The organism is Pseudomonas helleri (genome assembly GCF_045830615.1).
GTDB lineage: Bacteria > Pseudomonadota > Gammaproteobacteria > Pseudomonadales > Pseudomonadaceae > Aquipseudomonas > Aquipseudomonas helleri.
Window position 1 is genome coordinate 167,909 of record NZ_CP174501.1, and the last position, 56,687, is coordinate 224,595.

Annotated in this window: 49 protein-coding genes (2 of these 49 running past the window's edge); 23 read left to right on the plus strand and 26 right to left on the minus strand. The window is 60.3% G+C overall.

The features are described from left to right. From ACJJU9_RS00810 to ACJJU9_RS00835, 6 genes are all read right to left on the minus strand, one after another. Window positions 1-1,059 carry the 5' portion of a methionine ABC transporter ATP-binding protein gene (locus tag ACJJU9_RS00810; RefSeq protein ID WP_153372532.1) on the minus strand. Its footprint begins 63 nt before the window's first position, so the window shows 1,059 of its 1,122 coding nt (coding positions 1-1,059); it begins with the start codon at window positions 1,057-1,059; the stop codon falls past the left edge of the window. Between the two features lie 2 nt (window positions 1,060-1,061). Next, a complete protein-coding gene (locus tag ACJJU9_RS00815) occupies window positions 1,062-1,853 on the minus strand; it encodes a MetQ/NlpA family ABC transporter substrate-binding protein (protein WP_048371082.1) in 792 nt (263 codons plus the stop codon). Between the two features lie 106 nt (window positions 1,854-1,959). Further along, the gene (locus ACJJU9_RS00820; RefSeq protein ID WP_407729852.1) at window positions 1,960-3,315 is read right to left on the minus strand and encodes an LLM class flavin-dependent oxidoreductase; all 1,356 of its coding nucleotides are present in this window, start codon (window positions 3,313-3,315) and stop codon (window positions 1,960-1,962) included. Next, window positions 3,315-4,511 carry an SfnB family sulfur acquisition oxidoreductase gene (locus tag ACJJU9_RS00825; protein ID WP_153332194.1) on the minus strand — a complete coding sequence of 399 codons (1,197 nt, stop codon included), beginning with the start codon at window positions 4,509-4,511 and terminating at the stop codon, window positions 3,315-3,317. The genes ACJJU9_RS00820 and ACJJU9_RS00825 overlap by 1 nt, the downstream gene beginning before the upstream one ends. Window positions 4,512-4,522: 11 nt before the next feature. Further along, on the minus strand, window positions 4,523-5,764 hold the full coding sequence (locus ACJJU9_RS00830; protein WP_407729853.1) for an SfnB family sulfur acquisition oxidoreductase: 1,242 nt from the start codon (window positions 5,762-5,764) through the stop codon (window positions 4,523-4,525). Window positions 5,765-5,971: 207 nt separating this feature from the next. Beyond that, entirely contained in the window at window positions 5,972-6,736 is a 765-nt protein-coding gene (locus ACJJU9_RS00835) for a hypothetical protein (RefSeq protein WP_407729854.1), read from the minus strand. Window positions 6,737-7,371: 635 nt separating this feature from the next. On the opposite strand from ACJJU9_RS00835, the gene ACJJU9_RS00840 reads away from it, so the two are divergent. Continuing rightward, window positions 7,372-8,304 (plus strand): SdiA-regulated domain-containing protein, encoded by a 933-nt coding sequence (locus tag ACJJU9_RS00840; RefSeq protein WP_048371073.1) that lies wholly within the window; start codon window positions 7,372-7,374, stop codon window positions 8,302-8,304. A 72-nt stretch (window positions 8,305-8,376) separates the two neighbouring features. Then, a complete protein-coding gene (locus ACJJU9_RS00845) occupies window positions 8,377-9,285 on the plus strand; it encodes an SdiA-regulated domain-containing protein (RefSeq protein WP_153372542.1) in 909 nt (302 codons plus the stop codon). An 88-nt stretch (window positions 9,286-9,373) separates the two neighbouring features. Here ACJJU9_RS00845 and rpiA read toward each other — a convergent pair whose 3' ends face one another. Further along, the gene (gene rpiA, locus ACJJU9_RS00850) at window positions 9,374-10,045 is read right to left on the minus strand and encodes a ribose-5-phosphate isomerase RpiA (protein WP_048371069.1); all 672 of its coding nucleotides are present in this window, start codon (window positions 10,043-10,045) and stop codon (window positions 9,374-9,376) included. A gap of 132 nt (window positions 10,046-10,177) precedes the next feature. On the opposite strand from rpiA, the gene ilvA reads away from it, so the two are divergent. Together ilvA and ACJJU9_RS00860 are read left to right on the plus strand one after the other, a co-directional pair. Then, complete coding sequence (ilvA, locus tag ACJJU9_RS00855; RefSeq protein WP_048371068.1) at window positions 10,178-11,692, plus strand: threonine ammonia-lyase, biosynthetic; 1,515 nt, start codon at window positions 10,178-10,180, stop codon at window positions 11,690-11,692. 40 nt (window positions 11,693-11,732) lie between these two features. After that, a complete protein-coding gene (locus ACJJU9_RS00860; RefSeq protein WP_048371066.1) occupies window positions 11,733-12,161 on the plus strand; it encodes a DUF2269 family protein in 429 nt (142 codons plus the stop codon). A gap of 81 nt (window positions 12,162-12,242) precedes the next feature. Here ACJJU9_RS00860 and ACJJU9_RS00865 read toward each other — a convergent pair whose 3' ends face one another. After that, window positions 12,243-12,899 carry an HAD family hydrolase gene (locus ACJJU9_RS00865; RefSeq protein WP_407729855.1) on the minus strand — a complete coding sequence of 219 codons (657 nt, stop codon included), beginning with the start codon at window positions 12,897-12,899 and terminating at the stop codon, window positions 12,243-12,245. Between the two features lie 143 nt (window positions 12,900-13,042). Here ACJJU9_RS00865 and ACJJU9_RS00870 point away from each other — a divergent pair, with 143 nt between their 5' ends. Both ACJJU9_RS00870 and ptsP read left to right on the plus strand, forming a co-directional pair. Then, window positions 13,043-13,522, plus strand: coding sequence for an RNA pyrophosphohydrolase (locus ACJJU9_RS00870; RefSeq protein WP_019828104.1), 480 nt, complete (start codon window positions 13,043-13,045; stop codon window positions 13,520-13,522). Between the two features lie 21 nt (window positions 13,523-13,543). Next, the gene (ptsP, locus tag ACJJU9_RS00875) at window positions 13,544-15,823 is read left to right on the plus strand and encodes a phosphoenolpyruvate--protein phosphotransferase (RefSeq protein WP_048390931.1); all 2,280 of its coding nucleotides are present in this window, start codon (window positions 13,544-13,546) and stop codon (window positions 15,821-15,823) included. A gap of 121 nt (window positions 15,824-15,944) precedes the next feature. Here ptsP and ACJJU9_RS00880 read toward each other — a convergent pair whose 3' ends face one another. Beyond that, window positions 15,945-16,694 carry an NRDE family protein gene (locus tag ACJJU9_RS00880; protein WP_407729856.1) on the minus strand — a complete coding sequence of 250 codons (750 nt, stop codon included), beginning with the start codon at window positions 16,692-16,694 and terminating at the stop codon, window positions 15,945-15,947. Window positions 16,695-16,814: 120 nt separating this feature from the next. Here ACJJU9_RS00880 and ACJJU9_RS00885 point away from each other — a divergent pair, with 120 nt between their 5' ends. From ACJJU9_RS00885 to ACJJU9_RS00895, 3 genes are read left to right on the plus strand one after another with little or no spacing between them, the layout of a single operon-like run. After that, a complete protein-coding gene (locus ACJJU9_RS00885) occupies window positions 16,815-17,597 on the plus strand; it encodes a sulfite exporter TauE/SafE family protein (RefSeq protein WP_314916244.1) in 783 nt (260 codons plus the stop codon). A 12-nt stretch (window positions 17,598-17,609) separates the two neighbouring features. Continuing rightward, on the plus strand, window positions 17,610-18,416 hold the full coding sequence (lgt, locus tag ACJJU9_RS00890) for a prolipoprotein diacylglyceryl transferase (RefSeq protein ID WP_048390936.1): 807 nt from the start codon (window positions 17,610-17,612) through the stop codon (window positions 18,414-18,416). A gap of 50 nt (window positions 18,417-18,466) precedes the next feature. Beyond that, window positions 18,467-19,438: a thymidylate synthase gene (locus ACJJU9_RS00895; RefSeq protein ID WP_407729857.1), complete on the plus strand. Its 972-nt coding sequence runs from the start codon at window positions 18,467-18,469 to the stop codon at window positions 19,436-19,438. Window positions 19,439-19,519: 81 nt separating this feature from the next. Here the strand turns inward: ACJJU9_RS00895 and cadR are convergent, their stop codons facing one another. Continuing rightward, window positions 19,520-19,969 (minus strand): Cd(II)/Pb(II)-responsive transcriptional regulator, encoded by a 450-nt coding sequence (gene cadR / locus ACJJU9_RS00900; RefSeq protein ID WP_048371049.1) that lies wholly within the window; start codon window positions 19,967-19,969, stop codon window positions 19,520-19,522. An 84-nt stretch (window positions 19,970-20,053) separates the two neighbouring features. Between cadR and ACJJU9_RS00905 the strand changes: the two genes are divergently transcribed. The 7 genes from ACJJU9_RS00905 (at window position 20,054) to ACJJU9_RS00935 (ending at window position 29,097) form a co-directional block, all read left to right on the plus strand. Further along, window positions 20,054-22,339, plus strand: a complete 2,286-nt coding sequence (locus ACJJU9_RS00905; RefSeq protein ID WP_407729858.1) for a heavy metal translocating P-type ATPase — start codon at window positions 20,054-20,056, stop codon at window positions 22,337-22,339. Between the two features lie 16 nt (window positions 22,340-22,355). Next, on the plus strand, window positions 22,356-23,219 hold the full coding sequence (locus tag ACJJU9_RS00910) for a LysR family transcriptional regulator (RefSeq protein ID WP_048371046.1): 864 nt from the start codon (window positions 22,356-22,358) through the stop codon (window positions 23,217-23,219). Window positions 23,220-23,414: 195 nt separating this feature from the next. After that, window positions 23,415-24,491 carry a putative 2-aminoethylphosphonate ABC transporter ATP-binding protein gene (locus ACJJU9_RS00915; protein ID WP_153335932.1) on the plus strand — a complete coding sequence of 359 codons (1,077 nt, stop codon included), beginning with the start codon at window positions 23,415-23,417 and terminating at the stop codon, window positions 24,489-24,491. Window position 24,492: 1 nt separating this feature from the next. Further along, window positions 24,493-26,217, plus strand: coding sequence for a putative 2-aminoethylphosphonate ABC transporter permease subunit (locus tag ACJJU9_RS00920; protein ID WP_407729859.1), 1,725 nt, complete (start codon window positions 24,493-24,495; stop codon window positions 26,215-26,217). A 25-nt stretch (window positions 26,218-26,242) separates the two neighbouring features. Continuing rightward, window positions 26,243-27,265 carry a putative 2-aminoethylphosphonate ABC transporter substrate-binding protein gene (locus ACJJU9_RS00925; protein ID WP_407729860.1) on the plus strand — a complete coding sequence of 341 codons (1,023 nt, stop codon included), beginning with the start codon at window positions 26,243-26,245 and terminating at the stop codon, window positions 27,263-27,265. A gap of 141 nt (window positions 27,266-27,406) precedes the next feature. After that, window positions 27,407-28,540, plus strand: a complete 1,134-nt coding sequence (locus tag ACJJU9_RS00930) for a TIGR03364 family FAD-dependent oxidoreductase (protein ID WP_407729861.1) — start codon at window positions 27,407-27,409, stop codon at window positions 28,538-28,540. Then, entirely contained in the window at window positions 28,540-29,097 is a 558-nt protein-coding gene (locus ACJJU9_RS00935) for a phosphonate degradation HD-domain oxygenase (RefSeq protein ID WP_407729862.1), read from the plus strand. Before ACJJU9_RS00930 ends, ACJJU9_RS00935 begins: the two co-directional genes overlap by 1 nt. Window positions 29,098-29,162: 65 nt before the next feature. Here the strand turns inward: ACJJU9_RS00935 and ACJJU9_RS00940 are convergent, their stop codons facing one another. Beyond that, window positions 29,163-30,527 carry a GTPase/DUF3482 domain-containing protein gene (locus ACJJU9_RS00940; protein ID WP_407729863.1) on the minus strand — a complete coding sequence of 455 codons (1,365 nt, stop codon included), beginning with the start codon at window positions 30,525-30,527 and terminating at the stop codon, window positions 29,163-29,165. Beyond that, complete coding sequence (locus ACJJU9_RS00945) at window positions 30,520-31,899, minus strand: DUF2868 domain-containing protein (RefSeq protein ID WP_407729864.1); 1,380 nt, start codon at window positions 31,897-31,899, stop codon at window positions 30,520-30,522. Before ACJJU9_RS00945 ends, ACJJU9_RS00940 begins: the two co-directional genes overlap by 8 nt. A 98-nt stretch (window positions 31,900-31,997) precedes the next feature. On the opposite strand from ACJJU9_RS00945, the gene ACJJU9_RS00950 reads away from it, so the two are divergent. Further along, window positions 31,998-32,510, plus strand: a complete 513-nt coding sequence (locus ACJJU9_RS00950) for a dihydrofolate reductase (protein WP_407729865.1) — start codon at window positions 31,998-32,000, stop codon at window positions 32,508-32,510. A 95-nt stretch (window positions 32,511-32,605) separates the two neighbouring features. On the opposite strand, the gene ACJJU9_RS00955 is transcribed toward ACJJU9_RS00950, so the two are convergent. Continuing rightward, window positions 32,606-33,997, minus strand: a complete 1,392-nt coding sequence (locus ACJJU9_RS00955) for an L-cystine transporter (RefSeq protein WP_048385139.1) — start codon at window positions 33,995-33,997, stop codon at window positions 32,606-32,608. Window positions 33,998-34,225: 228 nt separating this feature from the next. Between ACJJU9_RS00955 and ACJJU9_RS00960 the strand changes: the two genes are divergently transcribed. Next, window positions 34,226-35,281, plus strand: a complete 1,056-nt coding sequence (locus ACJJU9_RS00960; protein ID WP_048385137.1) for a phosphorylcholine phosphatase — start codon at window positions 34,226-34,228, stop codon at window positions 35,279-35,281. Window positions 35,282-35,417: 136 nt separating this feature from the next. Here the strand turns inward: ACJJU9_RS00960 and ilvD are convergent, their stop codons facing one another. Beyond that, window positions 35,418-37,265: a dihydroxy-acid dehydratase gene (ilvD, locus tag ACJJU9_RS00965; RefSeq protein WP_407729866.1), complete on the minus strand. Its 1,848-nt coding sequence runs from the start codon at window positions 37,263-37,265 to the stop codon at window positions 35,418-35,420. Window positions 37,266-37,492: 227 nt separating this feature from the next. Continuing rightward, the gene (locus ACJJU9_RS00970) at window positions 37,493-38,632 is read right to left on the minus strand and encodes an MFS transporter (protein WP_407731037.1); all 1,140 of its coding nucleotides are present in this window, start codon (window positions 38,630-38,632) and stop codon (window positions 37,493-37,495) included. Window positions 38,633-38,904: 272 nt separating this feature from the next. Between ACJJU9_RS00970 and ACJJU9_RS00975 the strand changes: the two genes are divergently transcribed. Continuing rightward, on the plus strand, window positions 38,905-40,590 hold the full coding sequence (locus ACJJU9_RS00975; protein WP_407729867.1) for a DUF4153 domain-containing protein: 1,686 nt from the start codon (window positions 38,905-38,907) through the stop codon (window positions 40,588-40,590). A gap of 101 nt (window positions 40,591-40,691) precedes the next feature. Here ACJJU9_RS00975 and ACJJU9_RS00980 read toward each other — a convergent pair whose 3' ends face one another. Beyond that, window positions 40,692-41,888 carry a class I SAM-dependent rRNA methyltransferase gene (locus ACJJU9_RS00980; RefSeq protein WP_048371023.1) on the minus strand — a complete coding sequence of 399 codons (1,197 nt, stop codon included), beginning with the start codon at window positions 41,886-41,888 and terminating at the stop codon, window positions 40,692-40,694. A 201-nt stretch (window positions 41,889-42,089) separates the two neighbouring features. Between ACJJU9_RS00980 and ACJJU9_RS00985 the strand changes: the two genes are divergently transcribed. Beyond that, window positions 42,090-42,902 (plus strand): HDOD domain-containing protein, encoded by an 813-nt coding sequence (locus ACJJU9_RS00985; protein WP_174479335.1) that lies wholly within the window; start codon window positions 42,090-42,092, stop codon window positions 42,900-42,902. Next, window positions 42,903-43,715 carry a bifunctional DNA-formamidopyrimidine glycosylase/DNA-(apurinic or apyrimidinic site) lyase gene (mutM, locus tag ACJJU9_RS00990; protein WP_048385129.1) on the plus strand — a complete coding sequence of 271 codons (813 nt, stop codon included), beginning with the start codon at window positions 42,903-42,905 and terminating at the stop codon, window positions 43,713-43,715. Between the two features lie 88 nt (window positions 43,716-43,803). On the opposite strand, the gene ACJJU9_RS00995 is transcribed toward mutM, so the two are convergent. The 5 genes from ACJJU9_RS00995 to ACJJU9_RS01015 form a co-directional block, all read right to left on the minus strand. Beyond that, window positions 43,804-44,055 (minus strand): YfhL family 4Fe-4S dicluster ferredoxin, encoded by a 252-nt coding sequence (locus tag ACJJU9_RS00995; RefSeq protein WP_003213796.1) that lies wholly within the window; start codon window positions 44,053-44,055, stop codon window positions 43,804-43,806. Window positions 44,056-44,154: 99 nt separating this feature from the next. Further along, window positions 44,155-44,637 carry a pantetheine-phosphate adenylyltransferase gene (gene coaD, locus ACJJU9_RS01000; protein ID WP_047278434.1) on the minus strand — a complete coding sequence of 161 codons (483 nt, stop codon included), beginning with the start codon at window positions 44,635-44,637 and terminating at the stop codon, window positions 44,155-44,157. A gap of 115 nt (window positions 44,638-44,752) precedes the next feature. Next, on the minus strand, window positions 44,753-46,348 hold the full coding sequence (locus ACJJU9_RS01005; protein ID WP_407729868.1) for a GMC family oxidoreductase N-terminal domain-containing protein: 1,596 nt from the start codon (window positions 46,346-46,348) through the stop codon (window positions 44,753-44,755). A 33-nt stretch (window positions 46,349-46,381) separates the two neighbouring features. Next, on the minus strand, window positions 46,382-46,927 hold the full coding sequence (locus tag ACJJU9_RS01010; RefSeq protein ID WP_331368915.1) for a twin-arginine translocation pathway signal protein: 546 nt from the start codon (window positions 46,925-46,927) through the stop codon (window positions 46,382-46,384). A 22-nt stretch (window positions 46,928-46,949) separates the two neighbouring features. Then, on the minus strand, window positions 46,950-48,380 hold the full coding sequence (locus tag ACJJU9_RS01015) for a coniferyl aldehyde dehydrogenase (RefSeq protein WP_407729869.1): 1,431 nt from the start codon (window positions 48,378-48,380) through the stop codon (window positions 46,950-46,952). 156 nt (window positions 48,381-48,536) lie between these two features. Here ACJJU9_RS01015 and ACJJU9_RS01020 point away from each other — a divergent pair, with 156 nt between their 5' ends. Together ACJJU9_RS01020 and ACJJU9_RS01025 are read left to right on the plus strand one after the other, a co-directional pair. Further along, window positions 48,537-49,205 (plus strand): TetR/AcrR family transcriptional regulator, encoded by a 669-nt coding sequence (locus ACJJU9_RS01020; protein WP_407729870.1) that lies wholly within the window; start codon window positions 48,537-48,539, stop codon window positions 49,203-49,205. A gap of 30 nt (window positions 49,206-49,235) precedes the next feature. Further along, window positions 49,236-50,090 (plus strand): sulfurtransferase, encoded by an 855-nt coding sequence (locus tag ACJJU9_RS01025; protein WP_407729871.1) that lies wholly within the window; start codon window positions 49,236-49,238, stop codon window positions 50,088-50,090. A 341-nt stretch (window positions 50,091-50,431) separates the two neighbouring features. Here ACJJU9_RS01025 and ACJJU9_RS01030 read toward each other — a convergent pair whose 3' ends face one another. From ACJJU9_RS01030 to ACJJU9_RS01050, 5 genes are all read right to left on the minus strand, one after another. Then, a complete protein-coding gene (locus ACJJU9_RS01030; RefSeq protein WP_407729872.1) occupies window positions 50,432-51,277 on the minus strand; it encodes an AraC family ligand binding domain-containing protein in 846 nt (281 codons plus the stop codon). Next, window positions 51,277-52,308, minus strand: coding sequence for a hydrolase (locus tag ACJJU9_RS01035; RefSeq protein WP_088500227.1), 1,032 nt, complete (start codon window positions 52,306-52,308; stop codon window positions 51,277-51,279). Before ACJJU9_RS01035 ends, ACJJU9_RS01030 begins: the two co-directional genes overlap by 1 nt. Before the next feature lie 8 nt (window positions 52,309-52,316). Beyond that, a complete protein-coding gene (locus ACJJU9_RS01040) occupies window positions 52,317-53,861 on the minus strand; it encodes a M16 family metallopeptidase (protein ID WP_407729873.1) in 1,545 nt (514 codons plus the stop codon). Next, entirely contained in the window at window positions 53,854-55,209 is a 1,356-nt protein-coding gene (locus tag ACJJU9_RS01045; protein WP_407729874.1) for a M16 family metallopeptidase, read from the minus strand. The genes ACJJU9_RS01040 and ACJJU9_RS01045 overlap by 8 nt, the downstream gene beginning before the upstream one ends. Before the next feature lie 82 nt (window positions 55,210-55,291). Then, window positions 55,292-56,687 carry the 3' portion of a M16 family metallopeptidase gene (locus ACJJU9_RS01050; protein ID WP_407729875.1) on the minus strand. Its footprint extends 38 nt past the window's final position, so the window shows 1,396 of its 1,434 coding nt (coding positions 39-1,434); its start codon lies beyond the right edge, outside the window; it ends in the stop codon at window positions 55,292-55,294.

Genomic DNA, 56,687 nt, shown 5'->3' on the forward strand with positions numbered 1-56,687 from the left:
TTCTGCCCCCAGTGAGGCGCTGGTCACGCTGAGCAGCAGTTGCCCCAAGGCATGCCCCTGGATCTGCTCGACGCCGCCATGGAGCAAACGCACCTGGCCGCCCAAGGCGTTGAACAACGCGCCCAGATCAGGCTCCTGGGCCTGACCGCCGGTGAAGCGCAGGCGTAGAATCACGCTCGATTGCGATGACTGTGGTGTTGCGCTGATACGGTGTTGCAGCGCCTCGGGCAGGTTGTCTTGCAGGGGGGCGAGCAAGGTTTTGCTGACCTCGTGTTGCGGGTCGCCAAACACTTGCCACACCGGGCCTTGCTCCACGACACGGCCTTGCTCCAGCACCACCACGCGGTGGCAAATGTCGCGGATCACCGCCATTTCGTGGGTGATGAGGATGATGGTCAGGCCCAGGCGCTGGTTGATCTCGCGCAGCAAGCCAAGGATCGACTGGGTGGTTTCCGGGTCGAGGGCCGAGGTAGCCTCGTCGCAGAGCAAAATCTGCGGGTCGTGGACCAGTGCGCGGGCAATGCCCACACGTTGCTTTTGCCCGCCGGAGAGTTGAGCCGGGTAGGCCGTGTGCTTGCCTTGCAGGCCCACCAGTTCCAGCAGCTCGCGGACTTTCTGTTCGCGTTGCGGCTTGGGCACACCCGCTACCTTGAGCGGCAGCTCGACGTTCTGCCACACGGTCTTGGCCGACATCAGATTGAAGTGCTGAAAGATCATGCCGATCTGGCGGCGCAACGCCACCAGCTTGTCTTCGTCAAACCCGCCGATGTCGATTTGATCAATCAACACCCGCCCGCTGCTGGGCTGTTCAAGGCGGTTGATGGTGCGAATCAACGACGATTTACCGGCGCCGCTGCGACCAATAATGCCGAAGATCTCACCGCGCTGAATCGCCAGATCAATGCCTTTGAGGGCGTCTACCGGGCCTTGGCGGCCGTCATAAGTTTTGCCCACGCCAATAAAGCGCACGTGGGCGTTGGTCAGCTCCGGGTGCAGTTCGGTGCGAACGGCATCGGGCTGCGGCTCGTCGAGCCGGGCGCGATCAAGGGCCAGGTTCATCGTCAGTTCTTCCAGCCAGGTTGGTACAGGGTGCCGTAGGTTTTATCCAGCGAGGCTTTGACCACCGGTGAGTGCTGGTAAATGTCGATGAACTTGGCCAGGCGCGGGTCGTCTTTGCTCTTGGGCTGGATGACGAACTGAATCACGTATTCCGGGTGGTCGATGCCGTCGAACAGGATTGCGGAGGTGGCATCGAAGGTTTTGGCCAGACGGATGTAAGCCGGGTAGCCCTGCACCAGGTCGGCATCGTCGTAGGCGCGCACCAGTTGCACGGCTTCGACTTGCAGGATTTTCAGTTTTTTCGGGTTGTCGGTGATGTCTTCTTCGGTGGCTTTGTAACCCACGCCAGGTTTGAGCGTGATCAGCCCGGCCTTGGCCAGCAATTGCAGGCCACGGCCACTGTTTATCGGGTCGTTGGCGATGGCCACGGTGGCGCCGGTGGGCAGTTCATCAAAGCTTTTGTACTTCTTCGAATACAGGCCCACGTTGTTGATCACGCCCGGTGCGTACGGCACCAGATCAAAGCCGCTGGCGGCCTTGGCGTTTTCCAGGAACGGGATGTGCTGGAAGTAGTTCACGTCAATGTCACCGCTGGCGAGGCTGACGTTGGGGGCGATCCAGTCGGTGAATTCCACCAGTTCAACTTTCAGGCCTTGTTTGTCCGCTTCCGCCACAGCGGCTTCCAGCGGAATGGCGAAGGCGGCGGTGGTGCCGACTTTGAGCGGTTTTTCGGCGGCGAAGGCAAGGCTGCTGAACAGGCCGAGCGCGAGAACCAGAGCGTGTTTTTTGTTCATGAAATTCATCCGGTCAAAAGGGCATCATTCGGTCTTGTAGGAGCGAGCTTGCCTCGCGATCTTTTGATCTTTAAAAGATCGCGAGGCAAGCTCGCTCCTACAGTTTTTAAGGTCTAAAAGAAGCGCCGGTATGCCGTTCAGGCAGGTGCGCGTCGCCTTCGACAAACAGTTTTTGCCGCAGGCTGCCGGTGTCATAGGCGGTTTTGTAAGAGCCCCGGCGTTGCAGCTCGGGGATCACCAAATCAATGAAGTCGGCGTAGCTTTCGGGCGTGACAATGCGGGTCAGGTTGAAGCCGTCCAGGCCGGTTTGCTCGATCCACGACTCCAGTTCATCGGCAACCTGTTTGGGGGAGCCGACCACGGTGATGTAGCGCCCGCCCAAGGCGTGTTGTTCGAGCAACTTGCGGCGCGTCCAGTCGTTGTTTTGCAGCACTTTGGTCGCGGACTGGATGGCGTTGCTTTTCACGTACTGGATCGGCTCGTCCAGCTCGTAATCGGCAAAGTCGATGCCGGTGGAGCTGGAGAAATGCGCGACCCCGGCTTCGGCGCTGGCGTAGGCCAGGTATTCCTCACGCTTGGCCAGCGCCAGGGCTTCGGTCGGCGCGACGATTACGTTCAGGCCCATAAACACTTTGATGTCATCCGGGTTGCGGCCCGATGCAGCCGCGCTGGCGCGCACCCGGTCAACCTGGAGTTTGGTCGCGGCCTTGGTCTGCCCGCTGATGAACACGCATTCGGCATGGCGCCCGGCAAAGGCCAGCCCGCGGTCCGAGCTGCCCGCTTGAAACAGCACGGGGGTGCGCTGTGGCGACGGTTCGCACAGGTGGTAGCCCTCGACCTGATAGAACTCGCCCGCGTGTTTGACCTTGTGCACTTTGTCGGGCCGGGCGTAGATACGCTGCGCCGGATCGTTGAGCACGGCGTCGTTTTCCCAGCTGCCTTCCCAGAGCTTGTAGAGCACCTCCAGGTATTCGTCGGCCTGGTCGTAACGGCGGTCGTGTTCCACTTGTTCGGTCAGGCCCATGGCCTTGGCGGCGCTGTCCAGGTAGCCAGTGACGATGTTCCAGCCCACGCGGCCACGGGTCAGGTGATCGAGGGTCGACATGCGCCGTGCGAACAGGTACGGCGGCTCGTAGGTCAGGTTGGCGGTCAAACCAAAACCGAGGTTTTTGGTGACGGCGGCCATGGCTGAAACCAACAGCAATGGGTCGTTGACCGGCAACTGGATGGATTCTTTAAGCGGAACATCAACCGACTGTTGATAAACGTCGTAAACGCCGACGATATCCGCGATAAACAGCCCGTCAAACAGCCCGCGTTCCAGCAGTTGCGCCAGCTCGGTCCAGTATTCCAGAGTGTTGTAGCGCGTTGAGGTGTCGCGCGGATGCGTCCACAACCCGTGGTTGATATGCCCGATGCAGTTCATGTTGAACGCATTGAGCAGGATTTTCTTTTTGCTCATCAGATGGTCCCCCGCAGCGGTGGGTTTTCACTGTTGAGGTAGTAGTTACCGACAGCGTGGTACTTCCAGCGCACCGGGTCGTGCAGGGTGTGCACGCGGGCGTTGCGCCAGTGGCGGTCAAGGCCGTATTCGGCCAGGGTGGCCTGGCTGCCGGCCAGTTCAAACAGGGTGCTGGCCGCACTCAGGGCCACTTCGGTGCTGATGGCGCGGGCTTCGGCCACGGCAATCGAGGCGGCTGCGACGGTGCTGGCGGTGGTGTTGGTCTGGGCGATGTCGAGGAACTCGCCGCTACGCTCCAGCAGGGCTTCAGCCGCATGCAGGCGCACGCTTAACTGGCCGAAGCTTTTAAGGGTGAGCGGGTCTTCACTGGCAATGTCGGTGGTGGCGTCGATCCAGGGCCGGGTTTTGTGCCGCACAAAGTTCAGCGCGTCTTCAAAGGCGGCGCGGGCGATGCCGGTGTCGATGGCCGCGTGCAGAATCTGCGCCAGCGGGCCGACCGGCGTCGGGCGTTCAAAGGCGCTTTGAAACGGGATCACGTCATCGCTGGCAACAAACACGTTGTCGAACACCACCGAGCCGCTGCCCGTGGTGCGCTGGCCGAAGCCGCTCCAGTCGTCGATCACGTTCAGGCCGTCGCTGTCGCTGCGCACAAACGCCAGGTGCTGCACGCCGTGGTCATCTACTACCGAGGTCGGAATACGCTGCGCATACAGCGCGCCGGTGGCGTAGAACTTGCGGCCATTGATGCGATAGCCGTGTTCGACCTTGGCCAAATGCGTGGTGCGATCGTGGGCGGTTTTGGTGCCCAGTTCGGCCAGGGCATTGCCAAAGCGCTGGCCGTTTAACACCTCGGTGTACAGCCGTTGTTTTTGCGCTTCGCTGCCGTTTACCCGGAGCACTTCGAGGGCATAGAAATGGTTCTGCGGGATTTGCCCCAGCGAGCTGTCGGCCGCCGAAATAAGGCTGACCACTTCGGCGAGGGTGACGTTGGATACGCCTGCGCCGCCATAGGCCTTGGGCACGGTGATGCCCCACAGACCGGTGTGGGAAAACAGTTCCAGCTCATCAAAAGGCAGGCGCCGTTCGCGATCTCGCACGGTGCTTTCGCGTTTGAAATGGGCGGCCAGCTCACGCGCTACGCTCAGGGCCTCGGCATCGCTCTGGATGACCGGGACCTGTTTGGATATCAGTGACATGGGTGTCTCCGTTAGATCCAGGAATGCCGTGCAGGCAAAGTGCCGTTGAGGCGATAGGCGCCGATGGCGTGGTATTTCCAGCGCACCGGGTCGTGCAGGGTGTGCACCCGTGCGTTGCGCCAATGGCGGTCCAGGTTGAACTCGGCAAGGGTGGCGCGGCTGCCCGCCAGTTCGAACAGCTTTTCACTGGCCAGTAACGACAGCTCAGTGCTCAGTGCCTTGGCTTCGGCCACGGCAATCGAGGCGCGGGCCGCAGCCGCTGCATCAATCGGTGCCGTGCTGACCTCGTCGAGCACCCGACCGGCTTTTCGCAACAGCGCTTCGGCGGCGTGTAACTCGATGTGCAATTTGCCGATGTCGGCGATCACGTAAGGGTCATCGCTGTTGCGCTCGACCTTGGCATCCACCCAGGGGCGCGACCGCTCGCGGACAAAGCTGATGGTGTCGGCAATGGCACCGCGCGCAATGCCCAGGTCAATGGCGGCCTGAATCAACTGCGAAATCGCGCCTTGAATATTCGGCACCTCCGCCAGGCGCCAGTTGTCGATCACCAGTTCTGCTTCAACGGCTACGTTGTTCAGCAGGACCGTGCCGCTGGCGGTGGTGCGCTGGCCGAAACCGGACCAGTCATCGACCACGCGCAAGCCGGGCGTGCCACGGCGGACAAAGGCCATGACCTGTTTGCCATCGTGGTTCAGTGCCTTGACGGCGATCCAGTGCGCAAACAGCGCGCCGGTGGAGTAGAACTTCTGGCCATTGATCACAAAATCATCGCCGTCGGCGGTGATCCGGGCTTTCAATTCGAGGGTGTTTTTGGTGCCGCGCTCAGGGCCCGCATTACCTATGCGCCAGCCTTGCAGCACGCTGGTGAACAACTGCTCTTTTTGCGAAGGGCTCGCGACGCTGGCAATCAGGTTGAGCAGCCCGACCTGATTCTGCGGGATCTGCCCCAGCGCCGGGTCGGCCGCCGAGATGATCGCGAAGACTTCAGCCAAGGTCACAAACGACACCTGCGCGCCGCCAAATTCGCGGGCTATCGAAATACCGCCCAAACCGCTGCGGGTGAAGGTTTCTATGAGTGACCACGGCAGCTTGCGTTGCTGATCGCGTTTTGCAGCGTGCTCACGCGCGGCGTCAGCCAGGGCGTGGGCGGCTTGAAGGGCTTCGTTGTCGGTGCGCAGGACGTGCGCTGCTAACAACAGGGGCGCGACATCCAGGTCGCTTTGCAGTTGTGCAGTTGCCAAGAGAGTCATTAGTTCCGCTCCTTGGCTGCACGCAATGCCCCGTAAAGGGTAATTGTGTTGCTGACCATACCTACCTCATCTTTGGAGCGCCGCTTGAGCGGCGCGATGTAAAGCAAGAGAGTCCGGTGGTCCGGTGCATATACCCTAATTGAGTATAAAAATTAAAAGAACTAACTTTTCGGAATATGGATAGATGATTCGTGCTGCCCGCCAGGGTCAGTCGCGCCAGTTGGGCCGTGTTTCGGCAGCCCGCAGGATTTCGCGGGGGGCAGAGTTGATGTAACGCTTGTTGGCGCCCACCTTCAGCGTGCGGGTCGGTGCCCAGCGTGAGTTGTTGCCCACGCGATCAATCACGCAGTAGGTGATTTCAAGTTTCGGGTCTTCACCGGCTTCCTGGATGATTTCAGGGGGCACGAATACGCTGACGGGCTTATTGATGTCGATGTGGCGCAACTTGGGCAGGTCGAGGCGCACGTCCCCCCAGAGCAAGGTGATTTCATCTTCGCAAGCCATGTTGCGATAAGGCTCGATGGTCAGCGGTACCCCGCGTTTCATCTGGCTGGGATTGACCCCGTAGCGTTGGATTTGCTCCGGGATCATCAAGGGCGCGAGGCCCTGGTTCTCTTCTCCGATGGCCACTCCGCCAGGGCAGTCAAGTTTGACCAGTACTTTAAGTTGCGCGGAAAGAGCAGGGCTGCTGCCAATGTGCATCACGCGATAATAAAGACGGGCGGTACCGTTTTGAATAAAACTTTCAGGCACTCGCAGTGATACCGGTTGCCCTATATCGGCCCGGTAAAGTTGCCGTGAAGATACATAACAGCCGTCCCAGAACAATTCAATCAAGTCACCTTCTTCCATATTTATATAGGGCGCGATGCTGACAAACAGTTGTTCGGCAGCACGGGCACAAATAGTCTGCTTGTTCGATTGTGCAAGTGTGGGGGCTGCCAACTTTTGGGCGTGTGAGGTAAATGGCATAAATGTAAACTCCTGTCTAACTTTTAGGCGGCACAGAGCACGGCAATTGAGTGAGTCCGGACGGTGGCGTCCAAGGGCGCGGGTGCTGTGTTACCGGAGTAATCGGTTTAACAATCCGTGTGCACCGTTATAGCGTGTTCAATAGTGAGGTTGGGTGCGGGTGAGTCTGGTTGTTTATTAGATAAGAGTCTTGCTGCAAGAGTGTCAAGGAGCGATCTTGCAATTATTAATCTCTGAGTCATATTCAGAAAGTTCCTACTGGCAAGACGTTTAATGTGACGTGAGCGGCGGCAGTCTAGGGGGTTTGTGAATAATTAGCAGGCGAGGGAATGTGTTAAATACGTGGGCACAAGTCGTACGTCATTTAAACCAAATGTGGATTTTTAAAAGGGGTTGGATGAATGCGCGCTTGTTACTTCAAATAATTAAAGACAACTCCTACGAATGTGCTGATGTATTCGGGCAGGTAAGTTCAAGGGCTGAGTTGAGGCAGCGCTCTATCGAAGGGGAACCGAGGGCGGTGCTTCTTAGCAATAATTTCACACACTCTCTGCATAATACCCGCGTGAGGGGCAATCGGTTTTGCCCGCTTTGTGTTATTTAGACGTAGCAAAATTTCCTGGAAGATCACGTTAATGGCCACAGACCCTCTGCAGACCTCGTCTGACCCGCGACCTTCGCGCTTTCGCTTGCGTTGGTATTCCTGGCTTTTTCTGCTGGCAGCGCTGTTCTATGGGATAGCGTCAATCCTGCATTGGGACGACCGGGGTGCATTGTGGGTGCTGGAGCAGTTTGAGAGCCAGAACGATCAAAATGAGAGTGTCTGGCTGCCAAACTACCGCGTGGTCATTGATGGCAAGCCGATGACAGGGCTGGAGAAGGACGAGGCCTCGGACCTGTCATATAACCCCAAGACCAACACGCTGTTTTCAGTCATGGGCAAAAACCCGTTTCTGGTTGAGCTCAGCCTTGAGGGCGATGTGCTGCGCAAAATCCCCCTGGAGGGCTGGAGCAACCCTGAAGGCTTGACCGTGATGGAGAACGGCCTGCTGGGTATCGTCGATGAGCGTGATCATTTATTGACCATCGTCAAAGTCGACGCCGATACCAAGACCCTGAACATCAAAGACTTCCCCAAGTACGACCTTGGCCCTTCCAAAGATCAGAACAAAGCCTTCGAGGCCATTGCCTGGGACCCGCGCCGTCAGCAACTGCTGCTGGGTGAAGAGCGCCCACCGGCGATGTATGTGTGGAAAAGCGACGGTAGCCAGACCCTCTTGGGCAACAAGCAGAAAGTGCCGAGCGATGAGCTCGACCTGCGCAACTTGTCGGGCCTGAGCATTGACCCGCGCACGGGCCACACGCTGGTGCTTTCGGCCGATTCGCACCTGCTGCTGGAGCTGGATGAACTGGGCGAACAGGTTAGCTTCATGACCCTGCTACGTGGCTTCAATGGCCTCAAGAGCACCATCCCTCGGGCCGAAGGCGTGGCGATTGATAACAACGGCACCTTGTACATGGTCAGCGAGCCCAATCTTTTCTACCGTTTCGAAAAGAAAGCCAAATAGCCATGACGGATTAAGCTTGAATTCATGCAGCCGTGATATTTCATCCGACTGATTTTTCAAGAGCTTGTCCTTATGTCGCGTGTCAGCCGTTCTACCCCGCTTTTTCTGGGCGTGTTGCTCGTGGCGCTGTTGGCCGCGGGCTTCGCGGCCCAGCATTACCGCTTGTTCGACCGAACCTGGTTCAACCTCAGTTTGCTGTGGCAGCCTGCCAACCCGAATGCCATCAACCTGGGCGATTACCGTGCGGTGCTGCAAGGCCGGGTGATTGAGGGGCTTGAAGACAATGTCTCGGCCCTGACCTACGACCCGGTGCGCAAAAGCCTGTTTACCGTGACCAATAAAAACCCGGAGCTGGTGGAGTTATCACTGGATGGGCGGATAGTGCGGCGGATAAAACTGACCGGGTTTGGTGATGCCGAGGCCATAGAGTTCATTGATGAGAACACCTACGTGATCACCGATGAATACACCCAGCGCCTGATCAAAGTAAAAATCGACGAGGCCACCCGCGAGCTCAATGCCGCAGATGCCGAGCAACTGACCTTGGGCATCAGCCCGTCGGGCAACAAAGGGTTCGAAGGGCTGGCGTACGATTCGGCAGGCAAGCGCCTGTTTGTGGCCAAAGAGCGCGACCCGATGCTGATTTACGAAGTGCGCGGCTTTCCCCATGACAACCCGCAACAACCCTATGCCACCCACGTGGTTACCAACCCGCGACGTGATGCGCGACTGTTTGTGCGTGATTTGTCGAGCTTGCAGTTTGATGAGCGCAGCGGTCATTTGCTGGCGCTGTCGGATGAGTCGAAGTTGCTGCTGGAACTGGACATCAGTGGCCGCCCGTTCAGCACGTTATCGCTGAAAAAGGGCCGCAATGGTCTGCAAGAGTCCGTGCCGCAAGCGGAAGGTGTCGCCATGGACGACGAAGGGACGTTGTATCTGGTGAGTGAGCCGAACCTGTTTTACGTGTTCAAAAAGCCCTGAATCAACACCGCGCAGGAGCGAGCTTGCCTCGCGATCTTTTGATGGTTTAAAAGATCGCGAGGCAAGCTCGCTCCTACACGGTTACGGGTTATTTGCTCAGGGTTTTGACGCCTTCAGGCGTCCCCAGCAGCAACAGGTCCGCCGGGCGCGCAGCGAACAAACCGTTGGTCACCACACCGACGATGGCGTTGATCTGAGTTTCCAGTTTCACCGGATCGACGATTTGCAGGTTGTGCACGTCAAGAATGATGTTGCCGTTGTCCGTCAGCACACCTTCGCGGTACACCGGGTCGCCGCCCAGTTTGACCAGTTCGCGGGCCACGTGGCTGCGGGCCATCGGGATCACTTCAACCGGCAGCGGGAATGCGCCCAGCACTGGCACCAGCTTGCTGGCGTCAGCGATGCAGATAAAGGTTTTGGCCACGGCCGCGACGATTTTTTCGCGGGTCAGGGCTGCGCCGCCGCCTTTGATCAGGTTGAGGTGTTCGTCGCTCTCATCGGCGCCGTCCACGTAGAACTCCAGATCGCTCACGGTGTTCAACTCGTACACAGGAATTCCGTGGCCCTTGAGGCGTGCGGCGGTGGCTTCGGAACTGGCCACGGCACCGTCGAAAGCGCCCTTGTGCAAGGCCAGTGCGTCAATGAAGCAGTTGGCCGTGGAGCCGGTGCCGACCCCAACGATGCTCTTGTCATCCAGTTTCGGGAGGATGAAGTCGACAGCCGCCTGGGCTACGGCTTGTTTGAGTTGATCCTGGGTCATGCGGGCTCCGGGGCGGGAAGGGTAAACAGAAGGGCGTGGAGTATAACTAAAACCTTTGGATTCGTATGGTCGCCCGTGTAAACGCTGGGGTAGACTCCTTGGTCCCTGCTAACCGCCCAGTGAAGCTTTCCGATGCTCGAACAGTACGTTAAGAAGATACTCACCTCGCGCGTTTATGACGTCGCGGTAGAAACCCCCTTGCAGCCTGCCAATCAGTTGTCTGCACGTCTGGGCAACCAGATTTTGCTCAAACGCGAAGATTTGCAGCCGGTGTTTTCGTTCAAGATTCGTGGCGCTTACAACAAGCTCACGCAATTGACCGACGCCGAGCGTGCCTGCGGCGTCGTCACCGCCTCGGCCGGCAACCATGCACAAGGCCTGGCGCTGGCCGCCAAGGTGCTGGGGGTGAAAGCCACCATCGTAATGCCCAAAACCACCCCCGAGATCAAGATTGAAGGCGTGCGTTCACGTGGCGGTATTGTGGTGCTGCACGGTGACTCCTTCCCTGAAGCCCTGGCGTACTCGCTGCAACTGGTTGAACAAAAAGGCTACGTTTACGTACACCCCTACGATGACCCGCACACCATCGCCGGGCAGGGCACCGTGGCGATGGAAATTCTGCGTCAGCACCCGACGCCGCTGGATGCGATCTTCGTGCCGGTGGGCGGTGGCGGATTGATTGCCGGTATTGCGGCGTATGTGAAGTACCTGCGGCCAGATATTAAAGTCATTGGCGTCGAGCCCGATGACTCCAACTGCCTGCAAGCCGCGATGGCGGCCGGTGAGCGCGTGGTCTTGCCAAGCGTCGGGATCTTCGCCGACGGCGTTGCCGTGGGCCAGATCGGCCAGCACACGTTTGATATCTGCAAAGACTACGTCGACGAAGTCATCACCGTGAGCACCGATGAAATCTGCGCGGCCATCAAGGACATCTTTGATGACACCCGCTCCATCACCGAGCCTGCGGGTGCGCTGGGCGTGGCTGGGATCAAAAAATACGTCGAGCAACGCGGTGTGCGCGGCCAGACGCTGGTGGCCATCGACTCGGGCGCCAACGTTAACTTCGACCGTTTGCGCCATGTGGCCGAGCGGGCCGAATTGGGTGAAGGTCGCGAGGCGATCATAGCCGTGACCATCCCCGAGGTGCCGGGCAGCTTCAAGGCGTTCTGCCAGGCGGTCGGCAAGCGCCAGATCACTGAATTTAACTACCGCTACCACACCGGCAGCGAAGCCCACATATTCGTCGGTGTGCAGACCCATCCCGAGAACGACCCGCGTAGCGCGTTGCTGGCCAGCCTGGCCGAGCAGGGCTTCCCGGTGGTCGACCTGACTGAAAACGAACTGGCCAAATTGCACATCCGCCACATGGTGGGCGGGCACGCGGCCAAGGTCAGCGATGAGTTGCTGTTCCGCTTTGAATTCCCGGAACGCCCGGGGGCGCTGTTCAACTTCCTCAGCAAGCTGGGCGGGCGCTGGAACATCTCGATGTTCCATTACCGCAACCATGGTGCGGCAGATGGCCGTGTGATGGCCGGTCTGCAAGTGCCCGCCGATGAACGCCACCTGGTGCCTGCGGCGCTGGCTGAAATCGGCTATCCGTACTGGGATGAAAGCGATAACCCGGCGTATCAGCTGTTTCTTGGCTGATAAACGCTACGCTGATTGAACGGCTCAAGAGATAAATCAAATGGAAACGTTCACCGCGTTAAAACTGCTGCATGGCGTGTCGACACTGCTGCTGTTTGTCAGTGCGCTTGTATTGCTGGTTGTGGTGATTCGCCGTCGGCGTGCCGGTGACGCCTTCCTGGCGGGTGGCCTGGTGCGCCGCCCGTGGGCGTTTCTCTGGGGGCTGATGGGCCTGTGCCTGCTGGCGTTGCCGGTGAGTGGCTGGTTTTTGGTGCACATGGCGGGTTGGCCGCTGAGCCAGCTGTGGTTGCTGGGCGGGAGCAGTTTGTACCTGCTGGGTGGCTTGAGCTGGTTGTGGCTGTTGGTGCGCCTCAACCGCCTGCGTCTGGGGCGAATGGCCAAACACCCGGGCTTTACCGTGGTGCTGGCGGCTTTTTGTGCGATTTGCTTTATTGCGATTGCGGCCATGATGGGCGCAAAACCGGTTTAACCACCCCTGTAGGAGCGAGCTTGCCTCGCGATCTTTTGACTTCAAAGATCGCGAGGCAAGCTCGCTCCTACAGGATTGGGTTTAATCGCGCAGCGAAATCACTGGCCAGCCACGTTTAACCGCTTCTGCCCGCAAGTTTTCATCCGGGTCGACGGCCACGGCGTGGGTCACTTGCTCCAGCAATGGCAGGTCGTTCATCGAATCGCTGTAAAAGTAGCTGTCTTCGAGGCTGTGGCCGTTTTCTGACATCCAGCGGTTCAGGCGTGTCACTTTGCCTTCACGGAAGCACGGCACGTCAGTGCTGCGGCCGGTGTAACGGCCATCAACGATCTCGCATTCGGTGGCGATCAAATGTTCCACGCCCAGCTTTGCCGCAATGGGTGCGGTGATAAAACGGTTGGTCGCGGTGATGATCACCAGCGTATCGCCCGCGTCGCGGTGTTTGGCCAACAGTGCCTGGGCTTTTGGCAGCATCAGTTCGTCAATGCAGTCGCGCATGAATTCGCGGTGCCATTGATCGAGTTGATCCATGTCATTTTTGCCAAAAATTTCCATGCTGAAATTAAGATAAGCGGCATTGTCGAGCTTGCCGGCCAGGTAATCCTGGTAAAACTCGTCGTTACGGGCTTTGTAGGCGTCACCGTCGAGAATGCCGCGTTCGCAGAGGTAATCGCCCCACGCGTGGTCGCTGTCGCCGCCTAAAAGGGTGTTGTCCAAGTCGAATAAAGCCAAACGCATTGCAATTACCCGCTGAGCTGTCGGTTGAAAGCCCACAAGAATACGGTCTTTTAATAAGAGTGCACATAAGGCAGGAAGGCGCGTTGCTGCTTTCACAACCTTTGTGGAACAATGCGGCGACATGCGTTTGCGAGGTTGTTGCCGTGATCGACCCCGATGGTTTCCGTCCTAATGTCGGGATTATTCTGACAAATGATGCCGGACAGGTACTGTGGGCTCGCCGTATCAATCAAGACGCGTGGCAGTTTCCACAGGGCGGAATCAACCCTGATGAGACGCCGGAAGACGCCTTGTACCGCGAGCTGAACGAAGAAGTTGGCCTGGAACGCGAAGATGTAGAAATACTCGCCTGCACGCGAGGCTGGTTGCGTTATCGTTTGCCGCAACGTCTGGTCCGAACCCACAGCCAACCGCTGTGCATCGGCCAGAAGCAAAAGTGGTTTTTGCTGCGCCTGGTCTCGAATGAGCAGCGGGTGCGGATGGATTTAACCGGTAAACCGGAATTCGATGGCTGGCGCTGGGTCAGCTATTGGTATCCGTTGGGCCAGGTGGTGACATTCAAGCGCGAGGTCTACCGTCGCGCGCTCAAAGAACTTGCACCGCGCCTATTAACGCGCGCCTGACACGGAGTTCGACCCCGAGCCATGCTCAATACGCTGCGCAAGATCGTCCAGGAAGTAAACGCCGCCAAAGATCTCAGGGCAGCGTTGGGGATTATTGTGTTGCGCGTCAAAGAGGCCATGGGCAGCCAGGTCTGCTCGGTCTATTTGCTTGATCCAGAGACCAACCGTTTTGTACTGATGGCCACCGAGGGCTTGAACAAGCGCTCGATCGGCAAAGTCAGCATGGCACCCAACGAAGGCCTGGTCGGTCTGGTGGGTACCCGCGAAGAGCCTCTGAACCTCGAAAACGCCGCCGATCACCCGCGCTACCGCTACTTTGCCGAAACCGGTGAGGAGCGCTATGCCTCATTCCTCGGCGCGCCGATTATCCACCACCGCCGTGTGGTGGGGGTGTTGGTCATTCAGCAAAAAGAACGCCGCCAGTTCGATGAAGGTGAAGAAGCCTTCCTCGTGACCATGAGCGCGCAACTGGCCGGGGTTATTGCCCACGCAGAAGCCACGGGGTCGATTCGTGGCCTGGGGCGCCAGGGCAAGGGTATCCAGGAAGCCAAGTTCGTCGGCGTGCCCGGTTCACCCGGAGCGGCGGTCGGTACGGCGGTGGTCATGCTGCCTCCGGCCGATCTGGACGTGGTGCCCGACAAGACCATCACTGACATACCTGCCGAAATAGCGCTGTTCAAAAACGCCCTCGAAGGCGTGCGCAACGACATGCGCGCGGTGTCGAAAAAGCTCGCCACGCAACTGCGCCCCGAAGAGCAGGCGCTGTTCGACGTGTACCTGATGATGCTCGACGACGCCTCGCTGGGCAGCGAAGTCAAAAATGTGATCAAGACCGGTCAGTGGGCCCAGGGCGCGCTGCGTCAGGTGGTGACTGATCACGTCAACCGTTTCGAATTGATGGACGACGACTACCTGCGCGAGCGGGCGTCGGACGTGCGTGACCTCGGGCGCCGCTTGCTGGCCTATTTGCAGCACGATCACCAGCAAACCATGGTCTACCCCGACAACACCATTCTGGTCAGTGAAGAGCTGACCGCGACCATGCTTGGCGAAGTGCCTGAAGGCAAGCTGGTGGGCCTGGTTTCGGTATTGGGTTCGGGTAACTCCCACGTGGCGATTCTGGCCCGTGCCATGGGCATCCCGACCGTGATGGGCCTGGTTGACCTGCCGTACTCCAAGGTCGACGGCATCCAGATGATCGTCGACGGCTACCACGGTGAGGTCTACACCAACCCCAGCGACGTGTTGCGCAAGCAATACGCCGACGTAGTTGAAGAAGAACGCCAGTTGTCCCAGGGCCTCGACGCCCTGCGCGAGCTGCCGTGCATCACCCCGGACGGCCACCGCATGCCGCTGTGGGTCAACACCGGCCTGCTGGCCGATGTGGCGCGCGCGCAACAGCGTGGCGCAGAAGGCGTAGGTCTGTACCGCACCGAAGTGCCGTTCATGATCAACCAGCGCTTCCCGAGCGAAAAAGAGCAACTGGCGATTTATCGCGAGCAGTTGGCGGCCTTCCATCCGCAGCCGGTGACCATGCGCAGCCTGGACATTGGCGGCGACAAGTCGCTGTCGTACTTCCCGATCAAAGAAGACAACCCGTTCCTGGGCTGGCGCGGGATCCGCGTGACCCTCGACCACCCGGAAATCTTTCTGGTGCAGGCCCGGGCCATGCTCAAGGCCAGCGAAGGCCTGAACAACCTGCGCATCTTGCTGCCGATGATCTCCGGCACCCACGAACTCGAAGAAGCCCTGCACCTGCTGCACCGCGCTTGGGGTGAAGTGCGCGACGAAGGCACCGACGTGCCGATGCCGCCGATTGGCGTGATGATCGAAGTCCCGGCGGCGGTGTACCAGACCAAAGAGCTGGCCCGTCAGGTGGACTTTTTGTCGGTAGGTTCCAACGACTTGACCCAGTACCTGCTGGCGGTGGACCGCAACAACCCGCGGGTGGCCGATTTGTACGACTACCTGCACCCGGCCGTGCTGCAAGCCCTGCAAGCGGTGGTGCGTGACGCCCACGCCGAAGGCAAACCGGCGAGTATCTGCGGTGAAATGGCCGGTGACCCGGCGGCCGCGATTTTGTTGATGGCCATGGGCTTTGACAGCCTGTCGATGAACGCCACCAACTTGCCCAAGGTGAAGTGGATGTTGCGCCAGGTCAGCCTGAGCCGGGCCAAGGAACTGCTGGCTGAAGTCATGACCATCGACAACCCGCAAGTCATCCGCAGCACCATCCAGTTGGCCCTGAAAAATATGGGCCTGACGCGCATGATGAACCCGGCGGCGATCAAGCCTTATTAAAACCCTGTAGTCGCTGCCGAGGTACGAGGCTGCGATGGGTTGCGCAGCGACCCCATACAGCGGGCCTGCGGCCCGTATCGCAGCCTCGTGCCTCGGCAGCGACTACAGGTTTTGGCATGAGTCAGGGGTGTTCCAACCGCACCTCACCCAAACGCCCGCCCAGCGGCCCGAAGCTGTGCTCCACCATCACCCGTGAACCATCGGCATTGACGATCAGCGCCGTGCTGGCGCGGGTGCCGTAATTGGGGCTGGCGATAAACACACTCGACAACAACTTCTCCGTGGCCAGCCCGACGCCGGTGTCCGGCAGCTCGCTGAACTGCGCCGGCTGCGGGTCTTCGAGCAGGGCCAGCAAGGCTTGCGGCTGCGGGTCGTTCAGCACCTCAGCCAGCGCCGCTTTGGCCCTGAGCAGCTTGGGCCACGGCGTGTCCAGCCCGGCATTCGACAAGCCATAAATCCCCGCACTCAAGGGCTGCGGCACCAGCTCTCTGGAGTTGAAATGCCAGAGCTGGTTGCGATCCCCCAACAGCAGGTTAAAACCGGCATAACTCAGCCTTCGTCCGCCAATGTCGTCGAAATACTCAGCAATGGACTTGCTGCCACTCAAGAAATCAGACACCAGCTCACCCCGTGAATGCCGCCCGGGCGGTTGGTGCGGTTCACGAATATTGGTCAGTGCGGCAAAGCGGCCATTGGCCCCTATGCCGAGCCAGGTGCCGCCTGCCTGCAGGTCACGCCCGGCAAACACCTGCGGCGCTTCAACCCACTGGGCCAGCGGTTTAGTGGGGCGCGCATAAAATTCATCGCGGTTGGCCGCAACGACCAGAGGCTGTGCGTGGCCGGGGCGCCAAGCGAAGACAATCAGGCACATGGGCAGTCCTTAATGTTTTTTTAATCACTGTACTTATAGATTGCCCCTGCGTGTTACGCCATGCGGGATGGAGCCCGAGCCCTTGCTCCGTTACCATGCGGATCAAAAATAGGGGGCGTCATGGAATTTCTGCTCTATCTGGTGTTGGGGGGCTTCGCTGGCGTACTGGCCGGATTGTTCGGAGTCGGTGGCGGGCTGATCATCGTGCCGGTGCTGGTGTTCAGTTTCACCTTGCAAGGTTTCAGCAACGAGGTGTTGACCCATTTGGCCGTTGGCACGTCATTGGCGACCATTATTTTTACCTCGATCAACTCGACCATTGCACACAACCGTAAAGGCGCGGTGCTGTGGCCTCTGTTTGCCTGGATGAGCCTGGGCATTCTGGTCGGGGCCGGGATTGGCGCGCTGACTGCCGAGGCGATCTCCGGCCCGCACTTGCAGAAAATCATTGGCGTGTTTGCCATCATCATCGCCCTGCAAATGGCCCTGGACTTAAAACCCAAGGCCAGCCGAACGGTGCCGGGCAAGGTGGGTCTGAGCTTGGCCGGTAGCGTGATTGGCTGGGCGTCGGCGATTTTCGGTATCGGCGGCGGCTCGCTGACCGTGCCGTTTTTGACCTGGCGCGGCGTGACCATGCAGCAAGCCGTAGCCACTTCGTCGGCCTGCGGCCTGCCCATCGCGGTTGCCGGTGCGTTAAGTTTCATGATGATTGGCTGGCACAACCCTGACTTACCCGCGCATAGTCTCGGGTTTGTTTACCTACCCGCGTTGGTCGGGATCGCCCTGACCAGCATGTTTTTTGCCCGTTTCGGTGCGCGTTTGGCCCACAAGCTTTCGCCGCGCCTGCTGAAACGGCTGTTTGCCGCACTGTTGTTTTGTGTCGGTTTGAGTTTCCTGATCTAACGAGGAGTCGCAATGCTGCCTTACCCGCAGATTGACCCGGTGGCATTGGCTATCGGACCGCTGAAAATCCATTGGTACGGCTTGATGTACCTGATCGGCATTGGCGCCGCCTGGCTGATCCTGTCACGACGCCTTAACCGCTTCGACCCGACCTGGAACAAAGAGAAACTCTCGGACCTGGTGTTCTGGGTGGCCATGGGCGTGATAGTCGGTGGCCGCCTGGGCTACGTGCTGTTCTACGACCTGAGCGCCTACATCGCCAACCCGCTGCTGATTTTTGAAGTGTGGAAAGGCGGCATGGCGTTCCACGGCGGCTTGATCGGCGTGATGCTGGCGACCTGGTGGTTCGGCAAGCGCAACGGCAAATCGTTCTTCCAGATCCTCGACTTCATCGCCCCCGTGGTGCCGATTGGTCTGGGCGCAGGGCGCATCGGTAACTTCATCAACGGCGAGTTGTGGGGCAAGGCCAGCGACGTGCCGTGGGCGATGATCTTCCCCACCGACCCACAACAATTGGCGCGCCATCCGTCGCAGCTTTACCAGTTTGCCCTGGAAGGTGTGGCACTGTTCCTGGTGCTCTGGCTGTACTCGCGCAAACCTCGCCCTACAATGGCGGTTTCCGGGATGTTCGCCCTGTTTTACGGGATCTTCCGTTTCATCGTCGAGTTCGTCCGCGTGCCGGACGCTCAGCTAGGCTACCTGGCGTTCGGCTGGGTAACGATGGGGCAAATCCTCTGCCTGCCGATGATCGCGGGCGGCCTGTTCCTGATCTGGCTGGCCTACAACCGTGATCCGGCGGCTCAAAAGGCTGCGCATTAAATTCGAATCGCAGGGCCCGCGCGGCCCTGCATTCAAACGCTAGGAAAACCATGAAGCAATATCTTGACCTCGTTGCCAACGTCATTAAAAACGGCACCTTGCAAGCCAACCGCACCGGCGTGAAGACCATCAGTCTGCCGGGCGCCATGTTGCGCTACGACCTCAAAGAAGGCTTCCCGGCCATCACTACGCGCCGCATGGCGTTCAAATCGGCGATTGGCGAGATGTGCGGCTTTTTGCGCCCGGTCAACAGCGCCGCAGACTTCCGTGCGCTGGGTTGCAAGGTCTGGGACCAGAACGCCAACGAAAACGCCCAATGGCTGGCCAACCCGTTCCGTCAGGGCGAAGACGACCTGGGCGAGATCTACGGCGTGCAATGGCGCAAGTGGCCGGCCTACAAGCAAGTGGCGCGCAGCAACCAGGCCGCCATCGATCTGTGCCTGAGCCAGGGTTATCGCCAGATCGCCGAAGGCGAAGAAGGCGGCGAAGCCTACGTGGTGTTGTACAAGGCCATCGACCAGGTGCGCCAGTGCGTCGACACGATCATCAATGACCCGGGCAGCCGCCGTATTCTGTTCCACGGCTGGAACTGCGCCCAGCTCGACGAAATGGCCCTGCCGCCGTGCCACCTGCTGTACCAGTTCCACCCGAACGTCGAGACCAAGGAAATCTCCCTGACTCTCTACATCCGTTCCAACGACCTGGGCCTGGGCACGCCGTTCAACCTGACCGAAGGCGCCGCGTTGCTGAGCCTGATCGGCCGCCTGACCGGCTACACGCCGCGCTGGTTCACCTACTTCATTGGCGATGCCCACGTGTATGAAAACCACTTGGACATGCTCAACGAACAGCTGACCCGCGAACCGTTCCCGATGCCAAAACTGGTGATTTCGGACCGCGTACCGGAATTCGCCAAGACCGGCGTTTACCAGCCGGAGTGGCTGGAACTGATCGAGCCGAGCGACTTTAGCCTCGAAGGCTACCAGCACCACGCCCCCATGACCGCGCCGATGGCGGTGTAACCCGCAAAACTGTAGGAGCGAGCTTGCCTCGCGATCTTTTGATCGTTAAAAGATCGCGAGGCAAGCTCGCTCCTACAAGGTCTAATGCCCGTGGCTTCTGCCCACATGGCTTGGCTCGCCTTCTGGCGCTGCCACTGAACCGCTGACTTCCAGACGCTGCAAAATCGCGCACTGATCCATCCCCGGCCCTTCGCCACAGCGTTGGCGCAGGTCGAGCAGTTGCGCCTGCAAAGCTTGCAAGCCATCAATGCGCGCCTTGACGTGGTGGATGTGCTCGTCGATCAACGCATTCACGCTTTCACATTGGTCCTGCGGGCTGTCGCGCAGGTTGAGCAGGCTGCGGATTTCTTCGAGAGTCATGTCCAGGCTGCGGCAATTGCGGATAAACGTCAGCCGCTCAACATGCGCCTGGGTGTACAAACGGTAGTTGCCGTCACTGCGCGCAGGCTCTGGCAACAAGCCTTCACGCTCGTAATAACGGATGGTTTCGACCTGACAATCGGTCAATTTCGCCAGTTCACCAATCTTCATCGCGCTTATCTCCCAAAGGATGCTTGACCCTATAGTGGCTACAGGGTCTTTACTTGGCAACAGGCACCTTTTTGGACGCACCCGATGAGCGACTCCATTCACACTTCGCACAAACCACACGCTGACCATGACCATGACCATGACCATGACCATGACCATGACCACGGCCATGAGGAAAAGCACGACCACGCCAGCCACGCGCACAGTTGCTGTTCAAGCACTGCCGGGCCGAGCGTGATCAAACTCAGCGCCACGCCCACCGTGGGCGCGCGCCTGAGCAGTTTCCGCATTGAAGCCATGGACTGCCCGACCGAGCAAACCCTGATCCAGAACAAACTGGGCAAGCTGGCCGGTGTGCAGCAGTTGGAGTTCAACCTGATCAATCGCGTGCTGGTGGTGACCCACGACCTGCCGTCGACTGATCCGATTGTCGCGGCCATTAAATCCTTGGGCATGCAGGCCGACCCGCTGCAAACCGGCGCCGATGCTGACGCGCCGCTGCCGCCTGCGCCGAAAAAACACTGGTGGCCGTTGGCGCTGTCCGGTGTCGGTGCATTGGCGGCAGAAGTGCTGCACTTCACCGGCGCAGCGCCGACCTGGGTCATTGCATTGGTGGCGCTGGTGTCGATTTTCAGCGGCGGCCTGACCACCTACAAAAAAGGCTGGATTGCCCTTAAAAACCTCAACCTGAACATCAACGCGCTGATGAGCATCGCCGTGACCGGCGCCCTGCTGATTGGCCAATGGCCCGAAGCGGCGATGGTGATGTTCCTGTTTACCGTGGCCGAGCTGATCGAAGCCAAGTCTCTGGACCGTGCACGCAACGCCATCAGCGGCCTGATGCAAATGGCTCCGGACAAAGCCACCGTGCAGCAAGCTGATGGCACATGGCTGGAACGTGAGGTTAAAGACGTCGAACCGGGTGCCATCGTGCGGGTTAAACCCGGCGAGCGCATTGGCCTGGACGGCGAAGTGGTGGCGGGCAGCTCAAGTATCGATCAGGCGCCGATTACCGGCGAGAGCCTGCCGGTGGAAAAAACCGTTGGCGATAAAGTCTTTGCGGGCACCATCAACCAGGCCGGTTCGCTGGAGTTTCGCGTTACCGCAGCGGCCAACAACTCGACTCTGGCGCGCATCATCCTGGCCGTGGAACAAGCCCAGGGCGCCCGTGCACCGACCCAGCGTTTTGTCGACAGCTTCTCCAAAATCTACACCCCGGTGGTGTTTCTGCTGGCCTTGGCTGTGGCGATTATCCCGCCGCTGTTTATGGGCGAGGCGTGGTTCGACTGGATCTACCGTGCGCTGGTGCTGCTGGTGGTGGCGTGCCCGTGCGCGCTGGTGATCTCGACCCCGGTAACCATCGTCAGCGGCTTGGCAGCCGCTGCGCGCAAAGGCATCTTGGTCAAAGGCGGTGTGTACCTCGAAAGCGGCCACAAGCTGGACTTTTTGGCGCTGGATAAAACCGGCACCATCACCCACGGCAAGCCGGTGCAAACCGACTACCTGCCGCTCGACCCGCTGCACACCGAGAGCGCGGTGCTGCTGGCTGCAAGCCTGGCTTCGCGTTCGGATCACCCGGTGTCGATGGCCGTGGCCAATGCCGCTGTGGATAAAAACCTCGCGCTGCGTACTGTGGATAACTTCACGGCGCTGGCCGGGCGTGGCGTGCGTGGCGACATCGACGGCAAGGTTTACCACTTGGGCAACCACCGCCTGATCGAAGAGCTGGGCCTGTGCTCGCCCGCCCTTGAAGAGAAGCTCTTTGCGTTGGAAGAGCAAGGTAAAACCGTGATCTTGCTGATCGACAGCGCAGGCCCCATGGCGTTGTTCGCCGTGGCCGACACGGTCAAGCAAACCAGCCGCGAAGCGATCCGCGAGTTGCACGCGCTGGGGGTCAAAACCCTGATGCTGACCGGCGACAACCCGCACACCGCCAACGCGATTGCGGCCCAGGTGGGCATCGACCAGGCGCAGGGCAACCTGCTGCCGGAGGACAAACTCAAAGCCATCGAAGCCCTTTATGCGCAGGGCCATCACGTGGGCATGGTCGGCGACGGCATCAACGACGCCCCGGCATTAGCCCGCGCCGAGATCGGTTTTGCCATGGCGGCAGCCGGTACGGATACCGCCATAGAGACGGCAGATGTCGCCCTGATGGACGACGATCTGCGCAAAATCCCGGCCTTCATTCGCTTGTCACGGGACACCGCGAGCATCCTTAAGCAGAACATTGCCTTGGCATTGGTCATTAAAGCGATCTTTCTTGCGGTAACCTTCATGGGCTTGGCCACCATGTGGATGGCCGTCTTTGCTGACATGGGCGTGAGCCTGTTGGTGGTGTTTAACGGGTTGCGCCTGGTGCGCAAATAGATCAAGAGAGGCCACAGTGCTGAGTGCCGAGCTGAAAGCGTTTTACCGGGTGGCCCAGTTGGGCAGCATCACACAGGCGGCGAAAAAGCTCGGGTTGAGCCAGCCGACCGTGACCACCCAGATCCGCCAGCTCGAAAGCCAGTACGGTGTAGAACTGTTCTACCGTGGCGGGCGGCGCCTGACCCTTAGCGATGAAGGCGTGCGCTTGCTGCCCATGGTTAAAACGCTGTTGCAGCAAGAGGCCGATATCGAGTTCTTTTTGCGCAACAGCGGCCACGGCACCGGCACGTTGCGCATCGCCGCCACCGCGCCGTATTACATCCTTGATCTGGTCAAAGCCTTCCGCGAGCGCCTGCCGCAGATTGTCGTGTCGGTAGACATTGGCAACTCCCAGCAAGTGCTCGAAGCGCTGGACGAATACCGCGTCGACATCGCTGCCTCGTCGCAACTGCTCGAAGACCCACGGCTGATACGCCGGGTTCTGGGCTCCGACCCGCTGGTGGTGGCCGTGCACCGCAATCACCCGTTGGCCAAGCTCGATCACGTGCCGCTGAGTGCCTTGGCCGGGCATTGCCTGCTGATGCGCGAGCAAGGCTCGACCACGCGTAAATTGACCGAAGAACTGCTCAGCAGCGCCGGGGTTGGCTTTGGCCCGCTGCTGGAAATTGGCAGCCGCGAGTCGATCCGCGAAGCGGTGCTGCGCGGTATCGGCATCAGCATCATCGCCCGCCAGGAAGTCCCCCACGACCCGCAACTGCGCGTACTGACCCTCGAAGGTGCGCCGCTGATCGCCGAGTATTTGTACTGCCTCAAAGAGCGAAAATCAGCGCGCTTGCCTGCGGCTTTTCTGGGCTTGGCGCAGGAAATGGCCCCGGCCTGACCCCCTGTAGGAGCGAGCTTGCCTCGCGATCTTTTGATCTTTTTAAAAGCTCGCGAGCAAGCCCGCTCCCACAGGGATGTTGTGAGCATTACTCCAAAATCCACCAATACCTCTATCGGCAGCTTTTGCCTGACTGCCACATCTTGTACGCATAGCGCCTCTAGGATGACCCCATCTGCTTGATGAGGTGCATCCATGAACCGCTCGAACGCAACCCCTTTGACCCAACCCGGCGTGCCGATGAAGGTGCGCAACGTGAGCAAGCGCTTTGGCGCTTTTACCGCGCTGGACAACGTTTCGCTGGAGGTGGCAGCGGGTGAGCTGGTGTGTCTGCTCGGGCCTTCGGGGTGCGGTAAAACTACCTTGCTGCGCTGCATCGCCGGGCTGGAGCGTCAGGACGATGGCGTTTTGTACCTCGGTTCACGGGATGTCTCAGACCTCGCCCCGCAAGCACGGGACTACGGGATCCTGTTTCAGTCCTACGCACTGTTCCCTAATCTGACCGTTGAGGCCAACATCGCCTACGGCCTGGCCGGCAGCAACCGCGACGTGGTGCGCAAGCGCGTCAGCGAGATGCTCGAACTGGTGGGCCTCACGGGCAGCGAAAAGAAATTCCCCGGCCAACTGTCCGGCGGTCAGCAGCAGCGAGTCGCCCTGGCCCGCGCTTTGGCGCCTGCACCGTCGCTGCTATTGCTCGACGAGCCGATGTCGGCCCTGGATGCCCGGGTGCGCGAGCATTTATGCACCGAGTTGCGCCAATTGCAGCGCAGCCTGGGCATCACCACCTTGATGGTGACCCACAACCAGGACGAAGCCATGCTGATGGCCGACCGCATCGCCGTGATGAACAACGGCAAGGTTGAGCAGTACGCTACCCCGCAAGAGATCTACAACAAGCCCGCCACGCCCTTTGTTGCCGAGTTTGTCGGGCAAGGCAACTGGTTGCCGTTTGACCATAACAGCGGCACCTACGCGCAGGTCGGCGGGGTCAATATGCGCTTGGCCGCCGACGCGGGGCGCGTCGAGTCGGGGCGGCTGTTTTGTCGTCCCGAAGCGATCAGCGTCAACCCGGTGCTGCACGAAGAAAACCTGTTCCCGGCACGGGTGCGGGACATCACCTTCCTCGGCAATCGCTGCCGCATGAGCTTCGAGCTCAACCACCTGCCGGGCCACCCGCTCACCGCCGAAGTCGGCAGCCAGGATTTGCCGCGTCTCGGCGCCCAGGACATCTTTGTTGCCTTGCCGCCGAACAGCCTTCAGGTGTTTGCCTGACATGGCCGCGCCAATGACCTTGCCCCTATCCGACACCCTGGCCCGTAACGCTGCACGGGCTGAACGGGGCGACACGTTGTTTGTCCTCGGCGGCAAACTGCTGTTGCTGCTGTTATTGGCCATTGCCGTGCTGATGCCGTTGCTGGCGATCTTCTGGCGCGGCTTCAGTGCGCAAGACGGCCAGGGCGGTGGTTGGGTCGCCGCGCGGGAGTTGGTGACCAGCGATAACTTTCATTGGCTGGTGGGCAACAGCCTCAAAGTGTCGCTCAGCGTAGCGGCGATTGTCGTACCGCTGGCGTACCTGTTTGCCTACGCGCTGCAACGCACCTTGATCCCTGGCAAGCGCGTCTGGCGCGGGTTGTCGTTGCTGCCACTGATGGCGCCGTCGATGTTGCCGGGCATTGCCCTGGTGTATTTGTTCGGCAATCAGGGCCTGCTGCGCGGGCTGATTGCGGACAACATCTACGGCTTCTGGGGCATCGTCCTCGGCGAGGTAATCTACACCTTTCCCCATGCCCTGATGATTCTGCTGTCCGCCTTGTCGCTGGCCGATGCCCGGTTGTTTGATGCGGCATCGAGCATGGGCGCGGGGCCATTCAAAGCCTTTCGCAGCATCACCTGGCCGGGCACGCGTCAGGCCGTGTTCGCGGCGTTTTGCCTGGTGTTCACCCTGACCATCACCGACTTCGGCGTGCCCGTGGTGGTGGGTGGCGACTATCAGGTGCTGGCGCTGGAAGCCTACAAAGCGGTGGTCGGGCAGCAACAATTTGGTCGCGGCGCCTTGATCGGCATGGTCTTGCTGTTGCCCGCGCTGTTCAGCTTCGGCGTCGATGCCTGGCTGCGCCGTCAGCACGGCGACGCCATGAGCGGGCGTGCCCAGGTGTTCAAACCGGTGCCTTCAAAGCTGCGAGATGGCTGCTACCTGGCCATCGTGTTGCTGATCTGCGCCGCCTTGCTGCTGGTGTTCGGGATGGCGGTGTACTCGTCGCTGGTCAAATTTTGGCCGTACAACCTGTCGCTGTCCCTCAACCACTACCAGTTCAATGACACCGCCGGTGGCGGCTGGCTGGCCTACCGCAACAGCGTGACCATGGCCTTGTGCACGGCGCTGATCGGCAGCGCGGTGATCTTCACCGGCGCCTACCTGATGGAAAAGACCCACACCCAGAAGCGCCTGAACCTGGTGCTGCGCATGCTTAGCTTTGTCCCCATGGCGGTGCCGGGTTTGGTGCTGGGGTTGGGCTACGTGTTTTTCTTCAACCTGCCGGGCAACCCGCTGCATGTGTTCTACGGGACCATGGCGCTGCTGGTGGTGTGCACCATTGCTCACTATTTGACCACCGCACAAATGACCGCCACCACCGCGTTGCGCCAGCTCGATGGCGAGTTCGAAGCCGCTGCGCTGTCGCTCAAGGCGCCGCTGTACCGCCATTACTGGCGCGTCACCGTCCCGATTTGCCTGCCCGCGCTGCTGGACATCGTGCGCTACCTGTTCGTCTCGGCGATGACCACCGTGTCCGCGGCGATCTTCCTCTACAGCCCCGACACCATCCTCGCGGCGGTGGCGGTGCTGAACATGGACGACGCCGGCAACGTTGGCGGCGCGGCGGCCATGTCGACCCTGATTTTGCTGACCTCCATTGGCGTGTCCCTGCTCCTGGCCTGGGCTTCACGCGGCGTGTTGCGCCGCTCCCAAGCCTGGCGCCAAGGCGCACCGGCGCAATAACCCTTCCACCTCAAGGAACCGCACCATGTTCAAGCCTCTTGCTCTTGTCGCTGCTGTCCTCACCGCTTTCAGCGTTAACGCCTTTGCAGCAAAAACCGAACTGACCGTCTACACCGCCCTCGAAGCCGAGCAACTGAAGAGCTACAAGCAAGCTTTCGAGAAAGCCAACCCGGACGTTGAGATCAAGTGGGTGCGTGACTCCACCGGCATCATCACCGCCAAATTGCTCGCTGAAAAAGACCGCCCGCAGGCGGATGCCGTCTGGGGCCTGGCGGCGTCGAGCCTAGCGATCCTCGATCAGCAAGGCATGCTGCAACCCTACGCACCGCAAGACCTGGCCAAGATCGGGCCCAACTACCGTGACCCGGCCAATCCTCCGGCCTGGGTCGGCATGGACGTGTGGGCCGCGACCATTTGCTTTAACACTGTTGAGGCCGAAAAACAGGGCCTGAGCAAGCCGGTGAGCTGGCAAGACCTGACCAAGCCCGAGTACAAGGGCAAGATCGTGATGCCGAACCCGGCGTCGTCCGGCACGGGCTTTCTGGACGTGAGCGCGTGGCTGCAAACCTTTGGCGAGAAGCAGGGCTGGGTATACATGGACGGCCTGCACCAGAACATCGGCCAGTACGTTCACTCCGGTTCCAAACCCTGCAAATTGGCCGCCTCGGGCGAGTTCCCGATTGGCATTTCGTTTGAATACCCGGCTGTGCAGCTCAAGCGCCAGGGCGCGCCACTGGACATCATCCTGCCTAAAGAAGGCCTGGGCTGGGAGATCGAAGCCACAGCCGTGATTAAAGGCACGCCCCATGAAGCAGCGGCGCAAAAGCTCGCTGACTTCTCGGCCAGCCCGGCGGCGATGGAGCTTTATAAAGAGAACTTCGCCGTGCTCGCGCAGCCTGGAATTGCCAAGCCGCAGACCGAATTGCCGGCTGACTACGAGCAACGCCTGATCAAAAACGACTTCGCCTGGGCCTCAAAAAACCGCGATCAAATTTTGACCGAATGGCGCAAACGCTATGACGGCAAGTCCGAGAAAGTGGCGCAATAAAAGCCCCTCACCCCAACCCTCTCCCGGAGGGAGAGGGGGCTTTATTGAGGTGTTTCCCGATTGTGTGTACGACTCAAATCTGCTCCCTCTCCCTCAGGGAGAGGGCTGGGGTGAGGGTTGCGGTCTTCAAAGGATTTATAGATGTCACCATCCAACTCAGTGCTTATCGTCGGCGCTGGCATTCTGGGTTTGTCCCATGCCTACGCGGCCGCCAAACGCGGGCTTAAGGTCCATGTCTTCGAACGCACACACACGCCCTTGGGCGCGTCGGTGCGCAACTTCGGCCAGGCGCTGGTCACCGGCCAGCCACCGGGGGTGATGCTCGATCTGGCCCGGGCCAGCCGGGGTATCTGGGGCGAGTGGGCGCAGCAGGCGGGCTTTGACCTCAAACGCAACGGCGCGTACCTGTTTGCCCGCACAGAGGCTGAAGAGCACCTGCTGGAGGCCTTTTGCCAAGGCCGTGCCCGTGAACACGGTTACCGCGCCGAACTGCTGCGCGGTGCTGAACTGGACGCCCTCTACGGCGGCCAGTTCAACCACCATAGCGCCGCGCTGCACGGGCTGGACGACCAGCAGGTGTATTCGCGTGAGGCCATTCCTGCGCTGGTGCAGTACCTGCAGCGCGACTTCGGCGTCGAGTTTCACTTCTCAACCCTGGTGCGCGACGTCGAGCCGGGGCAGGTTCACACCACGGCGGGCAGCTTTAAAGGCGCGCAGGTGATTGTCTGTTCAGGGCACGACTATCAAACCCTGCTGGCCAAGCCACTGGCGACGCTCAACCCACAGGTTTGTCGCCTGCAAATGCTGCGAGTGCGGCCAAAAATTGACTTGCAGCTGCAACACGCCTTGCTCACCGGCCTGAGCTGCGTGCATTACGGCGCCTTTGCCGATTTGCCGGAAGCGGCAGCGGTGCAGGCCGAGATTCTGCGCGACAGCCCGTACCTGGATGAGCACGGCATTCACTTGTTGATCAGCCCGACGCCCTACGGCGAGCTGATCGTCGGTGATTCACACCATTACGGCAGCGATCCATCACCGTTTAACGCCGAACAGGTCGATAACTGGATGCTGCAACTGTGCGAAGACACGCTCGGCTGTGAAGTGCAGGTGATGGAGCGCTGGCAAGGCGTTTATGGCGCGCGCGGGGCCAAGCCGTTTACCTGGCTGCCCGTGGCGCCGGGCCTGAGCGCCGCCTTGATGCAAACCGGCGTTGGCATGAGCGTTGGCCCGGCGATGGCCGAACGCAACATCGCGCGTTTGCTGGAGGAGGCGTGATGACCCCGGCACAACTGGCGGTAGAGCAGATTTTTGCCTTGTATCAGCAGTTCGGCACCGACGATTACATCGGCGAGCCGGTGTCACAGCTCGAACACATGTCCCAGGCGGCGCAGTTGGCGATTGCCGAAGGGCATGACGATGAAGTGGTGTTGGCCGCGTTCTTTCATGACATTGGGCATTTGTGCGTCAAAGATGCGCCGAACATGGGCGGATACGGCGTGGTCAGCCATGAGCAAGTGGGCGCCGATTACCTGCGTAGGGCGGGTTTCAGTGAGCGCATGGCCAAACTGGTGGAATACCACGTGCAGGCCAAGCGCTACCTGACGTTGCGCCAACCGGGCTATTACGACCTCTTGAGCGAAGCCAGTATCAGGACGTTGGTTTATCAGGGCGGCGTGATGAGTGAAGCCGAGGCTGCTGCGTTTGAGCAAGACCCGCTGTGCGAGCTTAGCCTGCGCATGCGCTTGTGGGATGAACAGGCCAAGCAATTGCACGCCCCGCTCATCGACCTGCAACTGCTCAAGGCCAAAGCCTTGAATCTGTTAAACACCTAACCTGTAGGAGCGAGCTTGCCTCGCGATCTTTTAAACGTTTAAAAGATCGCGAGACAAGCTCGCTCCTACAAGGTATTTGCCAGCCACTCGATCTGCTCCTGGCGCTCGGCCTGGCTCAATTTGGGGTGCGGGTTAAGCGATGACCATTGCGGGTACGCCCGGGCTTTATTGAGCGGCTCGGGCAGTTTGCCTTCGCGCCAGGTTTTGTCTTGTGGGGTGGCGACCTGAATGCTGTCGACGGCCGCATGCCCGCGTGCGTTCAGGGCGTGCAGCAACTGGCGCTGACGCAAGGCCAGCAAGCGCAATACGCTGTCGTCCACGGTCAATTCGCGCTGGCCCTTGAGCTTGCCCAACAAGCGGCTGCCATAGCTGCGCGCCGTTTGCAGCGCGCCCCCGGCGATCGCCCCGGCCAGTGCTGCGGCGCCCAGGGTCAGGCCGCCGACCATCAAGTCCACACCCGCCCCGGCAGCGGCGCCGGCGGCGATTCCGCTGCCCACACGCACCCCCAATTGCTTGAGGGTTTCGGGGTTAAACAAGTCGTCGCCCCAACGTCCGTCCAGCAACGGCAAGTCGCTGGCCGCCGCGTCCTGGGGGCGAAAACCGTACAGCTTGAGCAGCGCCTCGACGCAGCGTTGCTCACGCTGGCGAACCGCTTCGCGCAGTTGATTGATGGCCTGTTGCTCGACGGTTTTTTCGCTGGCCACGCTACGTCGGCACGCAGCGCAGTCAATCAACAGTTCCGCGATCAGGCGCAGGGCGCTGTGTTTGCGTGCTTCGCGTTGAGCCTCCTGATCAGTGATCAAGCGTTGCAGCGCGCCGCGTGAATGCTCCAGCAGCAAGGCGAGGCTTTCATACAGGCGGCGCTCGCCGTCTTCCGGCGGGGCCACGCTGTCAAAACGCACCAGCGCATGCAGGCCGAGCCGGGCCAGTGCGTCGCGCCATTCAGGCTCGCGGTGCTGCGGGCTGCTGACAAAGTTGAGCACCGGCAACAGCGGCTTGCCGCAACTGGCCAGTACGCTGAGTTCGTCGCGGTACTTGGCCAGCACCGGTTCGCGGGCGTCGATCACATACAGCCCGGCGTCCGAGGCCAGCAATTGGCGCAGCACTTTGGCTTCTTGCTCAAACCGCTGGCGCGCTTCGCTGCCGTCGAGAAACCGTGCGACCCGCGCCGGGCCGTCAAGCCGTTCGCCGGGCCGATCGAGGCGTTCCAGATAGTCGAGCAGGGCGATGGCGTCTTCCAGCCCCGGCGTGTCGTACAACTCCAGCAGCGGTTCGCCGTCCACCGACAACCGTGCCCCTTCCACATGCCGGGTAGTGCTGGGGCGATGGGACACTTCGCCAAAGCCAACATCGCGGGTGAGGGTGCGCAGCAATGAGGTTTTGCCGACATTGGTGTGGCCGACCACGGCCAGCGTCAGTGGCTTAGTCATGGCCTGTCTCCAGCCAGTTGATGGGTGCGCTGGTGGCAAACGGCAGCCCGAGTTTTTCCAGGGCATGGTGCCAGTCGCTCAGGCGGTCGGCGTCCAGCGCCTGGCCGGGTGGTGCTTGCAGCAGCCAGATGCGGGTGGCCGCTGCGCTGCGCGCCAGTTCGCCGATCAGCGCAAGGCTGCCCCGGTCGGGCGAGCGCCGTGGGTCACAGGCGATGGCCAGCCGTGCAGGCGGAAAACGGGTCATTTGCTCCAGCAGTTTTTGCCGGGACTCGCGGCTGTCGAGGATGCCCGCGTCTTTAATTGTGGTCGGTAGTTTGGGTGGCCACGGGTGCTGGTCGTCCAGCTCGATGGCGACGATCAGCGCGCCCTCGGTGTCCAGGTCGGTCTGCCCGGCGTGCACGTTATGCAACTGCTCGGGGGCTACGTCGTTGACCCCAAGGCGCTCGCTGCTCGGCATCAGGCGTTCACGCAATTGGCTGTAGCCAGGCAGGGTGAGGTCCAGTCGCAGCGCGTTGCGCCCCCGGATCCAGCGCCAACGGCAGAAGGCCGCGAGCAACAGGCGCGGCAACACGCCATACACCACGAGCACGCCCACCAGCCACACGGCCCAGGCCTGACGCACGGCTTCGCTGCTGTACGCGGTGTCGGTGCTGGCGCGGATCATTGCTTCGGTCGGCCCGCTAAACCCCAGCCAGCCGGGCACCACGCCCAAAGCGCGGGTGGCGCTGACAAACACATCGGCGCTCAAAATGGTGGTTTCCCAGACAAAGCCGTAACGGCGGGTGGCCATCAGCAAGAGCATGAGCGTTAGCGCGCTGAGCATCGCCAGCAGCCACAAGCCATTGACCAAGGTACCCAGCGCCCAGCGATTGAGTTTTTGCCGTTGCAGCACCAGCAACAACGCCGGGGCCAACTGCGCGGCCTTGGCGTCGCGGGCAAACTTGTCGCTGAGCCACAGCCACAACCGCCCAAGGCTGGCGCTGTGTTCACCGGCGAAAACCAGCCCCAGCAGCCAGCTGATCAGCAAAATCAGGTTGATGCCGAGCAGGCTGCCGAGAGCCCAGAACACATTGACCGGGGTTTGCCCATTGCCCAACGCCGCAAAGGCCAGCCCGCCGCCGCTGATGACGGCCAGTACGGCGAGGCCCAGCAGCGCCAGGCGCGAGCCTTGCAGCCAATGGCGCATGGCCGTGACCAGGCCATCGCGCTCGGCCAGCCACAGCGCACGGTTTTGTAGGCGTGTGCTCAGGTCACCGGCGCTGCTGCGGGCGCGGCGGTTGGCTTCCAGATCGTCCAGCGGGCCTGCGTGTTCTTCGCGCAGGCGCACGGTTTCGGTCAGCCAAAGACGTTGCAACGGGGAAAGTTCAGTCACGCGGCATTCCATTCAAGTGAGTCATGAGCATAACCGCTGTATGCCGGTTAGTCAGGCGGGGTACTGACAGCGCGGGCGGCTCTGGTATCCTCGGCGGCATGAAAAAATCACTCCCCCTCAGCCTGATCGCGGCCCTCGGTGAAAACCGCGTGATCGGCGTCGACAACAGCATGCCGTGGCACTTGCCGGCGGATTTCAAATATTTCAAGGCCACCACCTTGGGCAAGCCGATCATCATGGGTCGCAAGACCTGGGATTCGCTGGGCCGCCCGCTGCCGGGGCGCTTGAACCTGGTGGTAAGTCGTCAGACCGGCTTGCAGCTCGAAGGTGCCGAAGTGTTTGCCTCGCTGGAGGCCGCCGTCGAGCGCGCCGAAGCCTGGGCCATTGAGCACGAAGTGGACGAACTGATGCTGATTGGCGGCGCGCAGTTGTACACCCAAGGGCTGGCGGAAGCCGACCGGCTGTACCTGACGCGTGTGGGTTTGAGCCCGCAAGGGGATGCGTGGTTTCCTGAGTTCGATCAGGCGCAGTGGACGTTGGTGTCAGAAGACAAGCACGCCGCCGCAGAGGGCAAACCGGCGTTCAGCTTTGAGGTGTGGGAACGGCTGTAAGGCTGACACATCCCCTGTAGGAGCGAGCTTGCCTCGCGATCTTTTGATCTTCTAAAAGATCGCGAGGCAAGCTCGCTCCTACAAGGGATTGAGGGTTAGGCGTGCGCCAGATCACCATGATCGTCTTCGGCCAGAATGGCCTTGTCGGTCTGGTGCAACGCCTGGCTGGTGACTGTACCGGCGACCATCGAGCCGCTGACGTTCAGCGCCGTGCGGCCCATGTCGATCAACGGCTCGACCGAGATCAGCAACGCCACCAATGACACCGGCAAGCCCATGGCCGGGAGCACGATCAGGGCCGCGAAGGTTGCACCGCCGCCCACGCCCGCAACGCCCACCGAACTGATGGTCACAATGGCCACCAACGAAGCGATCCACACCGGGTCCAGCGGGTTGATGCCGACCGTGGGGGCAACCATCACCGCGAGCATGGCCGGGTACAGACCGGCACAGCCGTTTTGCCCGATGGTCGCGCCAAACGAGGCAGCAAAGCTGGCAATCGAAGCCGGAATACCCAAGCGGCGGGTTTGCGCTTCGATGCTCAGCGGGATGCTCGCCGCGCTCGAACGGCTGGTGAAGGCGAAAGTCAGCACCGGCCAGACTTTGCGGAAGAAACGCAGCGGGTTAACGCCCGACATCGACAAGATCACCCCGTGAATCACGAACATCAGCGCCAGGCCGATGTACGACACCACGACAAAGCTGCCCAGTTTGAGGATGTCTTGCAGGTTGGAGGTGGCGACCACTTTGGTCATCAGCGCCAACACGCCGTACGGGGTCAGTTTCATCACCAGACGCACCAAGCGCATCACCCAGGCTTGCAGGGTGTCGATGGCGTTGAGCACTTTGCTGCCTTTTTCCGGCTCGTCCTTGAACAGTTGCAGGGCGGCAATGCCAAGGAAGGCGGCGAAGATCACCACGCTGATGATCGACGTCGGCTTGGCGCGGGCCAGGTCAGCGAACGGGTTCTGCGGGATAAACGACAGCAGCAATTGCGGCACGTTAAGGTCCGAGACCTTGCCGGCGTAGTCGCTCTGGATCACGTGCAGGCGGCTGATTTCGGCAGCGCCCGCGACCAGGCCGTCGGCGGTGAGGCCGAACAGGTTGGTCAGGCCGATACCCACCAGCGCCGCGATCATGGTGGTGAACAGCAACGTGCCGATGGTCAGGAAACTGATCTTGCCCAGCGACGACGCGTTATGCAGGCGCGCCACGGCGCTCAGGATCGAGGCAAAGACCAGCGGGATGACGATCATCTGCAGCAGTTGCACGTAGCCACTGCCGACCAGTTCGAACCAGCCGATGGAGGTTTTCAGGGTTTGGCTGTCCGTGCCGTAGACCAGGTGCAAGCCCAAGCCAAAGAGCACGCCGATAACCAGCGCCAGCAGGACTTTTTTTGCCAGGCTCCACGCGGTGTGGCGGGTCAGCGACAAGCCGAACAGCAACGCGAGGAACACCAGCAGATTGAGAATCAGCGGGACATTCATGAGGGCTCCGGGGGAGAGGGGGACGACGCAGGTGACGTCTTCAAGCGATAAAATTTTCGAACCGGAAATGCTAACAGGTTGATATAGCTCGAAATATATCGTTCTGGAATGACTACCTTCACTTTTGGAATAAGCGCATGGCGTTATCAAGACGGTCGAGGTCGCATCCACGCTAAAACTGTCACAGAGGTTTGCTAGCGTCGTCGCCTTTCTTAAGGAGCATAGTCGATGAGGCTGACGGCGAAGTTGATAGCTGCAACCCTGTGTTTGGGCTTGGCCGGGCAGGTGTTGGCAACCGAATTGGAACACTGGCCGGCCGATCAGGCGAAGCAATTGAACGCCATGATTGCGGCCAACGCGAACAAAGGAAACTTCGCGGTCTTTGACATGGACAACACCAGCTACCGCAACGACCTTGAAGAAGCGTTGCTGCCGTACATGGAAAACCTCGGCCTGATCACCCGTGACAGCCTGGACCCTTCCCTCAAGCTGATCCCGTTCAAAGACACGGCCGAGCACCAAGAAAGCCTGTTCAGCTACTACTACCGTTTGTGCGAGATCGACGACATGGTCTGCTACCCGTGGGTGGCGCAGGTATTTTCGGGCTTCACCCTGCAACAGCTCAAAGGCTATGTGGATGAGTTAATGGCGTCCGGCCAGCCGATCCCGGTGTCTTACTACGAAGGCGACACGGTCAAGACCGCTGAAATCCAGCCGCCCAAGGTGTTTGCCGGTCAGGTTGAACTGTTCAACAAGCTGATGGAAAACGGCATCGACGTGTACGTCATGACCGCCGCTTCAGAAGAGCTGGTGCGCATGGTCGCGGCCGATCCCAAGTACGGCTACAACGTCAAACCGCAGAACGTCATCGGGGTCAGCACCCTGCTGAAAAACCGCGACACCGGCGAGCTGACCACGGCGCGTAAACAGATCAGCGCGGGCACGTACAACGAAGAGGCCAACATGGGCCTGGAACTCACGCCTTACCTCTGGACCCCGGCCACCTGGATGGCGGGCAAACAGGCGGCGATCCTGACCTACATCGACCAATGGAAAAAACCGGTGCTGGTGGGCGGCGATACGCCATCGAGTGACGGCTACATGTTGTTCCACAGCGTTGACGTGGACAAAGGCGGGATCCACCTGTGGATAAACCGTAAAGACAAATACATGGCGCAGCTGCAAGGCATGATTGCCAAAAACGCAGCGGCCCAGGCCAAAGCCGGCCTGCCGGTGACGGCAGACAAAAACTGGGTGATCGTCAAACCAGATGAGATCCAGTGAAGCAGCCTTGTAGGAGCGAGCTTGTCTCGCGATCTTTTGATCTTTTAAAAGCTCGCGAGGCAAGCTCGCTCCTACAGGCAGATGTATCAAACAAAAATCCCGGCACATGGCCGGGATTTTTGTGTAACGCGTTGGCTTATGGCACCAATTTGTCCAGCAGCGCCTTATCACGCACCGCGCCCTTGTCGGCGCTGGTGGCCAGCAAGGCGTAGGCCTTGAGGGCGGTGGTGACTTTGCGTGGGCGGACTTCAACCGGCTTCCAGCCTTTTTTGTCCTGCGCAACACGGCGTGCCGCCAAGTCTTCGTCGCTGACCAACAGGTTGATCGAGCGGTTCGGAATGTCGATCAGCACTTTGTCGCCATCTTGCACCAGACCAATCGCACCACCGGCGGCGGCTTCTGGCGAAGCGTGGCCGATGGACAGACCCGAGGTGCCGCCCGAGAAACGGCCGTCGGTCAGCAAGGCGCAGGCTTTGCCCAGGCCTTTGGATTTCAGGTACGACGTCGGGTACAGCATCTCTTGCATGCCCGGGCCGCCTTTAGGGCCTTCGTAACGGATGATCACGATGTCACCGGCCTTTACTTCGTCAGCCAGAATGCCGCGCACGGCGCTGTCCTGGCTTTCAAAGATCTTGGCGTTGCCTTCAAACACGTGGATCGACTCGTCAACACCGGCGGTTTTCACCACGCAACCGTCCAGCGCGATGTTGCCGTACAGCACGGCCAGGCCGCCTTCTTGCGAGTAGGCGTGCTCGACACTGCGGATGCAGCCGTTTTCACGGTCGTCGTCCAGGGTGTCCCAGCGGGTCGACTGGCTGAACGCGGTCTGCGTCGGGATACCGGCAGGGCCTGCACGGAAGAACGTGTGCACGGCTTCATCGTCGGTCTGGGTGATGTCCCACTTGGCGATGGCATCTGCCATGGTCGCGCTGTGCACGGTCGGCAAGTCGGTGTGCAGCAGGCCGCCACGGGCCAGCGAACCGAGGATGGAGAAAATGCCGCCAGCGCGGTGCACGTCTTCCATGTGGTACTTCTGGATGTTCGGCGCCACTTTGCACAACTGCGGCACATGGCGCGACAGGCGGTCGATGTCTTTGAGGTCGAAGTCGATCTCGGCCTCTTGGGCAGCGGCCAGCAAGTGCAGGATGGTGTTGGTCGAGCCGCCCATGGCGATGTCCAGCGTCATGGCGTTTTCGAACGCCTTGAAGTTGGCGATGTTGCGCGGCAATACCGATTCGTCGTTTTCGACGTAGTACTGGCGGCACAGGTCGACGATGGTGCGGCCTGCCTGCAGGAACAGTTGCTCGCGGTCGCTGTGGGTCGCCAGGGTCGAACCGTTGCCCGGCAAGGCCAGGCCCAGGGCTTCGGTCAGGCAGTTCATGGAGTTGGCGGTGAACATGCCGGAGCACGAACCGCACGTTGGGCAGGCGCTGCGCTCGTACTCGGCAACCTTCTCGTCAGAAGCGCTGGAGTCGGCGGCGATGACCATGGCATCGACCAGGTCGAGACCGTGGCTGGCGAGCTTGGTTTTGCCCGCTTCCATTGGCCCGCCCGACACGAAAATCACCGGGATGTTGAGGCGCAGTGCGGCCATCAGCATGCCAGGGGTGATTTTGTCGCAGTTGGAAATACACACAATGGCGTCGGCGCAGTGGGCGTTGACCATGTACTCGACGGCGTCGGCAATGATCTCGCGGCTCGGCAGCGAATACAGCATGCCGTCGTGGCCCATGGCGATGCCGTCGTCTACGGCGATGGTGTTGAATTCTTTGGCAACGCCGCCAGCCCGTTCGATCTCGCGGGCCACCAGTTGGCCCATGTCCTTGAGGTGGACGTGGCCGGGTACGAACTGGGTAAAGGAGTTGGCAATGGCGATGATCGGCTTTTTGAAGTCGGCATCTTTCATCCCCGTGGCGCGCCACAGTGCGCGGGCGCCGGCCATATTGCGGCCGTGGGTGGAGGTCTTGGAACGATAGTCAGGCATGGAACAGCTCCGGGCGGCTAATCAGGTAACAAACAGGGAAGTGAGCTTCTAATCGCTAGGGGATCACACAGAAAATGACCACGTATCCACTAGTTGCCGTGAACGCTGCGGGATCGCCGCACGCTTGGGCTTGAGCTCATAAACCCGCCGGGGATGATTGGCGATGAATGCGTCGATTCTACACGGCTGGCGGTGGGAGGGAATGGTCCAAACCGTGAAGATAGCGGCTACGGGACGAGCGCCCGCTCGCGGATCAGCGCATTCAAACCGAGCGCGATGGCGCTCAGGATCAAAAAGCACACGGCCAGGGTGCTGGTGAGGTGGTCGTCGGCCAGGTTGATCACCAGGCTGATCAGGCCGCCGCACATAAAAATCAGCAGGCAACCAGCGGAGGTCGATGTGCCCGCGAGTTGCGGGTAGAGGCTCATGGCTTTGGAGTTGGCGATGGGCCTGCAAATGGTGGTGCCTGCTGTGCAGATGAGCATGGGGGTCAGCACCGTGATGGCAGACACGCCAAATTGCCAGGTAAGCCCCAGCATCACCAGCCCGGAAGCGGCGATCAGGCACAGGCCGGCAGTGATTTGTGTCTCGCTGGTGAGCTTGCGGTGCAGCACGCTGGCCATGATGCCGCCGACGATGTACGCCGCGCCATACAGCAGCAAGGCCCAGGCAAACTGGTAGGCCGAGAGCTGGAGGTGCTCCATGAAAATCAACGGCGACAGGACGATAAACGAGAAGTGGCAGGCAAAGGCCAGGGCCGAAATCAGCCAGTAACCGACGAAGCGGATATCAGAAAACAGCCGCCAATACCCGGCGAAAAACTGCCGTGCTGACGGCCTGTGGCGGCTGCGGGACTCGGGCAGCAGGTGCAGTGACCAGCACCAGACCACTACCGCCAGGGCGATGAACACATAAAAGCTGCCTTGCCAGCCCAGGTACAGTTGCAGCCAGGTGCCGACCAAGGGGGAGCAGGAAATGAAGATCCCGCCGCCGGTGGCCATCCAGATCCGGATGCGCTCCAGTTCGCGCCCTGTGAACACGTCCTGGATCAGCGCTTGTGACAGGGCAAACGCGCCACAGCCGACGGCCTGTATCACGCGGAAAAACATGAACCAGGCGAAATCCATGGCAAACAGGCAGCCCGTTGCGCCGATGGTCGCGAGGGCAATGCCGGTCAGCAGCAACTTTTTACGCCCAAACATATCGGACAAAGGCCCGATCAGCAGCAGCGACACGGCCAGGCCGATGGCGAAAATACTCACCGACTGCGCGACGTCGGACGGTGTGGTGCGAAAGTGGCTGGACAGGGCCGGGAAGGAGGGCAGCACCACGTCCAGGGGGAAGACGGCGAGCAGGGTCATTGTCATCAACAAGGCAATGGTTGCGCGGGGTTTTGCAGGGGTGTCCGTGGGCGGCTGCACTGATGTGTCCGGTGTTAATCAGGGCGGGCAGTGTTCTGCGCCGGTGCTGGTTTTACAACGATGTCCTGAGTAGGCCGGTACTTGTATTTCTGTAAGAAAAAACTTTTCTCTGCGTCGCCGCGCTCTAGGCCGGCCATGCCGGGTTTTACCCCCGTCTCTGGGCGTGACTACACTCAGGGGCTACAGTGGCGAACGCTTTCTATGAATAAGGATGTTGAATGCTGACCCTTAATCGATCCGTTTATGGGTGTCTGGCCATTGGCCTGGTGCAAGGGCTTTTACTGTGGCTGGCCAGTGACATTGCCGAGCCGGGCATCAAATACGCGCTGGTGACCGCCGTGCTGGTGGGCGGGATCAACCTGTTGCTGCTGGGCGACAACGTGCGTCAGCGAGGCGCTGTCTGGCTGGTGCTGGGCCTTACCTGCGTGATGACGGCGATCAGCGCGTGGGTGTTCTGGAAGTACAGCGAAACCTGGCTTTACAGCCACTGGTTGAGCGGTAGCTGGACCTGCTTTGCCGTGGTCATCGCCTACATATGTACGGCGTTTATCTTGAGTTGGCCGACCCGCGAAGGGCGCATGCCGCGCTATGAAGATTTGTTCCGGCATGCCTGGGACACGGTGTTTATCGTGCTGCTGGGCTTGCTGTTGAATGCGGTGTTTTGGGCGTTGCTGCTGTTGTGGGGCAGCCTGTTCAAAATGCTCGGCATTGTGGCGCTGAACAAACTGTTTTTTACCGATGGTTTTGTCTGTGTCAGCTCGGCCGTGGTGTTTGCCCTGGGGCTGCAAATGGGCCGCGATAACGACCGGGTGATTGGTCTGTTGCGCGGCATCTTGCTCACGCTGTGCCGCTTTTTGCTGCCGCTGAGTTCAATGATCGCCATTGTGTTCACGTTTACCTTGCCGTTCAGCGGTCTGGCGCCCATTTGGGACACCGGCTATTCGACGCCGATCATGGTGTGCCTGGTGGCGGCCAACCTGTTCTTGCTCAACGGGGTGTTTCAGGACGGTCATCAAAGCAGCGGCTACCCGCTGTGGCTCGTGCGCATGGTGGATCTGTGCCTGCTGTGTTTGCCGGTGCTGGTGGTGCTGGCCGGGTATTCGAGCTGGTTACGCATTGAGCAATACGGCCTGACGCCTAGCCGTGTGCTGGCGATGTTGCTGGTGCTGGTGGTGTTCGCCCATTGTGTGGCGGCGCTGTGGGCCGTGTTTGCCTCGAAATCGACCTGGCTGGGCAGCTTGCGGGTCAGCAACCCGTGGATCGCGCTGGCGTGCGTGGTGCTGTTGCTGGGCATTCATACGCCGTGGTTCAGCCCGTTGAAGATCAGTGCGCAGAATCAGGTGCAGCGCGTGCTCAACGGTAAAACCCCGGTTGAGACCTTTGATGCCGACACCTTGCGCTATCGTTTGGGCGCGCCGGGCGTGCAGGCGTATGAAGGGTTGTTGGCGCAAGTCGAGCGCGGCGAGGTACTCACCGAGCCTGCGCGGGCGGTGCTGCTGAAGCGGCTCAAGGACGTCGAAATCGGCCGCAGCGGTGCTGCGCAGAACGACCGGTTGCTGGAGTGGATCGGCCCTGGCGTGGAAGGCAGCGAGCAGTTCGATGCGCTTGGCATGGCTGGCCATCTGTGCCGGTATCCGGGGTGTGCGATGTGGGCTGTCGATCTGGATCAGGACGGGCAGCTTGAAGTGCTGCAGTTGCCCAAGCAGGAGTGGCCGGGCCCGCTGTACTTTTTCAAGCGCAATGCCCAAGGCAAGTGGCTGCGCGCCGGGATGTATGAAATGGACGACAACCCGCTGGAATTGATCAAGAAGATTCGCGAAGGGGAAGTCCAGCTGGTGAAACCGCGTTACCAGTCGTTGCAGATCGGCGGTGCGGTACTGAGCCCGCGGGTGGATAAGCCCTGATGCTAAACCCGTGGGAGCGGGCTTGCTCGCGATGCAGGCGATGCGGTTTTCAGTAAAACCGTGTCGTGCCAATCGCGAGCAAGCCCGCTCCCACAAGGGGGTTAGGTGTTAGGCAGCAAACGGCAGGTGATGCTCTTGATGTAGCGGGTTTCGACAATCGCCGGGTGCACCGGGTGATCCGGGCCCTGGCCACCGCGTTCGAGCATCTGGATGTTGCGGTCCAGATGGCGGGCGCTGGTCAGCAGGATGTTTTGCAGATCGTCTTCCGGCAAGTGCATCGAGCACGACGCGCTGACCAGAATCCCGTCTTTGTTGAGCAAACGCATGGCTTGCTCGTTGAGACGGCGGTAAGCCGCCTCGCCGTTTTTCAGGTCTTTTTTGCGTTTGATGAAGGCCGGCGGGTCAGCCACGATCACGTCAAAGCGCTCTTCGTTGGCTTTGAGCTCGCGCAGGGCTTCGAACACATCGCCTTCCATGCTGGTGACTTTGTCGGCCACGTCGTTCAGCGCGGCATTGCGATCAACGCCGTCCAGAGCAAACCCCGAGGCATCGACACAGATCACTTCGCTGGCGCCAAACGCCGCTGCTTGCACGCCCCAGCCACCGATGTAGCTGAACAGGTCGAGGACTTTTTTGCCTTTGACGTACGGGGCCAAACGCGCGCGGTTCATGCGGTGATCGTAGAACCAGCCGGTTTTCTGGCCTTCCATGACCGGTGCTTCGAACTTGACGCCGTTTTCTTCCAGGGCCACCCACTCCGGCACCAGACCGAAGACGGTTTCGACGTAACGCTCAAGGCCTTCTGCATCGCGGGCTGCTGAGTCGTTCTTGAACAGGATGCCGCGTGGCTTGAGCACTTGCACCAGCGCTGCAACCACGTCGTCTTTGTGGCGTTCCATGGTGGCAGAGGCCAACTGCACCACCAGAATGTCGCCGAAACGGTCAACCACCAGGCCTGGCAGCATATCGGAATCGCCGTACACCAGACGGTAGTAAGGCTTGTCGAACAGACGGTCACGCAGGGACAGGGCCATGTTGAGGCGGTGAACCAGCAGCGACTTGTCCAAGGGCAGCTTGATGTCACGCGACAGCACGCGCGCGCAGATCAGGTTGTTCGGGCTCATGGCCACGATGCCCAGCGGCTTGCCACCTGCGGTTTCGAGCAGCGCTTGGTCACCGGCTTTAAAGCCGTTAAGCGGGGTGGTGGCTACATCAATTTCGTTGCTGTAGACCCACAAGTGGCCGGCGCGCAGGCGTCGATCGGCATTGGCTTTAAGGCGCAGGCTTGGCAGGGACATGAAGTCGCTCCGGGTATTGAAAAGGGCGCGATTATAGCCTTAGACGCCACCTGCAAGCTTGGCTGATTCGCGGTATTGCGTCGGATCGCGCGCCCATTCGCGCAGAAAATTCCGCTAGAATCGCCGCCTATTCCAGAGTGTGCAGACATGCCCCCAGAGCTTTCATCGCAACAGATCAGTCAGGCTTTGCAAGGCATCAGCGTGCCGCCTCAACCGCAAATCATGGTGGATTTGCAGATGGAGCAGTACATGCCGGACCCGGATCTTGAGGTGATTGCGCGCTTGATCGCTCAGGACCCTGGCTTGTCGGGCGCGCTGCTTAAAATCGTCAACTCGCCGTATTACGGCCTGACCAACAAAATCGCTTCAATTCGTCGCGCAGTGACGCTGCTGGGCAGCCGCACGGTGATCAACCTGATCAATGCCCAGTCGATCAAGGGCGAGATGGGTGACGACACCATCGTCACCCTCAACCGTTTCTGGGACACCGCCCAAGACGTTGCCATGACCAGCCTGAGCCTGGCCAAGCGCACCGGCATGTCGGCACCCGATGAAGCCTATGCGCTGGGCTTGTTTCACGATTGCGGCATCCCGCTGATGCTCAAGCGCTTCCCGGATTACATGCACGTGCTGGAACAGGGCTACGCCAACGCAGGCCCTGGCCATCGCGTGGTGGACACGGAAAATCGCCACTTCAACACCAACCATGCGGTGGTCGGCTACTACACGGCCAAATCCTGGCGCTTGCCGGCGCACCTGACCGAGGCGATTGCCAACCACCACAATGCGCTGGCGATTTTCAGCGACGAGTCCTCGCGCAACGGCCCGCTGAAAAACCTGCTGGCGGTGCTGAAAATGGCCGAGCACATTTGTGCGTCGTCCAACGTCCTCGGCAACCAGCGTGAAGACCATGAATGGAACAGCATCAGCCATCTGGTGCTGGACTACATTGGTTTGTCCGAGTATGACTTTGAGAACGTGAAAGAAAGTATCCGCGAGTTAGGGGCTGACTAGATGCCTGAGTTACCAGAAGTCGAAACCACCCGCCGGGGCATTGCCCCGCACCTTGAAGGGCAGCGGGTCAGCCGGGTCATCGTGCGTGACCGGCGTTTGCGCTGGCCGATCCCCGAAGACCTGGATGTGCGTTTGTCCGGGCAGAAAATCGTGCAGGTTGAGCGCCGCGCCAAGTATTTGCTGATCAATGCCGAAGTCGGGACGTTGATCAGCCACTTGGGCATGTCGGGCAATTTGCGTCTGGTCGAGGCGGGCCTGCCGGCGCTCAAGCATGAGCACGTCGACATTGAGCTGGAGTCGGGGCTGGCCTTGCGCTACACCGACCCGCGTCGCTTTGGCGCGATGCTTTGGAGCCTTGACCCGCTGAACCACGAACTGCTGATCAAGCTGGGGCCGGAGCCGTTGACCGACCTGTTTGATGGCGAGCGGTTGTTCCAGCTGTCGCGCAAGCGTTCGATGGCGGTCAAGCCTTTCATCATGGACAACGCGGTGGTGGTGGGCGTGGGCAATATCTATGCGACAGAAGCGCTGTTTGCCGCAGGCATTGACCCGCGTCGCGAGGCCGGGAGCATTTCGCGGGCGCGTTATTTAAAGCTGGCGATTGAGATCAAGCGGATTCTGGCGGCGGCGATAGAGCGGGGCGGCACCACGCTGCGCGACTTTATCGGCGGTGACGGCCAGCCGGGTTATTTCCAGCAGGAACTGTTCGTGTACGGCCGTGCTTATGAGGCGTGCAAGGTCTGTGGTACCGAACTGCGCGAGGTCAAACTGGGCCAGCGAGCCAGCGTGTTCTGCCCCCGCTGCCAAAAGTAACCCCAAACCCTGTAGGAGCGAGCTTGCCTCGCGATCTTTTGATTGTTTAAAAGATCGCGAGGCAAGCTCGCTCCTACAAAGGCAACCCTTACGCCTTACCCGTGATCAGCCGGTATTTTTCCATCAGCTGTTCTTCGGTTTCCGGGTGGGCTTCATCCAGCGGGATGCAGTCAACCGGGCATACCTGCTGGCATTGCGGCTCGTCGTAGTGGCCTACGCACTGGGTGCACAGGTTCGGGTCGATCACGTAGATCTCTTCACCCTGGGAAATAGCAGCGTTCGGACACTCGGGTTCGCAGACGTCGCAGTTAATGCAATCGTCGGTGATGATCAGGGACATGGGTACTCCGGCCGGGGCGGTTTGCCCGGGCAACTAAAATCGAATGCGGCAATTGTGCCGCATTGGCGCCCGCAGTGCACGCGGGCGCCGCTTCAGCGGTTACTTCTTGCGAAACCGCTCGGTCAGGGCGTCAGCCACGGCCGGGTGGACAAACTTGCTGATATCGCCGCCCAAAGCAGCGATTTCACGGACTAACGTCGACGATATAAACGAATAGCGCTCGGACGGCGTCAGAAACAGGCTTTCGACGTCGGGTGCCAATTGGCGATTCATGTTCGCCAGCTGAAACTCGTACTCGAAGTCCGACACGGCACGCAGGCCACGCAGAAATACATTGGCGTTCTGTTCTTTGGCGAAGTGCGCAAGCAGCGTCGAGAAGCCGACTACCTCGACATTGGGCAGGTGCTTGGTGACCTCACGCGCCAGCTCAACGCGCTGTTCCAGAGGGAAGAGCGGGTTTTTTTTGGGGCTGGCCGCGACCGCAATGATCACGTGATCGAACAGGCGCGAGGCGCGCTCGACCAGATCGCCATGCCCCTTGGTAATGGGGTCAAATGTACCTGGGTACAACACTCGGTTCATCGCGTCGTCCTGGCGGGAATCCGTTGGGGAGTCGGATGGTATCGCAGCATTCCCGGTCGGCCAAGTCGCCAATTTAAGAAGAAAGCACTATAGACGCCGCCAGTTAACTCCTTTTTCACGGATTTTTAAGCCGTTGGGCCAGCTCTGTCGCGAGTTTGGCGGTGAGTGCGTACACCGACAATTGTGGGTTGGCGCCGATGCTGGTGGGGAACAAAGAGCCATCATGGATCGACAGATTGCGTAACTGATGATGGCGCCCAAGGCTGTCGGTGACCGCCATGTGCGGGTTTTCCCCCATGGCGCAGCCGCCCATCACATGGGCGCTGGCCAGGCGCGTTCGATACCGCTCAAAGCTCAAATTATTGATGTGCTCGCGGGTTTCGCCCAGGGTTTTCAGATAGCGCGCATCGCTGTGCAACGGCATCACTGCGCTGGCTCCGGCGGCAAACTGGATCTCGGCCATGCTGTGGAACGCCCGCCTGAGCCCGTCCCAGCTATACGGCGTGACGCTGTAATCGAGCACGGGGCTGCCGTCTGCGCGCAACTCAACGTTACCGCCGGGGCTGTCGGGGTGAAAACCGTCGCGCATCAGGGCCAGCATCATGTGGGTGTTGGGCAGTTGTGCCATGTGTTCGGCGTTGGTTTCGCCGTAACCGCCAAACAAGGTGGCGGCCAGCGCCGGGTGCAAGGGCGGGACTTCGAGTTTGTAGCCCATGGGGCCGGTTGCGCCGTCTTGCCACTGAAAATGGTCGGTGTAAATCGACTGCGGGGCGCCGTAAAACGGATTGATCGCCGTCGCAAACTGCGCGGCCGAGAAGTTGACCAGGTGCAGAAACGTACGCTTGCCCACTCGCCTGTACGGGTCGGGCGCCTCTGAGCGCAACAGCAGGCCGGGGCTGTTGATGCCGCCGCCGGCCAGCACGTAATGCCGCGCCTTGACCGTAATGGTGCAGCCTGTGGGCGCCACGCTGCGCCTGTCCATGGCTTGGCACTCCAGGCCGGTGACCTGATCACCTGCAATCAACAAACGCTGGGCGCGGGCCAGATACAGCAGCTCGCCGCCGTTTTCGAGGGTCGCGGGAATGGTCGTCACCAGCATCGACTGCTTGGCATTGGTCGGGCAGCCCATGCCGCAATAACCGAGGTTCCAGCAGCCGCGCACATTGCGCGGGATCACCTGCCAGCGGTAGCCGAGTTTTTCACAGCCGGTGCGGATCACCTCGTTGTTGGCGTTGGGCGGGACCAACCACGGAGCCACGCCGAGCCGTTGCTCCATCTGCGCAAACCAGGGCGCCATGGCTGCTTCACTGTGGCCGCTGACCGCGTGCTCGCGGGCCCAATGCTCCAGCGTCGGCGCCGGGGTGCGAAAACTGGAGGTCCAGTTGACCAGGGTAGTCCCGCCCACCGCGCGGCCTTGCAGGATGCTGATGGCGCCGTCTTTGCTCATGCGCCCGATGCCTTCCTGATACAGGTTGGTGTAGGCCTCGCCTTCGAGCAGCTTGAAATCGCTGCTGGTCTTGAGCGGGCCTTCTTCGATCAGCAGCACTTTAAAACCTGCGTTACTGAGGATTTCTGCCGTCGTGCCGCCCCCGGCGCCGCTGCCAATAATGGCGATGTCGGCTTCCAGCGTCAGGTCGTTGACGAGGGTTGAGCCGTTATGGGTTTTCCATCCGCGTGCCAGGCCTTCGCGGAATAGATCGGGTACAGGCATAAGGACGTCTCATGAAAATTATTATTGTGTGAATCAAACCGTCGGCGGGCCGGGGTACCCGCAATGGGGCCACAACTCGGGCTTTTCGTAGCCGCTCATCATCACCAGTTGCAGCAACGAGGCATGGCCCATGCGCAACAGGCTCAAGCTGCTGTTTTGCCAGCGATGCAGGAAGTAGCGGATTTGATCGGGGGTGGTCTTCTCCCAACTGCTCCAAAGCCCCGTGAGCGGGCCGCGAGTGACCGGCATGGCCAGCACGTCGAATAGCTGCAAGGTCAGCTTGAGCAGCTCTGGCGAGAGGTGAGCCAGGTTGTTGTCCAGCGTGTGCAAGGTGGCGTCTGTCGCTCCCGGCAGGGAGGTGTGCGAAATGCTGCCCGCCAGCATCACCGGCACCAGCGCCTGTAAAAACACCAGGTCGGTGCTGCGCAGCACCCTGAAACCCCGGGCGCTGAAAGTGGCCGAGCAGCCGCTGAGGCTGGCGCCCAGCCCGGCAGTGGCCAGAAAAGCCGAGGCGCAAAGGCCGACTTTTAAAACGCCACGGCGGGACAGTAGCGTCGGTTCTTCCAGAAATTCCGGCATGGCTTGGTCTCGCCGTTTGAGGCTATCGGATAAACAGCTTTTGAATCAGGCGTACCAGCGACCGGCCATACGGTGGGTAAACCGCCAGCGAACTGTTCCAGCGCTGTTTGCTCAACACCCCTTTGGCGTGGCTGAACGTCAGGAAACCTTCGTGCCCGTGGTAACGCCCCATCCCGCTCTGGCCGATGCCGCCAAATGGCAGGTCGTCGATGGCCACGTGCAGCAGCGTGTCGTTAATGCAGACGCCGCCCGAGTGGGTGTCTTCGATGACGCGCTGTTGTTCGGCCTTGTTGTATCCGAAGTAATAGAGCGCGAGTGGGCGAGGTCTTGAGTTGATGTAGGCAAGCGCTTCATCGAGCGTGCTGTATGCGACAACAGGCAGCAGCGGGCCGAAGATCTCGTCCTGCATGACCTGCATCTGGTCGTTCACATTCAGCAGCAACGCGTGGGGCATGCGCCGCCCCTGGCCTTGGGCATAGAGCGGGATCAGCCGGGCGCCTTTTTCGCTGGCGTCTGTTTGCAGGTGCTCAAGCCGCGCCAATTGGCGCTCGCTGATGATGGCGGTGTAGTCCGGGTTGTCAGCCAGCGTTGGATAAAAATCGAGTACGGCCTGGCGGTAAGCCTCGATAAACCCGTCGACCCGCTCGTGCGGCACCAGCACATAGTCGGGCGCGATGCAGGTTTGCCCGGCGTTCAGGGTTTTGCCCCAGGCAATGCGCCGGGCGGCGTCTTTGAGCGGCACCTCAGTCGAGACAATAGCAGGGGATTTGCCGCCCAACTCCAGCGTCACCGGGGTCAGGTTATCGGCCGCGGCACGCATCACCTGCTTGCCGACATGGGTCGAACCCGTGAACAGCAGGTGGTCGAAGGCAAGGCTGGAAAACGCGACCGCCACTTCGGCGTCGCCCAACACCACAGCAACCATGTCCTCGGGGAAAATCCGCCCCAGCAGGTCTTTGAGCAAACGGCCGGTGGCTGGCGTGTACTCACTGAGTTTGAGCATCACCCGATTGCCCGCCGCCAAAGCGCCGATCAAAGGCCCCATGGCTAAATACAGAGGGTAGTTCCACGGCACGATCACACCCACCACGCCCACGGGCTGATACACCACCTTGGCGCTGGCGGGCTGGAACATCACGCCCACATGGCGCGATGACGGCTTCATCCAGCGTTTGAGGTGTTTGAGGGTGTAGTCAATGCCCTGCAAGCTGGGCATCAGCTCGGCAAACAAGGTTTCATCGGGGCTGCGGTGGCTGAAGTCCTGGCTGATGGCGTCAATCAACACTTCGCGCTCGCGGCTCAGCAATACACGCAGGCTCTTCAACCATTGCTGGCGTTGTGCTATTGGTGGGAGCGGATGAGCTGTGTAGGCCTTTCGCTGCAGGGCGAGAAGGCTGTGGAGATCGTCCAAGGTGCTGGAGGAACTGTGGCGGTGGGCACTGTCGGTAGACATCGTTCGCTCCCTGCGGATGTTTGGGGTTCTCGTAAGAGCCAAGATGTTTTTAGAGCCTGCGCTCTAGGTTGTCAATTGGGGGTCTGCCACTCGGGCTGTTTGAGCCACGGTGGTTAGGCTTTAAGATGTTTTTCGATATTCATCGAAGACCAATCCATGGCCGCACGATTAAAAACCAGCCAGCGCATCATCAATACCAGCCTGGAGTTGTTTAACCAGCTGGGTGAACGCAATGTCAGTACCAATCACATTGCGGCTCACATGGAGATTTCGCCGGGTAATTTGTATTACCACTTCCCCAACAAGCAGGCGATTATCTCGGTGCTGTTTAGCGAGTACGAGGTGCTGGTGCTGGACTTTCTGCGCCCGCCCGAAGGCCGTCTGCCTGACGTCAGCGACAAGCGCGATTACTTGAAGCACCTGCTCAATGCCATGTGGCGTTACCGCTTTTTGTACCGGGACATTGAACACCTGCTGCTCAGCGACTCTGAACTGGCCGTGCGTTACCGGTGTTTTTCCACGCAATGCCTGGCTCAGGGGCAAGCCATTTATTCGGGGTTTGTGCAGGCGGGCATTCTCGACATGACGCCCCAGCAAATCGAATCGCTGACGCTCAATGCCTGGATCATCCTGACGTCCTGGGTGGGTTTTTTGTGTACCACGAGTGAGAACGCCACCCACCTGTCCGAAGAGGCGCTGACTCGCGGAATCTACCAACTGCTGATACTGGAATCGGGCTATGTAACGCCGCCGTACCGTGCTGCCGTTGATGAGTTGCTCAAGGAATATTACGTTCCATTGCAAAAGACATTGGTCGTACAGTAGCGCTGTTACCACCCCACTCAGGAGTTCGCCATGCCCGTTGCGCAACTGATCAGCCCTCAAGCCCTGCACGAACGTCAGGCGCACCCCGGCCTGGTCATTCTGGATTGTCGTTTTGCCCTGGAAGACCCGGACTACGGGCACAGCAGTTATGTCGAAGGCCATATTGCCGGTGCGCAATTTGCCGACCTTAAGCGCCACCTCAGCGGCCCGGTGATCAAGGGCGTCACGGGGCGCCATCCGTTGCCTGAACCGTCGGCCTTGCTTGAGCAACTGCGGGCATGGGGCATCAACCAGGACAGCGATGTGGTGCTGTATGACGATGGTCCCGGTGCATTTGCGGCCCGTGCGTGGTGGTTGCTGGCGTGGCTGGGCAAGCGCGATGGTGTGTTTATTCTCGATGGCGGGTTGAAGGCCTGGCATGCGGCGGGTTTCAAACTGACCACGGACGAGCCCGATGTTGTGCCTGGCACCTTTGATGGTCAGCCGGATAGCCACTTGGTGCTGAGCGCTGAGCAATTGCAAGCGCGCTTGGGCCAGCCGGGGTTGACCCTGATCGACGCCCGCGCCAAGCCGCGTTTTCGCGGTGAGGTTGAGCCGATTGACCCGATTGCCGGGCATATCCCTGGGGCGCAATGTGCGGCGTTCAATGAAAACCTCGACAGCAGCGGGCGCTTCTTGCCAGCCGAGCAACTTAAACAGCGATTTGCCGAACAACTGGCGGGCCGCTCGCCGGATGAACTGGTGGCGTATTGCGGCTCGGGCGTGACGGCATGTCACAACCTGTTTGCATTGGGATTGGCGGGCTACCCGCTGGGCAAACTCTATGCGGGCTCATGGAGCGAATGGATCAACGACCCGGCACGAGGTGTCGCAACCGGGGATTGACCCCGTAGGAGCGAGCTTGCTCGCGATCTTTTGATCTTTAAAAGAATCAAAAGCCCCCTCACCCTAGCCCTCTCCCGAAGGAGAGGGAACTGATTGGGGGATGCTGTCGATTATCGGTGGCCTGTTTGCTACGCCAGCGTGGCGTAGAAGACGGGGTGGCAGCTCCTACACGGTTTTGTGTAGTCGCTGACGAGGCACGAGGCTGCGATGCGGACCGCAGGACCGCCGCCAAACGTTCAGGCATAACTCCGTAGGAGCGAGCTTGCCTCGCGATCTTTTGATCTTTAAAAGCTCGCTCCTACACGGTTTTGATGTAGCGATGAGGGCCGCAACACCACCGTCTACAGGCTTTGTGCGTGCTGCGCACTGGCCGCACGGTAGGCCGCCGGGCCGACGCCGTAGACTTTTTTGAACTGGCGGCTCAAATGGCTTTGGTCGGCAAAACCCAGTTGAGTAGCGACTTGCAGCGGTAAACAGCCTTGTTGCAACAAGCCGCGGGCATGGGCGATGCGTTGTTGCATCAGCCAGGTGTGCGGCGGCATGCCCGTGGCGCGCTGGAACACGCGGGCAAAGTGGAAGGGCGACAAGTTAACCGCCGCCGCCAGTTCTTCCAGCGAGGGCGGTTCGGCCAGCCGCGATTGCAGCAGCTCTTTGGCCTGGCGCACCGCCCGGTGTTCCACGCCCGGCTTGCCGGGCATCGGCAGGCGGGCATGGCGGTTGAGCAGGGTGAGCATCATTTGCCGCCAGAGCGTTTGTTGATGCAGCGCCGACTCCGGGCCTTCCAGCAAATGATGCAGTTGCTGCAACCCGTGAAACAGCTCCGGGTCGTGCAGCAGGGTGTCATTGAAGGTGGGCAGGTGGGTGCCGGGCAGGTTCAGCTCTTCCAGCAGGCTTTGGATCTGTTCGTTGTCCGGGTAGAACGCACGGTAGCGCCACCCGGCATCGTGGCCTTTGTGGCCGTTATGCACTTCGTCCGGGTTGATCAACACCAGTGTGCCGGTGCCGGCCAGGTGCTCTGCACCGCGATAGCGATAACGCTGGGCGCCGTCCATGATCATGCCGATCACAAAACCATCATGCACATGGGGCACAAAGCGGTGTTCGATGTAGCGCGCGGTGAGCAATTCGACGCCGTTCAACGGCGCCGTTTGCCAAAAGTGGATGGACTCACCTTGCTCCACATTCATTACGCAGACTCAGGCTTGAGGCTGGCCAACCACTGTGGAATGCGCCGCTCCAGGTAGTACCTGGGCGTTCTCGGCGAGCCCTCAACGAAACCCACATGGCCGCCCTTGGTGTGCAGCTCAAGTTCGGTGCAGGCGGACAGTTCGCTGGCTTCGGGGATGCTGTGTTTGAACACAAACGGATCGTCCTCGGACTGGATGATCAGCGTGGGCGTTTCAATGGCGCCCAGGAAGTAGCGGCTGGAGGCGCGGCGGTAATAGTCGTCGACGCTCTGATAACCGTTTAGCGGCGCGGTGACCCGGTCGTCGAACTCCCAAAAGGTGCGCAGTTTGCTCAGCGATTTGAGGGTGCCCAGCTTGGCCAGTGCGGCCAGCGCTTCGTGCTTGGCGTCCTGTTGGAACTGACGCTGTTTGATTTTGACGTAGGCCACCATTTCACGCATGAAGTGCGCCTGGTACACCTTGGAGAAGCCCATGCCGATGCGATCGGCGCACTGGTCGAGGCGAAACGGCACCGAGACCGCGACGCCACCTTGCAGGCCGCTGGCGCTGCCCGATTCGCCCAGGTATTTAAGCAGCACGTTGCCGCCCAGTGAGTAACCCACGGCATAGATCGGCGCCAGCGGGTAGCGCGCCCGCAAATGCGCAACGGTCGCGGCCAGGTCTTCACTGGCGCCGGAGTGGTAGCTGCGTGCCAGCAGGTTGGGCTCCCCCGAACACCCGCGCCAGTTCAGGGCCACGCTGGCCCAGCCCTGTTTTGCCAGGGCGCTCTGCTGGCCTGCAATGTAGTGCGAAGCCGAGGAGCCGGTCAGGCCGTGCAGCACCAGCACCAGCGGTTCATGGGCTGACGGCGTGCCGTGCCAGTCCAGGTCGAGAAAGTCGCCATCTTCGAGCCACAGGCGCTCGCGTTGATGTTCAACAACAGGTTTGGTGCGCCACAGCGGCCCCCACAGCGTTTGCAAATGAGGGTTGCCGAGGCCAGAAGCTGGTGTGAACAGTTCCACGGGTAACGCAGGGGAAGCGAGGGCGCGCACTTAAGTTCTCAGTCGGTGACAGGTATCGGAAAGTGCTTAAGTTGCCACAACGCGGCCTGCGGCCCAAGCAGTGTGTGTTGTGCGGTGCTCATCCAATTGGTCGAATTGCACAGCGGCTGTCCGTTGTTCTCACTCATGCTGACCACGGGCAGGGCTTGCTGGGCAACGCTGGGGCCGAGGGTGAGGGTGACCCAGGCATCGGCGTTCATGTGCCGGTTCATGGCGGCTTTTATCTGTCCGGCGGTCATTTTCTGGATCTCGGTTATTTTGTAAGTGAAGTCCAGGGTCTGGTCGAAACGGTTGATGTCCTCCAGTTCATTCAGCAGGTTCCTGTTGGTCGCGAGCAGTTGTGGCAGCGCCTGACGCAGGTATTTCTTGATGCTGTCCAACTGCTCTTGCGTGGGCCCATCCTTGAGGAACTGCTCAAACAGCGTTTTGGCATGGGCCAAGGCCTGCTCACTGTAGTGGGGCGGCGTATTGAACTGGGTGATCCAGGCCGTGGCGCCTCGGGCGTGCTCGATATCGGACTGCACCCCGTAAGTGACGCTGTGTTTCTCGCGTAGTTGATTATTTAAAACGCCATTGAACATCACATTGGCTACCTGCAGGGCCAGTGCGTCCGGGTGCTGATTGGGCACAACATTGTGTGCCATGACCAGCAAGGTCTGGCTCGTGCTGTCTTCAATGTGCAGGGTTCTGCCAGCGTTGGCCTGTGTGCCAAACGTTTGCGGCGCGGGCAGCGCAGGCCCTTGCGGCAGCGCGTCGGCCAAGGTTTGGCTGAGTAACTTGGCCTGCTCGGGCGTGAGGTCGCCGACGATCACCATTTGGGCGTTGGCTGCGGTATAGGCCCGCTGAAAAAAACTGCGAACCTGCGCGGCTTGTATGCGTTGAAGGCTGTCGTAGGTGCCGTTGATTGAGCGCGATAACGGCTGACCGGGGTACAGCTCTTCACGAATCTTTGCCAGCGCTCGCGCCTGCGCAAAAACTTGCTCAAGCTTGAGGTCTGACTGCAAGGATCGTCTTATTCGCGACAAGTTCTGCTCGCTGAAAGAGCGTTGGGTCAGGGTTTCGGTAAACAAGCTCAGCACCGGGGCAAGCACCTCGGGTGCGCTCAGGCTTCTGAGGGTCAGGTAGCTTTGCTCGGCATTTATGCCGTGGGTTATTTGCGCGCCGTAACGGTTAAATCCGCGGGCGATCTCGTCGGCGGGTTTGCGCGCCGAATCGACGCTGAACAGGGCCTGGGTCATGGCCGCCAGCCCCGGTGTTTCGCCATCGTAATAACTGCCCGCGGCAAAGCTGATTTCCAGGTCGACCATGGGCAAATGATGATTTTCCACAAACAGCACGCGGCTGCCTTGCTTGAGTGTCCACGACTGGATCCGGGGCGCGTGGGGCACGCCTGCGGGTTCTGTGAGTTCGCGCAGAGATTGCAACGGCAATGTGGGGTCGGGGGTTTCTGCTGCACGCACGTAACAGCCCGCCGCTAAAAAAATGCCCGATAGTGCGAACAGGCAGACGAGGGTGCCGCGTGCGATGCGGTGGGCATTATTCATGAGCTGACTCCTCAGGCAGCGCGTAGCTGGTGATTAACCGGTCCGCGACCAGAAAGGTCTGCGCTGTGCGTTGAATGTCTTGCGGGGTGATGGCGTTCAAGGCATCAAGCCGTGTCTGTTCGGTGCGCCAGGACAGCCCGGCCATTTCCAGCATGCCAATCTGCAGGGCGCGGTTTTCCGGTTCATCCTGGTCGAACACGCGCCGTGCCGTGATCTGAGCCCGCGCGCGTTCGAGGTCTTCAAGGCTTGGCGGGGCGGTTTTCAATGAGTCGATAATGGCCAGAATCCGCGTCTGGAGCGCCTTGAGCGTTTCAAGCGAAGCGGCTGTTTCGAGGTTGGGCAGCGCGCTGATGTTGAACAGCTCATCGCCGAGGCTGACCGCCTGGTAATGAACGGTGGTGGTGTCTGCCAAGCCTTCCTTGCGCACCAATAACGACTCGAACAGCGAGCTGTTTGCGCCACCCAGCATTTCGGAAATCAGCTCCAGTGCCGGTGCTGTTCGCGGGTCTGTTTGAGTGGCGAGGCTTGGCACATTGAAGGCCATGTACAGCACGGGTATTTGCTGGGGGATGTAGTGCGTGATGCTGCGCTCGCCGGGCATCGCCAGGTCGATGGGGGTTGAGCTGTAGGGCAGCGCCCGGCGGGCAATAGGGCCGAAATACCGTTCGGCCAGTTGTTTGACCTGCTGGGGGGTGATGTCACCGACGAGCACCAGCACCGCGTTGTTGGGGGCATACCAGCGTTGATACCAGCGCTTTACCTCTTCGGTTTGCAGGCGGTCCAGATCATGCCGCCAGCCAATGATCGGGTTGCCTGCGGCGCTGGCCGGCAGGGCCAGGCGCCGGGGGACTTCGATGGCGCGCTTGATGGGGTGGTGATCAGAGGCTTCGGTGCGCTCGTTTTTGATGATTTCACGTTCGCCGCTCCAAACCGTCGCAGACAGGTGAGCCGTGCTCATTTGGTCCGCCAGCATTTCAAAGCTGACACCCAGCGCATGCGGGGGCACGGTGTGGAAAAACAGCGTGGCGTCATTCAGGGTCATGGCATTTTGGCTGCCGCCCAGGTTCTGCAAAATATGGCCTGACTCGCCTGTGCAGAGCTTGCTGCTGCCATTGAACAGCATGTGCTCCACCGCATGGGACACGCCGGTTTGGCCCGGCTCTTCCTGATTTGATCCGATGCGATACCACAAGTGGGTCAGCACCAGGCTGGCGTTGTGGTCTTCGTAAACAATGATTTTGAGCCCGTTATCGAGTGTGAACTCATGAATGGGCGGTGGGCTGCTGGCCGATGCCAGCAGGGGATGGAGCATGACGCCGAGCAGCAGCCCGGCGATGAGTCTTTTCATGGTGGGTGTCCTGACGAGGGTTCGTCAGGACAGGTTGCGATAAACCCGGGCGGCAGGTGCGTTACATAAGTACGCAATACGCTCAGGGCTGAACGGCTGACAAGGGGCGTTGTTCGACCGTTGGGCCGAGGCTTGCGACCTTCCATTTATCGGCCCTGGAGTAACGATTGATGGCGTCTTTGATGTCTTGTCGCGACAGCTTTTGGGCGTGCATGACCAGCGCGTCGAAATTTCGGGGTAGGTCGTGGGCCCCCATAAGCAGCAACTGTTGAACCATTTGTGCATTGCTGGCGCTGGTCAGCGGCAAGTTGCCTGCCAACCGTCGTTTGACGGCGACCAGTTCCTCTTCGGTGGGACCGTCGCGCAGCCACTCGGCAAACAGCGTTTTGACCAGCGCGAGGGTGGCATCCTGCTGATCGGGGGCGGTTTGCAGGCTGATGGTCCAGGGCCCGCCCGCTTGCCAGAGCGGTATAAAGGCCGAGGCGGCGTAGCTCAGCCCGCGCTTGTGGCGCAGCTCATTGATCAGACGGCTGCTGTTGGAACCGCCGAATATCAGGCTGGCCACTTGCAACGCCACGTAATCCGGGTGGTTCGCCGGTACGCTCGGCTGCGCCAGCATGATCAAGGTCTGGCTGTAGGGGGCTTCGAGGTGTGTGTGGCCGGGCGGTGATGTCAGGTCCATAGCCAGTTCAACAGGCGCCAGTGCGGGGCCTTGGGGCAGGGCCTGGCTGATCGCGATGCTCAGGTCTGTGGCTTCATCATTTGAAATGTCCCCCACGATGACCAGCAGCGCGTTGGCCGCGGTGTAGGCGTTTTGATGAAAGCCCCGGACTTTCTCGGCGTCTATCAAGGCCAGGCTCTGGGCGTTACCTTCGACGGGGCGGGCGTAAGGGTGATTGCCATACACCTGTGCATGCAGCGTCTGTTGCAGGCGCGCTGTCGGGTTTTGCTGCACCAGCCCGATGGCATTGAGCGCTGACGCTTTGGCGCGCTCGACGGCTGCCGGGGCAAAAGCGGGCTGTGCGATCAGCCGCGTGAACAGGTCAATCGCCGCCTTGCGTGTCTCGCCGTCACTCAGTGTGCGCAGGGTTAACCGTGCTTCATCCTTGTCTACCGAAGCCGTCAGTTGTGCGCCCAATTGGTCAAACTTCTCGGCGATAGCCTTGGCGTCCATGCCTTCAACGCCCTGGTTCAAGAGCTTCAAGGTCAGGTTTGCCAGCCCTGGTAAAGCGCCATCACGGCTGCTGCCCGCCGAGAATCGCACGCTGATATCGACGATGGGCAGCGCGTGGGTCTCAATAAAAAGCACGCGGGTGCGTTCGTGGGTCGCATAGGCACGAATGCTCAGCGGGCGAGCTGCAATTTGACTGTCATCCAGGGTTTGCAAACTCTGCAAGGCCGTTGTTGGGCCTTCTGTTGCCTGTGCTTGAGCGCTCAGGCACAGGTTCAGCAGCAGGGTGGTCATAAACGCTAATCGC

Excerpts from the sequence above, each read along its gene's own strand:
- ACJJU9_RS00815 (WP_048371082.1), bottom strand. The coding sequence starts at position 1,853 with ATGAACAAAAAACACGCTCTGGTTCTCGCGCTCGGCCTGTTCAGCAGC.
- ACJJU9_RS00820 (WP_407729852.1), bottom strand. The coding sequence starts at position 3,315 with ATGAGCAAAAAGAAAATCCTGCTCAATGCGTTCAACATGAACTGCATC.
- ACJJU9_RS00825 (WP_153332194.1), bottom strand. The coding sequence starts at position 4,511 with ATGTCACTGATATCCAAACAGGTCCCGGTCATCCAGAGCGATGCCGAG.
- ACJJU9_RS00830 (WP_407729853.1), bottom strand. The coding sequence starts at position 5,764 with ATGACTCTCTTGGCAACTGCACAACTGCAAAGCGACCTGGATGTCGCG.
- ACJJU9_RS00835 (WP_407729854.1), bottom strand. The coding sequence starts at position 6,736 with ATGCCATTTACCTCACACGCCCAAAAGTTGGCAGCCCCCACACTTGCA.
- ACJJU9_RS00840 (WP_048371073.1), top strand. The coding sequence starts at position 7,372 with ATGGCCACAGACCCTCTGCAGACCTCGTCTGACCCGCGACCTTCGCGC.
- ACJJU9_RS00845 (WP_153372542.1), top strand. The coding sequence starts at position 8,377 with ATGTCGCGTGTCAGCCGTTCTACCCCGCTTTTTCTGGGCGTGTTGCTC.
- rpiA (WP_048371069.1), bottom strand. The coding sequence starts at position 10,045 with ATGACCCAGGATCAACTCAAACAAGCCGTAGCCCAGGCGGCTGTCGAC.
- ilvA (WP_048371068.1), top strand. The coding sequence starts at position 10,178 with ATGCTCGAACAGTACGTTAAGAAGATACTCACCTCGCGCGTTTATGAC.
- ACJJU9_RS00860 (WP_048371066.1), top strand. The coding sequence starts at position 11,733 with ATGGAAACGTTCACCGCGTTAAAACTGCTGCATGGCGTGTCGACACTG.
- ACJJU9_RS00865 (WP_407729855.1), bottom strand. The coding sequence starts at position 12,899 with ATGCGTTTGGCTTTATTCGACTTGGACAACACCCTTTTAGGCGGCGAC.
- ptsP (WP_048390931.1), top strand. The coding sequence starts at position 13,544 with ATGCTCAATACGCTGCGCAAGATCGTCCAGGAAGTAAACGCCGCCAAA.
- ACJJU9_RS00880 (WP_407729856.1), bottom strand. The coding sequence starts at position 16,694 with ATGTGCCTGATTGTCTTCGCTTGGCGCCCCGGCCACGCACAGCCTCTG.
- ACJJU9_RS00885 (WP_314916244.1), top strand. The coding sequence starts at position 16,815 with ATGGAATTTCTGCTCTATCTGGTGTTGGGGGGCTTCGCTGGCGTACTG.
- lgt (WP_048390936.1), top strand. The coding sequence starts at position 17,610 with ATGCTGCCTTACCCGCAGATTGACCCGGTGGCATTGGCTATCGGACCG.
- ACJJU9_RS00895 (WP_407729857.1), top strand. The coding sequence starts at position 18,467 with ATGAAGCAATATCTTGACCTCGTTGCCAACGTCATTAAAAACGGCACC.
- cadR (WP_048371049.1), bottom strand. The coding sequence starts at position 19,969 with ATGAAGATTGGTGAACTGGCGAAATTGACCGATTGTCAGGTCGAAACC.
- ACJJU9_RS00905 (WP_407729858.1), top strand. The coding sequence starts at position 20,054 with ATGAGCGACTCCATTCACACTTCGCACAAACCACACGCTGACCATGAC.
- ACJJU9_RS00915 (WP_153335932.1), top strand. The coding sequence starts at position 23,415 with ATGAACCGCTCGAACGCAACCCCTTTGACCCAACCCGGCGTGCCGATG.
- ACJJU9_RS00920 (WP_407729859.1), top strand. The coding sequence starts at position 24,493 with ATGGCCGCGCCAATGACCTTGCCCCTATCCGACACCCTGGCCCGTAAC.
- ACJJU9_RS00925 (WP_407729860.1), top strand. The coding sequence starts at position 26,243 with ATGTTCAAGCCTCTTGCTCTTGTCGCTGCTGTCCTCACCGCTTTCAGC.
- ACJJU9_RS00930 (WP_407729861.1), top strand. The coding sequence starts at position 27,407 with ATGTCACCATCCAACTCAGTGCTTATCGTCGGCGCTGGCATTCTGGGT.
- ACJJU9_RS00935 (WP_407729862.1), top strand. The coding sequence starts at position 28,540 with ATGACCCCGGCACAACTGGCGGTAGAGCAGATTTTTGCCTTGTATCAG.
- ACJJU9_RS00940 (WP_407729863.1), bottom strand. The coding sequence starts at position 30,527 with ATGACTAAGCCACTGACGCTGGCCGTGGTCGGCCACACCAATGTCGGC.
- ACJJU9_RS00950 (WP_407729865.1), top strand. The coding sequence starts at position 31,998 with ATGAAAAAATCACTCCCCCTCAGCCTGATCGCGGCCCTCGGTGAAAAC.
- ACJJU9_RS00955 (WP_048385139.1), bottom strand. The coding sequence starts at position 33,997 with ATGAATGTCCCGCTGATTCTCAATCTGCTGGTGTTCCTCGCGTTGCTG.
- ACJJU9_RS00960 (WP_048385137.1), top strand. The coding sequence starts at position 34,226 with ATGAGGCTGACGGCGAAGTTGATAGCTGCAACCCTGTGTTTGGGCTTG.
- ilvD (WP_407729866.1), bottom strand. The coding sequence starts at position 37,265 with ATGCCTGACTATCGTTCCAAGACCTCCACCCACGGCCGCAATATGGCC.
- ACJJU9_RS00970 (WP_407731037.1), bottom strand. The coding sequence starts at position 38,632 with ATGACAATGACCCTGCTCGCCGTCTTCCCCCTGGACGTGGTGCTGCCC.
- ACJJU9_RS00975 (WP_407729867.1), top strand. The coding sequence starts at position 38,905 with ATGCTGACCCTTAATCGATCCGTTTATGGGTGTCTGGCCATTGGCCTG.
- ACJJU9_RS00980 (WP_048371023.1), bottom strand. The coding sequence starts at position 41,888 with ATGTCCCTGCCAAGCCTGCGCCTTAAAGCCAATGCCGATCGACGCCTG.
- mutM (WP_048385129.1), top strand. The coding sequence starts at position 42,903 with ATGCCTGAGTTACCAGAAGTCGAAACCACCCGCCGGGGCATTGCCCCG.
- ACJJU9_RS00995 (WP_003213796.1), bottom strand. The coding sequence starts at position 44,055 with ATGTCCCTGATCATCACCGACGATTGCATTAACTGCGACGTCTGCGAA.
- coaD (WP_047278434.1), bottom strand. The coding sequence starts at position 44,637 with ATGAACCGAGTGTTGTACCCAGGTACATTTGACCCCATTACCAAGGGG.
- ACJJU9_RS01005 (WP_407729868.1), bottom strand. The coding sequence starts at position 46,348 with ATGCCTGTACCCGATCTATTCCGCGAAGGCCTGGCACGCGGATGGAAA.
- ACJJU9_RS01010 (WP_331368915.1), bottom strand. The coding sequence starts at position 46,927 with ATGCCGGAATTTCTGGAAGAACCGACGCTACTGTCCCGCCGTGGCGTT.
- ACJJU9_RS01015 (WP_407729869.1), bottom strand. The coding sequence starts at position 48,380 with ATGTCTACCGACAGTGCCCACCGCCACAGTTCCTCCAGCACCTTGGAC.
- ACJJU9_RS01020 (WP_407729870.1), top strand. The coding sequence starts at position 48,537 with ATGGCCGCACGATTAAAAACCAGCCAGCGCATCATCAATACCAGCCTG.
- ACJJU9_RS01025 (WP_407729871.1), top strand. The coding sequence starts at position 49,236 with ATGCCCGTTGCGCAACTGATCAGCCCTCAAGCCCTGCACGAACGTCAG.
- ACJJU9_RS01030 (WP_407729872.1), bottom strand. The coding sequence starts at position 51,277 with ATGAATGTGGAGCAAGGTGAGTCCATCCACTTTTGGCAAACGGCGCCG.
- ACJJU9_RS01040 (WP_407729873.1), bottom strand. The coding sequence starts at position 53,861 with ATGAATAATGCCCACCGCATCGCACGCGGCACCCTCGTCTGCCTGTTC.
- ACJJU9_RS01045 (WP_407729874.1), bottom strand. The coding sequence starts at position 55,209 with ATGAAAAGACTCATCGCCGGGCTGCTGCTCGGCGTCATGCTCCATCCC.